We start from the raw sequence: 53,062 nt of genomic DNA on the forward strand, positions 1-53,062 counted from the left end.
CGCCCAGGCCGAGCCGGTCGAGGATCGCGCGGATGCGTTCCTCGACGTCCCAGTTGTCACCGATGGTGGCGAAGTGCTCTTCGGTGGCGGAACCGTCCTCGACGGCTCTGATCGCCGCCCGGATCGCGGTGACACCGAGCACGTCGTCGACGCGGCGTCCGGTGTCGAGGACGAGGTTCTGCGGCAGGTAGCCGAGTTCACCCGGTGTGGTGATGGAACCCGTAGTGGGCCGCAGCTCGCCGGCGAGCAGCCTGAGCAGCGTGGACTTACCGGATCCGTTGGTGCCGACCAGGCCGGTGCGGCCGGTGCCGAGGGTGAGCGAAAGGCGCTTGAACGCCGGTGCGCCGTCGGGCCAGGTGAAGGTGACGTCGGAAAGTGTCAAGGAAGAAGACATGAGACTCCCTGCGAAGGAGGTGGATGCGGGCGCAGGTTCGTCTCAGAAGATCACCGCGACAGGTTAGCCCGTGGGTGGTCGTGTGGCGATCGATTTTCGCCGGGGGCTGAGGGGGACTTGGGCGAAGTGGGAGGCGGGCCGCCGTTTCGCGGCGACGGAGCGGTCAGGAATGGTCTGCGGCATTCGCGGACCAGGTCGAACTCGGCAGGACCGGCCATCGGGCGATACCGGTCCCGGCCGAGATCCGCGACCTGACCTGACAGCGGGTCGGTGATGATCCGCCGCGGCACCCGTGAGGAGGTCGAGGGCGACGGCGGCGCGAAACTGGTCCAGTTCTGGATCATGCGACTGCCACCACCGTCGTCGATATTCGGCAATGGCTTGCATTGCCGGATTTCGGTAACAGCACAGGTGTCGGCCTCGATCACATGTCGCCGAATTCCGGCAACGGCACCGGCGCGTCGACCCCGACGCGACACCGGGACACCGCCGGATCCCCGCCCAGCCCTTGCCGATTTCCGGCAACGGAGGACCTGCCACAAGCCCCACCGCCCCGAGACACGGTCTGTCACCTCGGCGACCGGCGGGGGGCATACTGGCGGGCGTGATCGAACGCCCTCATGTCCTGCTGTCCGCCGCGGTCTCGCTCGACGGCTACCTCGACGACACGAGCGACACCCGGCTGGTGCTGTCGAACCAGGAGGACTGGGCCAGGGTGGACGGGCTGCGCGCCGCGTCGGACGCGATCCTGGTCGGCGCGAACACGGTGCGCGCGGACGATCCGCGGTTGCTGGTGCGCTCGCCGGAGCTGGTCGCGGAACGGGTCGCGGCGGGTCGTCCGGGGCAGCCGGTCAAGGTCACTCTCACGCGGAGCGGGTCACTCGATCCGGCGGCACAGTTCTTCACCGTCGGTGACGCCGAAAAGCTGGTCTACGCGCCGCCCGGCGTCGTCACGGGAGTGAAGGCGACCGTCGTCGAGCTGGTGGATCTGCGCGCGATGCTGGCCGACCTCCACGCGCGGGGCGTCCGGCGGCTGATGGTCGAAGGCGGCGGTGCGATCCACAGCCAGTTCCTCACCGAAGGCCTGGCCGACGAACTGCATCTGGCCATCGCGCCGTTCTTCGTCGGCGACACGCGCGCGCCGCGGTTCGTCGGCCCGGGGGCCTTCCCGCGCGGGCTGACGCTGACCGGAACGACGAGGCTGGGTGACATCGCCGTCCTGGAGTACCACGCGACCCCGGAACCGTCCGAAGTGGACATTCTGCGGCTGCGCGAGGCCATCGCCCTGGCCGAGAACTGCCCGCCGCGCACGTTCCGCGTCGGCGCGGTCATCGCCGCGGCCGACGGTGAAGTGATCTCCACCGGTTTTTCGGGCGACGGCGATCCCGCCAACCATGCCGAAGAAGCCGCCCTCGCCAAACTCGAACCGGGAGATCCGAGGCTGGCGGAGGCGACGATGTACACATCGCTGGAGCCGTGCAGCTCGCGGACGTCACATCCGCGAAGCTGCACCCAGCTCATCCTCGACGCCGGCATCCCGCGCGTCGTCTTCGCCTGGCGCGAGCCGTCGGTGTTCGTCGACTGCGTCGGCGCCGAAACGCTGGAGGAGGCCGGACGCCGGGTGATCGAGGTACCTGCCCTCGCCGCCGACGTCCGCCGCGCGAACACCCACATCCCGGGTGTCCGCCCCTGAACTCCTACTTGCAGGCGTCGCAGCAGCCGCAGCCCAGACCGGTGCACGCCGAGCAGCAACCGTGGCGAAGCACGACCTTCAACAGACGCTTGATCATCGCTGTCCTCCCGATCATTGACGTCCCACCGCCCTTGTCACGCTAAGTTCTGCGCATACGACAGTGGTACCGCCGGGAGTGCCACGGCGCTGCTCCAGCGGGTGATGTCAGGACTCGAGATCCCCCTCCAGCGATAGGTAGACCTCGCGCAGCTGAGCCAAAAGATCGGCGTCCGGCTCCGCCCACAGCCCCCGATCGGCCGCCTCGTTCAGCCGCTCGATGATGCCGCGCAGCGCCCACGGGTTGGCCTGGCGCAGGAACTCCTGGTTGACCTCGTCGAGCACGTAGGACTCGGTGAGCTTTTCGTACATCCAGTCGCCGACCACCCCGGCGGTGGCGTCGAAACCGAAGAGGTAGTCGACGGTCGCCGCCAGCTCGAAAGCTCCCTTGTAGCCGTGCTTGCGCATCGCCGCCAGCCAGCGCGGGTTGACCACGCGGGCCCGGAAGACACGGGCGGTCTCCTCGCCGAGGGTGCGCGTGCGGACCGCGTCCGGGGTGGTGCTGTCGCCGACGTAGGACGCGGGCGCGGTCCCGGTCAGCGCACGGACCGTCGCGATCATCCCGCCGTGATACTGGAAATAGTCGTCGGAATCGGCGATGTCATGCTCACGGGTGTCGGTGTTCTTGGCCGCGACCACGATCCGCTTGTACGAGTTCTCCATGTCCTCGCGCGCGGGCCTGCCGTCGAGGTCGCGGCCGTAGGCGAAGCCGCCCCAGACCGCGTAGACCTCGGCGAGATCCTTGTCGTCGCGCCAGTTCCCGGAATCCATCAGCGGCAGCAGGCCTGCGCCGTACGCGCCGGGCTTGGAGCCGAAGATCCTCGTGGTGGCCCGGCGTTCGTCCCCGTGCGCGGCCAGATCCGCGCGGGTGTGGGCGCGCACGAAGTTCTCGTCGTCCGGCTCGTCGAGATTCGCCACCAGGCGGACGGCGTCGTCCAGCAAGGTGATCACGTGCGGGAAGGCGTCGCGGAAGAACCCGCTGATCCGCACCGTGACGTCGATACGCGGGCGGCCGAGTTCGGCGAGCGGGATGGCCTCGATGCCGGTGACCCGTCGCGACGCCTCGTCCCAGATCGGCTGGACACCCAGCAGCGCAAGGACTTCCGCCGCGTCGTCACCCGACGTGCGCATGGCCGACGTGCCCCACACCGAGAGACCGACCGAACGCGGCCAGTCGCCCGTGTCCTCCCTGTAGCGGCGGAGAAGCGAGTCCGCGAGCGCCTGCCCGGTCTCCCAGGCGAGACGGCTCGGGATGGCCTTCGGGTCCACGGTGTAGAAGTTGCGGCCGGTCGGCAGGACGTTGATCAGGCCACGCAGGGGAGAACCGCTGGGCCCGGCCGGGATGTAGCCGCCGTCGAGCGCGTGGAGCACGGCGTCGATCTCGGCGCCGGTGCCCGCCAGCCGCGGCACGATCTCGGTGGCGGCGAAGGTCAGCACACGGGCGACCTCCTGGTGTTCCGGCACGTCGGCGACGACCTCGGCGACCGCGCCGGGGGACCAGTCCCTGGCCTCCATCGCCTCGACGAGCGACCGCGCCTTCTGCTCGATGGCGTCCACTTCGGACAGTGGTGCGTCGCTGTTCTCCTTGAGCCCCAAGGCGGAACGCAGACCGGGGACCGCGCCCTGTTTGCCGCCCCACATCTGCTGGGCCCGCAGCATCGCGAGTACGAGGTTGATCCGCGCTTCACCGACCGGCGCGGCGCCGAGGATGTGCAGGCCGTCGCGGATCTGCGCGTCCTTGACCTCGCACAGCCAGCCGTCGATGTGCAGCAGGAAGTCGTCGAACTCGGCGTCGTGCGGGCGTTCCTCGACACCGAGGTCGTGGTCGAGTTTCGCCGCCTGGATCAGCGTCCAGATCTGCGCGCGGACCGCGGGCAGCTTGGCCGGGTCCATCGCGGCGATGTTGGCGTGCTCGTCGAGGAGCTGTTCCAGGCGGGCCATGTCGCCGTAGCTCTCGGCGCGGGCCATCGGCGGGATCAGGTGGTCGACGATCGTGGCGTGCGCGCGCCGTTTGGCCTGCGCGCCCTCGCCGGGATCGTTAATCAAGAACGGGTAGATCAGCGGCAGATTACCCAGGACGGCGTCCGGCGCGCACGAGTCAGAGAGACCCGCGGTCTTGCCGGGAAGCCATTCCAGCGAACCGTGTTTGCCGAGGTGGACGACGGCGTGCGCGCCGAACTCCTCCTCCAGCCAGCGGTACGCGGCCAGGTAGTGGTGGCTCGGCGGGAGGTCCGGGTTGTGGTAGATCGCCACCGGGTTCTCGCCGAATCCGCGCGGCGGCTGGATCATCAGGATGACGTTGCCGGACTGCAGCGACGCCAGGACGATGTCGCCGTTGTCCACATAGAGCTCGCCGGGGGCAGGACCCCAGTGCTCCTCCATGCCCTCGCGCAGCTCCGCGGGCAGTTCGGCGAACCACTGGCGGTACTTGTCGGCGGGCACGCGGATCGGGTTGCCGGACAGCTGTTCCTCGGTGAGCCACTCCGGATCCTGGCCGCCCGCGGCGATGAGCGCGTGGATCAGCGCGTCGCCGTCGGGCTGGTCGGTGCCGGTGGGCTCGACGCCGGGGAACGGGTCCTCGCCGAGGTCGTAACCCTGGTCGCGCATGCGGCGCAGCAGTTCGATCGCGGACGCGGGCGTGTCGAGGCCGACGGCGTTGCCGACGCGGGAGTGCTTCGTCGGATACGCGGACAGCATCAGCGCGATACGGCGCTCCGGCGGGGGAGTGTGGCGCAGCCGGGCGTGCGCGAGCGCGATCTTGGCGACCCGTGAAGCGCGCTCGGCGTCCGGCACGTACTTGGGGAGGCCGTCGTCGTCGATCTCCTTGAACGAGAACGGGACGGTGATGAGACGGCCGTCGAACTCGGGGACGGCCATCTGGTTGCCCGCGTCGAGCGGGGAGAGGCCGTCGTCGTTCGCGGACCACGTCTCGCGGTCGCTGGTCAGGCACAGGGCTTGGAGGATCGGGATGTCGAGCGCGGCCATCTCGGCGACGTCCCACGCCTCGTCGTCGCCGCCCGCGCCGACCTCGGACGGCCGGGTGCCGCCGGCGGCCAGCACGGTGACCAGGAGCGCGTCGGCTTTGGCCAGCTCGGCCATCATCTCCGGCTCGCGGGTGCGCAGGGACGCGCAGTGGATCGGGAGCGCGCGGCCCCCGGCGTCCTCGACGGCGTCGGAGAGAGCGTGGACGAACTCGGTGTTGCCGGACAGGTGATGCGCCCGGTAGTAGAGGATCGCGACGACCGGGCCCTCGGGGCTCTTCGGCTCGCGCTCCAGGACACCCCACAGCGGCTGCACGGCGGGCGGTTCGAAGCCGTCACCCGTCAGAAGGAGCGTGTCGCTCAGGAAGCGGTGCAGCTGGTTGAGGTTCTCCGGCCCGCCCTGCGCGAGGTACGCGTGCGCCTCCGCCGCCGTGCCCGCCGGGACCGTCGACAGCTTCATGAGCTGCGCGTCCGGTGTCTGCTCACCACCGAGGACCACCACGTGCGCGCCGCTCGCGCGGACCGTGTCGAGCCCTTCCTGCCAGCTGCGTTCGGAGCCGAGGATCCGGACGACGACGATCGGGGCGCCGTCGAGCAGGGCGGGCAGCTCGGCCAGATCGAGCCGGGCGGGGTTCGCCAGCCGGTAGTCGGCCTCGCTGGACCGGGCGCTGAGCAGGTCGGTGTCCGAAGTGGACAGAAGCAGGATCACAGCATTCCTCACTCGGGGTGTCCGCGCCCCGGGTCGTGCGGTCGCGCCGGCCGGAGTTCCTGGCTTCCCCTCTTCACCGGGAGGGGTGACAGTGGCGGGACCGCCCCGGACTCTCACCGGGTTCCTCCACCTGCCGACGCGTGGGTTCTTCGGTTCACTCTCCGGTGCGGTCCGGCGGGAGTCAAGGTGATGTGCGGCCGGGGGCGGAGTCGTAACCCCACACGTGGGTGAGCACCTGGCCCTGGTGGCGGCTGACCAGCTCCACGCCGGTGCCTTCGACGTCCGCGTGCAGCACGGCCAGGACGGCGACCGCCCCCAGGCCGTTGGCGGGGCACTGGGTGGATTTTGGGACGTTGGATGACCCGAAATCCACCCAGTCGCGCGTGATCGGTCCGGTCGCGCGGGTTCGCCAGGCCCCGTGTCGTCCGGTGGGTTCCTCGGGCCTCGCCGAGCTGCTCACGCCGACCGCTCCGACGAAGAGTCACCTATCCGCGGGAACGGGGCGGTGGAGAAGATGATCTCCACCGCCACCTCGAAGAACTCCGCGATCCGCAGTGCGAGGTAGAGGCTCGGGCTGTACTCGCCGCGTTCGAGGTAGCCGATGGTCTGGTAGTGCACGCCCAGCGCATCGGCGAGTTCGCGGCGGGAAATGCCCCTTTCCGCCCGCAACATCGCGATCCGGTTGTAAACGACCTCGCTCATGAGCTAGCCAATTCGCTGCATCGCCTTTTCCCGTCGTGCCGCCACCGAGGACCCGGACTCGCGTCGCGCCATGCGCCGCAGGACGACCGGGGCCAGCGTCAATCCGATCACGGCCCACACCGACAGCACGCCGAGGGTCTCCCATGGCCGCCAGGACTGGCCGATCTCGATGATCACCGTCGAGTCCGGCAGCAGCGCCGACCGCATGCCGAGGCCGAGCCAGTACATCGGGAACACCTGCCCGAGGTACTGCAGCCATTCCGGCAGGGCGGTGATCGGGTAGAAGATCCCCGAGATCGCGCCGATCCCCAGTGTCGGCAGCATGATCAGCCCGATGCTGCGCGCGTTCGAGGTCAGCGAGCCGAAGATCGCGCCGATCGGCATGGTGGCGAGCAGACCGAGCACCAGCACCCACAGCAGGCCCAGCCACGAGGTCAGCCCGCCGGGCGCGATGCCGTCGAACAGGATCAGACTGGGGATCAGTACCAGCAGCATTCCGATGACGGTGTTCAACGACACCGTGACGACCTTGCCGACGAGGTAGCCGATCATGCCGTTCGGGGTGGCCTTGGCGCGCAGGAGCGTGCCGTCTTCACGTTCGACGGCGAGGACTCCCGCCATCCCGAGCATGCCGCTGAACACGATCGACGCGCCCAGCACGCTCGGCACGGTGGCGGCGCCGAGCGAGAACTCCGTGCCCGGCAGTTTCGCGCCGCGCATGAAGAACATGACGATCACGAAGATCGCCGGGAAGAGGAAGGTGTTGAAGAGGTCTTCCCGGTTGGTCATCATCTGGCGGGCTTCGAGCCAGCCGCGCCGGACGCCCAGCCGGACACTGTGCTGAATCGTGTTCATCGCGCGCCCACCGCCTCCAGGGACTCGGCCTTGCGGACCAAGGTCATGTACGTGTCCTCGAGCGACGCCCGCCGGACCTCCAGATCGCCGATGGCGTCCCCGTGCTGCTTGAACAGTTCGTGCACGTACTTCGTCGATTCGGTCGTGGAGTGCACGAACCGCTGGCCGTCCAGCGTCCAGCGCACCTCGGCCTCGCCGGCGATCTGTCTGCTCAGCGCGTCGGCCGAACCGTCGGCCACGATGCGGCCGTGGTTCAGGATCAGGATCCGGTCGGCCAGCTTCTCGGCCTCGTCGAGGTCGTGCGTGGTCAGCAGGATCGTCGTGTCGTCGTCATCGGTCAGCCGGTGCACGAGTTCGTGGAACTCGCGCCGCGCCTCCGGGTCCAGTCCGGCGGTCGGCTCGTCGAGGAACAGCAGTTCCGGACGGCCGACGATGCCGATCGCGACGTCGAGCCGTCGCCGCTGCCCGCCCGAGAGCATCCGGACCTTCTTGTCCGCGTGCTCGGTCAGGCCGACCGCGGCGACCAGCTCGTCCGGATCCCACGGCCGCTTGATGCGGTCCGTGGAGTACGGCGCGTAGTAGCCGCCCAGGTGCTCCAGCAGCTCGCGCACCCGCCATTTCGCGTGGTCGCGCCAGGCCTGGAGGACGACCCCCAGCCGCGCCCTCCAGTTCTCGTCCGCGTGCGCCGGGTCGGTGCCCAGCACGCTGACCTCGCCCTCCGACCGCATCCGGAAGCCTTCGAGGATCTCGATCGTCGTGGTCTTGCCCGCCCCGTTCGGGCCGAGCAGGCAGATCACCTCGCCGCGGTGCGCGGTGAAGTCGACGCCGTGGAGAACGTCGTTCGTGCCGTATCGCATCCGGAGATCTTTGACGGAGATCATCACGTCGTGTGGATCTCTCATTGGTCACCCCCATCTCAGTGCTGCGATCGAATGTAGCACACCTACTACATTCGGTCTGAGAGATACTCTCGCAGAAACGGGCCATCTACAGTGAGCGCATGTCCACGAGCGCCCGTGTCCGAGCCGACGCGTGCCCTGGTGTCTTCGCCACACACGACGCGGCCGACGGTCCGCTCGCCCGGATCCGGCTGCCCGGCGGCGCCATCACCTCGGCCCAGGTCGGCGCGCTCGCGGATGCCGCCGACGACCTCGGGGACGGCGCCCTCCACCTGACCTCCCGCGGCAACGTGCAGCTGCGCGGCGTCACCCGGCCAGGTCTCGCTGGCAGGCTCACCGCGGCCGGGCTGCTGCCTTCGCCGTCGCACGAACGCGTCCGCAACATCCTCGCGTCGCCGTTGAGCGATACCGCGCAAAAGCTGGCCTCGGCCCTCGACAAGGCGCTGTGCGCGGCTCCTGAGCTGGCCGAACTCCCGGGACGCTTCCTCTTCGCCCTCGACGGCGGCCAAGGCGACGTCGCCGGTGAGGGCGCCGACGTCTGCTGGCGCGACGGCGCCGTGCTGCTCGCCGGCGAAGACACCGGTCTGCGGGTCGCCGCGGAGCACGCCGTCGAGTCGCTGCTCTCCGTCGCGCGAGCGTTCCTTCGAACGCGGGGAACGGCTTGGCGGGTGAGCGAACTTGCCGACACCGAGCCGCTGCTCAAGGGCATACCGGGGGAAACGACGGAACCGCGAAAGTTCGAGGTAAACCCGGGCCTCCCGATCGGGCCGATCGGCGACGCGATCGGGGTCGCCCCGGTCTTCGGCAGGCTCACCTCGGCTCAGGCGCGCAAGATCGCGAAGGCCGGAAACGCCGTGGTCACCCCGTGGCGGTCGATCCTGGTCCTCGGCTCCCTGGAAGCGAACGCGGGGCTGATCACCGATCCGGACGCGCCGTCGCTCGGGATCAGTGCCTGCATCGGGCATCCGGGCTGTGCCAAGTCGCTCGCCGACGTGCGGGCCGACGCGGCGCGGGTCGGGTGGATCCCGCGAGCCCATTTCGCCGGTTGTGAACGGCGCTGCGGCAAACCCGCGCGCGAGCACGTCGACGTGCTCGCGACGGAGGACGGTTATCTGGTCGACGGGGCCTTCGTCCCGGTCGGCGAGCTGGCGAAGGCGTTGGCGGAGAAGGACAGTGCCGAATTGAAGGGGCAGCAGTGATCGACTACATCCGGGACGGGGCCGAGATCTACCGGCATTCGTTCGCCACCATCCGTGAGGAGGCGGATCTCGCGATCCTGCCCGACGACGTCGCGGTGCTGGCCGTGCGGATGATCCACGCCTGCGGGATGGTCGACCTGGTCGACGATCTCCGCTACAGCCTGGACGTGGTGGAATCCGGCCGCGCCGCGCTCGAAGCGGGAGCGCCGATCCTGTGTGACGCGAACATGATCGCCTCCGGGGTGACCCGCAAACGTTTGCCTGCCGCCAACGAGGTGCTGTGCACGCTGTCCGATCCGAAGGTGCCGGGGCTGGCCGAGCGGATGGGTACCACCCGGTCCGCGGCCGCGCTGGAGCTGTGGCGCGACAAGCTGCCCGGTTCGGTGGTGGCGATCGGCAACGCGCCCACCGCGTTGTTCCGCCTGCTGGAACTGCTCGAAGAGGGCGTCGGCGCCCCGGCGGCGATCATCGGGGTCCCGGTGGGCTTCATCGGCGCAGCCGAGTCCAAAGTGGAGCTCGCGAAGCGGGCACCCGCGCCGTACCTGGTGGTGCACGGACGCCGTGGCGGCAGCGCGATGGCCGTCGCCGCGATCAACGCGATGGCGAGTGAGGTCGAATGAGCGGGCTCGGAAAACTCTGGGGTGTCGGGCTCGGACCCGGTGACCCCGAGCTGATGACGGTCAAGGCCGCCCGGTTGATCGGCGAGGCCGACGTCATCGCCTATCACAGCGCGCGGCACGGCCGGAGCATCGCGCGTTCGGTCGCCGAGCCGTATCTGCGGGACGGCCAGATCGAGGAGAAGCTGGTCTACCCGGTCACCACCGAGACCACCGACCATCCCGGCGGCTACGAAGGCGCCATCGCCGATTTCTACGAGCTGAGCGCGAAACGGCTCGCCGAGCACCTCGACGCCGGACGTGACGTGGTCGTGCTCTGCGAAGGCGACCCGTTCTTCTACGGCTCCTACATGTACATGCACGAACGCCTCGCCGACCGCTATGAGGCGACCGTGGTGCCGGGCGTGACGTCGGTCAGCGCGGCGTCCTCGGTGCTGGGCCGCCCGCTGGTGCAGCGCGACGAGGTCCTCACCATCCTGCCCGGCACGCTGCCCGCGCCGGAGCTCGCGCGACGCCTGGCCGACACGCAGGCCGCGGCGGTGCTCAAACTCGGGCGCACGTTCGGCAACGTCCGCGAGGCGCTGGCCGAAGCCGGGAAGCTGGACGACGCCTTCTACGTCGAACGCGCGACCTGGCAGGCGCAGCGCGTCGAGCCGTTCGCGGACGTCGATCCGGATTCGGTGCCGTACTTCTCGCTGGCGCTGCTGCCCAGCCCGGCCTACGCCTCCCGGCTCGCCGACGAATCCGAAGCCGCCAGGAAGCAGGAAACGCACACCGGTGGGGAAGTCGTGGTCGTCGGCCTCGGGCCGGCCGGTCCCGGGTGGCTGACCCCCGAGGCGACCGAGGAACTGGCCGCGGCGGAGCACGTCGTCGGCTACGGCCCGTACGTCGCGCGAGTGCCGCAGCGCGCGGGCCAGCAGCGGCACGCGTCGGGCAACCGCGTCGAGGCCGAACGCGCCGTCGAAGCACTCGAACTGGCCGCGAACGGCGCCAAGGTCGCCGTCGTCTCTTCAGGTGATCCCGGCGTGTTCGCGATGGCGTCGGCGGTGCTGGAGCAGGTCGCCGCCGGTCACGGCGCGGGAGCCCGCGTGCGGATCGTGCCCGGTGTGACCGCCGCGCAGGCGGCCGCGTCCAGGGTCGGCGCGCCGCTGGGCCACGACTACTGCGTGCTTTCGCTGTCCGATCGGCTCAAACCGTGGGAGATCATCGAACGACGGCTGGACGCGGCGGGCGCGGCGGATCTCGTGCTCGCGCTGTACAACCCGGCGTCCCGCACGCGGACCACGCAACTCGCGCAGGCCCGCGACGTCCTGCTCCGGCACCGCGCGCCGGAGACACCGGTGGTCGTCGCCCGCGACGTCGGCGGCCCCGAGGAGGACGTCCGCGTGGTCACCCTCGGCACGCTGGAGCCGTCGGAAGTGGACATGCGCTGCCTGCTGATCATCGGCTCGTCGAAGACCAGGGCCGAGAACGGTGTGGTCTGGACGCCGCGCACCTACGAATGATCGCGCCTCAGGCGGTCTGGCCGTCCTGACCGGACCGGTCAGGCGGGCACTGTGTGGATTTCTGGTCATCCAACGCCCCAAGAACCACACAGTCGCGTCCTTGGGCGGACGCCGCCACCTACGAGTGATGCCCGAGGCCCGCGTCGCGGGCTTGGGCGAGCAGCACTTCCCGATCGTCCGTGCCGGCCTTGGCGTGGATCGACGAGACGACGTTGCGCACGGTCTTGGGCGCGGTCAGCCGCGGGAACGCCCGCATCGGCTGCGAAGCGGCCAGCAAGCCGTAAAGCCGGTCCGCGGCGCGCTCGCCGAACACGACGGCGCCCGCCGCCACCCCGCGGATGAACCGGACCAGGTCGTCGTGACCCGCGCTCCGGGACAGGACGCCGCGGGCGCTCGCGAGCATCGCGGCGACCACGAGTTCGCCGTCGCCCGGCGGGGTCAGGGCCAGAATGGCGGTTCCCGGTACGCGGGAAGCCACTTCGCGGGTCACGGCGAGCCCGTCGAGGCCGGGCGGGTGAACCGGCAGGACGAGGACGTCCGGACGAAGGAGATCTGCCGTCTGGCGCCGCCGAGGATCACGAGGGAAGAGTGGGAGAGGTATTTCCCGGGGCTCGACTACGCGCCACCGTGCGGATGAGGGCCATGTCCTGCCACGAGGGGTCGTGAGTGGCGTTTCGGCGGCGTAGCGAAGGCCTCCTTCCCTACCGTCAGAGTAGGGAAGGAGGCCTTCACTACGTCTTGGCCCGAACCGCCCCCTCGCCGGAGATGTCGGCCGCCAGCCGCCCCGAGAGTCCAAGGTGTCCCGAAGGTGGCCTTCGCGACAAAGGTCCCGCCTCACCCGGGCCCACGGCACCCGCACGGCCTAAAGTTCAGGACATGACTGAGATGGCCAGGGAAGCCGCGGCCGGTTTCGACAACGCCGGCGGGGTGGGCGGACAGCCCGTGCTCGACCGGCTGGTCGCGCTGCTGGACTTGGAGAAGATCGAGGAGAACATCTTCCGCGGCGTCTCGCCCGCCCATTCGCCGGTGCGGGTGTTCGGCGGGCAGGTCGCGGGGCAGGCGCTGGTCGCCGCCGGCCGCACGGTCCCCGAGGAGCGGAAGGTCCACTCGCTGCACGCGTACTTCATCCGCGGCGGCGACCCGAGTGTCCCGATCGTCTACGAGGTCGACCGCATCCGCGACGGCCGCTCGTTCACCACTCGCCGCGTCGTGGGCATCCAGCACGGCAAGGCGATCTTCTCCCTGTCCGCCTCGTTCCAGAAGGACGAAGGCGGTATCGAACACTCCGAGACCATGCCGGACGTCGCCGACCCCGAGTCGCTCCCGACGCTGCAGGAGCGGGCCGAGGGGTACTTCATGGGCCATCTCGACCGGCCGCGCCCGATCGACCTGCGTTACGTCAACGATCCGCCGTGGGTGACCAGGAAGTCGGGCGACCGGCCCGCCAGGAACCAGGTCTGGATGCGGGCCGACGGCAAGCTCCCGGACCAGCAGCTGCTGCACGTCTGCGTGCTGACCTACGCCTCCGACATGACGCTTCTGGACTCGGTCCTCGCGCGCCACGGCGTCTACTGGGATCTCGACAAGGTGCTGGGCGCGAGCCTCGACCACGCGCTCTGGTTCCACCGCCCGTTCCGGGCCGACGAGTGGTTCCTCTACGACAGCGCGTCGCCGACCGCGTCGGGTGCCCGGGGGCTGGCGACCGGCCGGTTCTTCGCCGCGGACGGAACGCATATCGCCACCGTGGTGCAGGAAGGTCTTCTGCGGGTCGTGTGAACGGTGACGTTCCGCATCGGAGATGTCGTCTTGTCCACCCTTTAGAGGGAATGGCGAAACGAATTAACATCTAGAGCCAGAGCATTACGGAATGGATGCGGGCATATAGGGAGGGCCGGAACCGATCGGGGGACGGCTCCGGCCCTGCACCGGGGGTGAATCCGGCTTCGACGGGTATCCTTCCGAAAGCCCATCGGTGCAGCTCGCGGCCCCGCGCCTGTGCCGCGAGCGGATCCGCTGCCGCCGGTGAGGGCGGGCGTACCGCGTTGCACAATGCTCAACCTACAACGGCAATCTGCAAATTGCAGGATGAAAATCGAGGCGTGGGTGAAAATGGTCGTGTGACCATCTCACCGAATGTGTCTCGGGCTGGTTAGATGTGCTTCGTGCGGGGCACTGAACACTGTTCTCCTCGCCGTGTCGCGATCGGTGTTGCTCGGACAGCTTGTGGAGGTGCCGTGATGACGAGGGGTCAGGGACCCACCGTGCGCCGCCGGCGGCTGGCGAGCGAGCTGAGGCGGCTGCGCGAGGCGGCGGACCTCACCATCGACGAGGTGAGCGAGAAGCTCGAATGCTCGGCGTCGAAGGTCAGCCGCATCGAGACGGGACATGTCGGTGTCACCCCGCGCGACGCGCGCGACATGCTCGAGCTGTACGGCATCGCGGGAGACGAGCAGGAAGCGCTCGTCCAGCTGGCCAGGGAAGCCCGCAAACGCGGCTGGTGGCACGCGTATAACGAGGTGTTCACCGGCACCTTCGTCGGGTTGGAGGCGGACGCGAGTTCGCTGCGGGCGTTCCAGGCGCTGCTGGTGCCGGGCCTGTTGCAGACCGAGCGGTACGCCAAGGCCGTGATCAGGGCGATGCGGCCCGACGCCGAGGACGCCGAGATCAGGCGGCGGGTGGCGGCGAGGATGGCGCGGCAGGAACTGCTGACCGACCCCTCGCCCCCGGAGTACTGGGCCGTCATCGACGAAGCGGTCCTGCACCGCGTGGTCGACGGCCCCGAGGTGATGGCGGAGCAGCTGTACCGGATGGTCACGATGGCGGCGCAGCCGAACGTGACCGTCCAGATCGTGCCGTTCGGCGCGGGTGCCCATCCCGGGATGGAGGGTCCGTTCCTCATCATGGGCTTCCCCGAACTGGCCGACACCGACGTGGTCTACGTCGACAGCACCTCCAGCGGGCTCTACCTGGAGGAACCCCCGGACGTCCGGCGATACGCGTTGATGTTCGACCATCTGCGTGCCGCCGCGTTGAAGCCGGACGACTCGGTCGAGGTGATCGCCGAGGCCGCCGGAAGGTTCGCCGAACAGGCGGCCCTTCCGGAGAAGTCCCTGGAAACAAGTAAGGAGTGGGGAGCATGACGCCCAACGATGATCTTTCCCAGGCCCGGTGGTTCAAGAGCAGCCACAGCGGTGGCGGCAACGACTGCGTCGAGGTCGCCTTCACCGGTTCCGGTGCCGCGCTGAGGGACTCCAAGGACCCTGAGGGAGGTGCCTTCCGCCTCTCGCCGCAGGCTTGGCGTGGGCTGCTCGGCGCGGTGCGCACGAGTGGCCCCGCTCACGACTGAAGATCCCCGAACTCGACCCCTTACGCCCCCCGAGCAGGGGATGGGCCGGCGTAAGGGGTCGAATCACGTCCGGGTGTAGGTGATCACCCGATGCCGCGAGGCACCCCTCAGGACGAATCTCGTCACTACCGAACAAGGCAGTGAGTTCCTAAGGGGAAAAGATGAACACGAACGACGCTCTGCTCACCGGCGTACTGGCCGAGGTCGAGTACCGCCGGGAAGAGCTGCAGCGAGCGGGCCGCAGCATCTGGGTCGAGCGGGCCCGCCGGGCGAGTAAGCGGATCCGCGCGCAGCGCGCCGAAGTCCAGGTGCCCGCCCAGGAGCGCCGAGAGGTCCGGCAGGCGCCCGCCCGCAGCGGCGACATCACCCGGTAGAGGTCGAGTGCGATGAAGCTCTCGGCGAAAACACAGGCGAAGTTGTCGGCCCGGTAGGCAAGAATGCACCTCGTGCCCCGTCTTGGCTCCGGAATCCCGATCGTCGCCCGCACACAGGAGATGCGGCAGCTCCGCGCCGCCTTCGCCCGTGCAGAACGGGGCGAGGCCGGCGCGGTGCTGCTCTCCGGTGACGCCGGCGTCGGCAAGACCCGCCTCCTGACCGCGCTCGGCGAGTACGCCGCGGGCGCGGGCGCCCTGGTGCTCACCGGGCGCTGTATCGACGTCCATGAGGGCGGTCTTCCCTATCTTCCGTTCGCCGAGGCGCTGGCGCCGCTGGCGACGACGTCCGATCCCGCGGTCACCGCCGCGGTCCGGGCGCGGCCGGCGCTGGGCAGGCTGCTCCCGCAGATGCAGCAGGCGGAGGACTACCCCGCCATCGAAGACGGTCAGCTCACCGCGAGCGAACGGGTGTCGACGCAACGCCTCGGGCCCGAACGGGACCTCGGCCAGCTCCAGCTGTTCGACGCGGTACTGGGGGTGCTGACCGTCATCGCGCAGCGCCGGCCCGTGGTGATCCTGCTGGAGGATCTGCACTGGGCCGACGGTTCCACCCGGAACCTGCTGTCCTTCCTGCTGACGAGGCTGCGCACCCAGCGGCTGCTGGTGGTGGCGAGCTATCGCGAGGAGGACGTCCACCGGCGGCATCCGCTCCGGGCGGTGCTGTCCGAGGTGGTGCGGCTGGGCGCGGTCGAACGTGTCGAGGTCAAGCCGTTCGGCGCCGAGGACGCGCGCGCGTTCGTCGAGGCGCTGGCCGACGAGCCGATCGGCCAGGACCTGATCGCCGACATCGTCACCCGGTCCGAGGGCAATCCGTTCTTCGTCGAGGAGCTGCTCGCGTCCGCGAAGGACTGCCGCGAGCTCCCCGCCGGGCTGGCCGAAGTGCTCCTCGCCAGGGTGGAGCAGCTTTCGCAGATCACGCGCCGGGTGCTGCGCGTGGTCTCGGTCGCGAAGGACGCGGTGGCGCATGCCGCGCTCGCCGAGATCTCCGGCCTGGACGAACTCGAACTCGACGAGGCGCTGCGCGAGGCCGTGCAGCATCACGTGTTGGTGATCGAGAATGGTTTCTACACCTTTCGCCACGCGCTACTGCAGGAAGCCGTGTACGGCGACCTGTTGCCGGGGGAGCGGGTGCGCATGCACGCGGCGTACGCGGCACGCATTCGTAACCGCACACAAGGCCGGGGCCAGGACGCGCGGCTCGCGCACCACAGCATGGAGAGCAAGGACTTCGTCACCGCGCTGGCCGCGTTGCTGCGCGCGATGGACGAAGCGGAGAAGCTGGGCGCGCCCGGCTCCGCGCTGAGGCACGTCGAGCAGGCACTGTCCATTTGGGACGCCGTGCCCGCGGCGGACCGACCGTCGGACGTCGACGAGCTCCGCCTCCTGCACGAGGCGTCGTATTTCGCGAGCACGTCGGGGGAGCCGGAGCGCGCGGTCGCCTATTCGCGGTCCGCGACCGAGGCCTTGGGCCCGGACACCGGCAACGAGCGGGCCGCCAAGGTCTGGCGACGGCACGCCGAGGCGCTGCTTTCGGTCGACGGCACGCTGGACGAGGTCGTCGAGGCGATCGACAAGGCCTGGGAGCTGGTCGAACACACCGAGGCGAGTGCCGCGCGGGCCTGGGTGCTCGCCACCCGCGCCGGGATCCTGCGGCTGATCGACAGGCACGACGAGGCGCTGCAGTGCGCCCTGGCCGCGGTCGCCGACGCCAGGGCCGTCGGCGCGGGCGGGGCGGAGGCGGCGGCGCTGGTCTCGCTCGGGACGCTGGCCGATTCGGCGGGCGACGTCGAGGAGGCGCGGGAGCGGCTGCGCGAGGCCGAGCGGAAGGCCAGGGATTCCGGCGCGCTCAACGGCGAGCTACGGGCCCTGCACTTCCTCGGGCTGAGCTACGACGACAGGGCAGAGATCCATTCCGCCTTGAAGTACTACGCCAAGGGCATCAAGCGGGCCAAGGAGACCGGGCTGACCTGGAGCTCGTTCGGCATCGAGCTGCGGACCAAACACCTCACGCTGCGGTACGTCAGCGGGGATTGGCCGGAAGACGACGACGCCGGCCGCGCGGGCCGCGGTGTTTCGAGTGTCGTCGCCGGGCGCTTCCTGGGGATCTGGGCACAGTTCGTCGTCGGCAGGGGCCGGTTCGCGGACGCGGACAAGATCCTGCCCAGCCTCCGTCAGCACTGGAGCGCGGACTACTCGATCGCGCTCGCGGCGGGCGACGCCGCGATCCAGCTCGCGTCGTGGCGAGGAGATCACGCGGGTGCGGTGCGCCATGCGCATGAGCTGATCGACTGGCTCGAAGAGGTCGAACCCGCCGTGCTGGGCGGCATCCGGATCAGCGTGCACGGTCTCACGGCGGCAGTTGCCCAGGCCGCCGAGGCACGGGTACGCGGTGATCAGGCGACAGTCGAGGCCGCGGTGGAATCGGGCGAGAAGTTCCTCGCCCACGGCCGCCATTGCGCCGAACACGGCATCCCGCGTTCGGTGTCGCTGGGCCCGGAGGCGCTTGCGTGGCTCGCCCGGCTGGAGGCGCTCGGCGGCAGCCTGCGCGGCACGGGGGATCCGGCGCTGTGGGCGAAGGCGGTCGAGGCGTTCGGGTACGGCGCGGTGTACGAGCAGGCCATGTGCCGTCTGCAGCACGCGAAATCCCTGCTGGCTTCGGACGGCGACACCGCGCTCGCCGCGTCGGAGCTGCTGGCCGTGCACGCGGTGGCCGATCGGCTGGGCGCCTGCCCGCTGCGCGAAGCCGTCCGGGAGCTCAGCCACCGGGCGCGCGTCGAGCTTCCCGGGGAGGCCGCGGCGCCGCGTCGTGACGTCGTCGATCCGCTCACCGATCGGGAACGTGACGTGCTGGAGCGCGTCGCGCTCGGCCGGACCAACCGGCAGGTCGGTGAAGAGCTGTACATCAGCGAGAAGACGGTGAGCGTCCACCTTTCGCGCGTGATGGCGAAACTCGGCGCGAGCCGCCGGGCCGAGGCGGTCGCGATCGCCTACGACCGGGGCCTGCTGGCCGCTCCGACCTCTTCCTCCTAGCCGCGTTTAGTCCTCTGAATGCGATCCTTGCGTGTGCAAGTACCGCGTTCAGAGGACTAAACGCGGGAAGGGGATCAGCGGCGCGGGAGGCGGCGCAGGGCTTTCAGGCTCGTGCTCAGTGCCCGCACCCAGAGCTTCGGCGGGATTCCGCGGCCGGGGCGCAGCGGCATCCCCCGCTGCAAAGCGATCGCCTGGGCCTCGGTGTACTTGAGCAGGCCTTCGGCACCGTTGCGCCGCCCGACGCCGGACTCCTTCATCCCGCCCATCGGCAGGCCCACGGTCCCGAAGGTCGCCGCGAAGCCTTCGTTGACGTTGACGGTCCCGGCCTTCAGCCGCGCCGCGACCTCCCAGCCCGCCCGGCCGTTGCGCGACCACACGCTCGCGTTCAGCCCGAACTTCGTGTCGTTGGCCCGCTCGATCGCGTCGGTGACGTCGGTGTAGCCGTAGATCGACACGACCGGCCCGAAGGTCTCCTCGGCGAACAGCTTGACGTCTTCGGTGACGTCGGTGAGCACGGTCGGCTCGTAGAACAGCGGGCCGAGGTCGGGCCGCGCCTTGCCACCGGTGAGCACCTTCGCACCCTTGGAGCGGGCGTCCTCGACGTGCGCCGACACCGTCTCCAGTTGGGCCTCGGAGGTCAGGGATCCCATCTGCGCCTGGTAGTCCAGGGTGCCGCCCAGCCGCAGCGCGGCGGTCTTGGCGACGAACGCGCGAGTGAACTCCTCGCGGATCGACTCGTGCACGTAGATGCGCTCGACCGAGACGCACAGCTGCCCCGCGGAGGAGAAGCACGCGGTCACCGCGCCCGTGGCGGTCTTGGCGATGTCCGCGTCGGGCAGCACGATCATCGGGTTCTTGCCGCCGAGTTCGAGTGAGTAGCTCGTCAGCCGCTCCGCCACCTTCGCGGCGAGGCCCTTGCCCGTGGGGGTGGATCCGGTGAAGCAGAGATAGTCCGACTCTTCGACCAGCGCGTCGCCGATCTGCGAACCCCGGCCGAGCACGATCTGCCAGACACCGGCGGGCAGCCCGGCCTCCTCGGCGACCTCTTGCAGCCACAGCGCCGAGAGCGCGGTCTGGTTGTCCGGCTTCTGCACGACGGCGTTGCCCGCCGCGAGCGCGGGCAGGACGTCCATCGCGGTCAGCGCGAGGGGGTAGTTCCACGGCGAGATGATCCCGACGACACCCTTGGGGTGCCGGATCTCGCCGACCTTCGTCAACACCGGGATCAGCCCGGCGGCGCGGCGAGGCGACAGGAACTTCGCGCTGTGCTTGCCGTAGTAGGCGGCCACGAGCGCGGTGGCGCTGACTTCGTCGAAGGCGTCCATCCGTGCTTTGCCCGCCTCGATCTGCACGAGGTCGAGCGCCTCTTCCTGCCGCTTCAATACCAGGTCGTGCAGGCGGATCAGGATGCGCTGGCGGTCTTCGACCGGTCGCCCGGCCCATGCGCGCTGAGCTTCCCGTGCCTGGTCGAACACGGCGCGGACGTCGGCGTCGGTGGCTTGGGGGAGGGTCGCGATCGGCTGTCCGGTGAAGGGCGCGCGCATCTGGACGGGCGCCGAGTCCGCACCGCCCACGACCCGGCGCACGAGCCGTTCCGCCCTCGTCATGGCGGGGGCGCCGGGAACGCCGCCGATGGTGGACGGTCCTTCAGTGTGCTGGCCCGCACTCGCCGGTGTCGTGCTCGTCATGCCGTCTCCGTTCGATGCCGCGCGGAGCCGGAAAGGCGCCACGCAGAGCCCAGGTGTTACCGACGAGTACAGCATACCGCCGGTATGGAGGCTGTCCAGCGCTGATATGAATCAGTTTCACGTACTGCCGGGCCGTGGCGGATTGTCCGGGGACGGGCGCAGGATGTCCTGCTGCTGCAACGCGGATCCCGCGGGCGGCGTCGGGGGCGACGGCGGCTCGTAGGCCTGCGGATACTGCTGCTGAGGGACACCGGGAGCGTAAGGGGTGTAGGTGACCGGGTAAGGGGCCTGTGGGGGCGGCGCCGGTTCACGACGGTTGGCCACGACCGCCAGCCCGACCGTGAGCAACGCCACGAGCCCGCCGGCGAGCAGAATCCAGAATCCGCTCCCGGTCCCATAACGCGAGACGAACCGGCCGGTGTCCTGGCCGAAGCTCAGGCTCGCCGAGATGTCCATGCCGAGCATCCAGACGCCGACCGCGGTCCCCGCCCCGCCCGCGATGAGGAGCGTCCTCGACGTCGTCGCGGCGGGCGAACCCGAAGTGCGCTGGTACGCGGCGAAACCCACCGCGGCCCCGGCGAACAGGGTCAGCGCGGCGGCGGACAGCGGGATGCCGTAGCGGGCGACATGCGTTTTGTCGTAGAACTCCTTCTCCTCCGCCGACGGTTCGATGTCGAAGATCCGCGTCCAGCCGGTCTCGGCGAATTTCGACACCGCCTTGCCGTCGGACACCTGCTCGTACGTCGACTGCGGGAGAAAAGTCGCGAGAAGGACCAGCAGGCCGGCGAAAACCCCCATCATCGCGGCGAAGAGGCGGGGGAGCCGCACGTCGGACGGCGGGCGCGGCGCGGTGGCGGGCGGTACTGCGCCGAACGGGCCAGTCGGTTGGTACGGCTGCTGCTGCGGCGCGTTCATGGTCGACTCCTCCGCCGGTTCGGTCGTCCAGCAAGGAATTCCACCACGGATCGGCCGACGGGATAAGTGTCAGCTGTGCTCTGGTCAAGGTGCTTTCGTGCGTGCTAAGCGGTGGTGTCCTCGTACAACATCACCGCGACGCGCTTCCATTCGTCGAGCAGTTGCCGCCGTCGCTTCGGATCGCCGCCGAGTTCGGCGTCCAGCGCCAGTCCCCGGGTGAGGTTCACGGTCAGCCAGAAGAGGATCTCCGCGCGTTCCTTCGGCAGATCCCCGGCGACCGCGGTGACGTGCTCCAGCGTCGAGCGGCCCAGTGCCCTGTCGACCGGGCGGATCGCCTCGCGGAGTTCGGGGTCGGTGCGCGCCGCGACCCACAGTTCCGTGGCGGCCGTGGACAGCGTGCCCGAGTAGCCCTCCCACAGCAGGTCGATCGCCGCCGCGACCCCCGAGGCGCCGCCGGGAAGCGCCGTGATCGACGCCGCGAGCCGCCCGCGCAGCTTTTCGGTCAGATGCTCGACGGCGGCCGCCATGAGTTCGGCCTTCGCGGAGAAGTGATGTTGCACGGCGCCCTTCGAGACGCCGGCGCGGGCGCAGATCTCCTGGACCGAGGTGCGCGCGTAGCCGAGGTCGACCAGGCAGTCGATGGTCGCGTCGAGCAGCGCGGTGCGGGTCTGCTCGCGCCGCTCGGCCTGGGTGCGGTGGGTCCTGCCGAGCACGCTCACCGGCTCCGGCCCCCTTTACGTGCAGCTCGGTACGGATGTACATTCCGGATGGAACTTACATCCTAAGCGTCATGTTTTCCAGGTCCGATCAGGAGGCGTTGGCCGTGCCCTTGCAGATCCAGAAGAGTTCGTGGAGCACGACGGAGCTCGAAGACCTCCGGGACCTCGCCCGGACCTTCTGCCAGAAGGAACTCGTGCCGAACCAGGAGCGCTGGGCGGCCGAGAAGAAGGTCGACCGCGAGCTGTGGACGAAGGCGGGCGAGGTCGGCCTGCTGGCCCTGTCCATCCCGGAGGAGTACGGCGGTGGCGGCGGCACGTTCGCCCACGAAGCCGTGCTCTACGAAGAGCAGGCCCGGTCCGGTGACAGCGCTTGGGGCGTCACCGTCCACAATGGAATCGTCGCGCACTACATCCTCGAGTATGCGAACGAAGAGCAGAAGAAGGCGTGGCTGCCGAAGTTCGCCTCCGGCGAGATGGTCGGCGCGGTCGCGATGACCGAGCCCGGCACCGGTTCGGACCTGCAGAACATCAAGACCCGCGCGGTACGCGACGGCGACCACTACGTGATCAACGGCGCGAAGACGTTCATCACCAACGGTTTCCACGCAGACCTCGTCGTGGTCGCGGTGAAGACCGACCCGGAGGCGGGCGCGCAGGGTGTCTCGCTGATCGCCGTCGAGACCGACACGCCCGGCTTCAGCCGCGGCCGCGTCCTCGACAAGATCGGCCTCAAGGGGCAGGACACGGCGGAGCTGAACTTCGACGACGTCCGCGTGCCCGCCGCCAACCTCCTCGGCGCGCAGGAAGGTCTCGGCTTCATCCAGCTCATGCAGCAGCTGCCGCAGGAACGGCTGATCATCGCCGTCACCGCGGTCGCCGGGATGGAGGCCGCGATCGACCAGACCATCGCCTACACCAAGGACCGCCAGGCGTTCGGCCGCCCGGTCTACAACTTCCAGAACACGAAGTTCAAGCTCGCCGAGGCCGCGACCGAGGCCGCGGTGTCCCGCGCGTTCCTCGACCAGTGCATCGAACGGCACCTGCGCAAGGAACTCGACGTGCAGGGCGCGGCGATGGCGAAGCTGTGGACCACCGAACGGGTCAACAAGGTCGTCGACGACTGCCTGCAGCTCTTCGGCGGCTACGGCTACATGACCGAGTACCCGATCGCGCGCGCGTGGGCCGACATCCGGATCTCCCGCATCTTCGGTGGCACCAGCGAGATCATGAAGGAAATCATCTCTCGCACGCTGTAGAGAAACCGTTGGCGTAGGAAGGAAGAACGTGGCGAAAAAGGCCGGCCCGCTCAGCGGGCTCAAGGTCGTCGAACTGGCCGGGCTCGCCCCGGCGCCGTTCGCCTGCACGATCCTCGCCGATCTCGGCGCGGAGGTCGTCCGGATCGACCGGGCGACACCGGGCAACGACGTCATCGGGTTCCCGAACGATCCGCTCGCGCGCGGCAGGCGGTCGATCGGGATCAACACCAAGACCCCCGAGGGCGTCGAACTGGTGCTGAAACTCGCCGACGACGCCGACGTGCTCATCGAGGGTTTCCGCCCCGGCGTCGCCGAGCGGATGGGCATCGGGCCGGAACAGGTCCACGCCCGCAATCCGCGGCTGGTCTACGGCCGGATGACCGGCTACGGCCAGGACGGCCCGCTGGCGACCGTCGCCGGGCACGACATCAACTACATCGGCATCTCCGGCGCGCTCGAACCCATCGGGCACGCCGGGCAGCGGCCGGTGGTGCCGCTCAACCTCGTCGGTGACTTCGGCGGCGGTGGCCTCCTGCTCGCCATGGGTGTGCTGGCGGCGCTGTTCGAACGCCAGACGTCCGGCAAGGGACAGGTGGTCGACGCGTCCATGGTGGACGGTGCCGCGCTGCTGACCACCAGCCTGCACGGGCTGCTGGATTCCGGGCTGTGGTCCGGTGGGCGCGGTGAGAACATGCTCGACGGCGGCGCGCCGTTCTACGACACCTACGAGACCGCCGACGGCAAATACGTCGCCATCGGCGCGATCGAGATGCGGTTCTGGGGCGACCTGGTGAAGGTGCTCGGCCTCGACCCCGAGGAGACCCCGGTCCACGTCGACAAGAACGAGTGGCCGAAGCTGCGCAAGATCGTCGCCGAAGCTGTCGCGAAGCACACCCGCGACGAGCTGGTCGCGAAGGCCGAGGGCACCGACGCGTGCCTGACGGCGGTGCTCTCCCCGAAGGAGGCGCCGTCGCATCCGCACAACGTCGCGCGCAAGACGTTCGTCGACGTCGGCGGCATGCTGCAGCCCGCGCCGGCGCCGAGGTTCGACCGCACGCCGGCCGGGACGCCGGAACCGCCTCGGCCCAAGGGTGGCGACACCACCGAGGTCCTCGCCGAACTCGGCGTGGACGCCGAGGGGATCGAACGGCTCAGGGCCGCGGGCACCATCGCGTGAGCTGAAGGGGACTTTCCCCGCATGAGACGCGGCGAAAGCGTCCTTCACCGCGTGGCATGCGGTGAAGGACGCTTTCAGCCCACGTCGAGATCGGACCGCAGCACTGAATAGAGCACGTGGTCGCGCCACGCCCCGTCCCGGAACCCGTAGCCGCGCAGCACACCCTCCCGGGTGAAGCCCGCCTTCGTCAGAGAGCGCTGCTCGGCGAGGTTGCCCGCCTCCGTCGACGCCTCGACACGGTTCATCTGCGTATGCGCGAAGAGGTAGCGGACCAGCAACCGCTGTGCCTCGGTTCCGTAGCCGTGGCCACGTGCCTCGGGGATGAGCACGAGCCCGGCGTTCCAGCAGTACGACGTCGAGCCCGTCCTCGTCTTGTGCCAGGAGACGAAACCGAGCCGCTGCCCGTCGAGCTCGATCATCAGCATCCCGTTGTCCGCCGCGAGCATGCCGGTCTCGGCCCAGCGGCGGCGCAGGAAGTGCGGGTCGTGCCAGCCGTGCCATTCGAACGTGCCCGCGGCCCGCGGATCGTTCGTCAGCGCTTCCAGCATCGGCAGGTCGTCTTCGTACACCGGTCTGAGCGCGACTCCGGTTTCTGTCATCCGACAGACCCTAGAGCCGTGGGCCCTCGAAACTGCCGTGACGCCCCGCGCCGTCACTGAACCGGCTCGCGCCCGCGACGGCCTCCTCGGCGAGCCCTCCGCCGATCAGCGCGTTCGAGAACTCGGCGCGCATCGCCTCGTCCTCGGTCAGCCCGAACTGGCCGTACGCGGATTTGCGATCCGCGCGCAGACACGCCTGGGGGAACGCGGCCAGTTCGCGTGCCAGCGCTTGCGCGGCCGCCAGGGCCTCGCCGTCCGGCACGACCCGGTTCGCAAGCCCGATCGCGAGCGCCTCGTCGGCGTCCACCGGCCTGCCGGTGAGGATCAGGTCCATCGCCCGCGAATGCCCGATCAGCCGGGGGAGGCGCACCGTGCCGCCGTCGATCAGCGGCACCCCCCAGCGGCGGCAGAACACACCGAACACGGCCGTGCTGTCGGCGACCCGGAGATCGCACCACAGCGCCAGTTCCAGGCCGCCCGCGACGGCGTGCCCGCGGACCGCGGCGATCACCGGTTTCGACAGCGCCATGCGCGTCGGGCCCATCGGCCCGTCACCCGCCGGGCTGAGCGAGTTGGTGCGGCCGGTGCCGACGGCCTTCAGATCGGCTCCGGCGCAGAAGGCGTCACCCGAACCGGTGAGGACGGCGACCGCGGCCTGTTCGTCGGAGTCGAACGCGCGGAACGCGTCCGCCAGAGCGTTCGCCGTCGGACCGTCCACGGCGTTGCGCGACTCGGGGCGGTTCAGCGTGATCGTCGTCACCGGCCCTTCCCGGTGGACAAGAACGTTTTCGCTCATCGATCGCTCCCTCGGGGAAACCGGGTGGGCAACAGGGCCCGATTCTCCTTAAAGTGGTGACAAAGTCCGCAGTGCGCGCGGAGTCATCGTCTGGACACTACGGTGTGATGGGATGGAGCCATGTCGCCCGGCTTGAAGAAATTCGTTGTGATCGCCGTCGTCGCGCTCGTGCTCTTCTTTCTGATCAGCAGGCCGACGCAATCCGCCGACGCCGTCCACACCGCGCTCGGCTGGCTCCGGTCCGGTGCCGAAGCCATCGTGACGTTCGTCCGGAGCCTCTTCTCCTGACCCATCGCTGCGATCACCGGCGTCCCTGGTGACGCCGGTGATCGCTGTGCGCAGTCACCAGCGGTTATCACTCAGCGTCACCCGTCTCGGATTTCGGTCGGATGACTCGACCATCCGGGTGGATTGCCCCCGAAAACCCGCTGGTCGACGAATTCGTGCCCTGGAAGCCCTGGCGGAAAAGACCTCCGCGCCCCTACGGTGCTCACATTGCGTGATCGGTTGGTCCTCCAGGCGCCGGAGCCGGCCTCCTGGGCGAGGAGTTTCCGCAGGTGCAAGCCTCACGGCAGCGGAACTTTCAGCCGGGCAAGTAAGTCAGGGCTTGTCAGTCGGGGAATCATGAGGAGGCAGGGATGACCGGAGATCCCGGAGTCGATGCGTTGATCCGGCAGTGGGCGGCCGAGCGTGAGCAGACCCCCGAGGAGCGGGAAGCCGATCGCATCGCGTCGGCGTGGCTGGCCGATGTGCCGAGGCAGGCTCCCGGCATCCCCGGCCAGCGTCAGCAGTCCGGCCAGGGGCGCTGGGCGCCGGTCGAGGCCGCCGATCCCGGCTACCTCGACGCCATGCGCCGTCGTCTCCCGGAGGTCCCGCAGGAGCTGCTCGTCGCGGCCGCCGGCTGGTGGCAGATGGTCGGCGGCGTCGCCGAGGCCGAAGCCTGGTGGGACGCCGGCATCAGCCCGCTCGACCAGCGTGCGCTCGACTACCGCGCGGCCGGGCTCGCCCCGTCCGACCTGAGCCGCCGTCTCGGCCCGATGACCGTTTTGCAGCACCTCCGCCGCGGCAGCGCCCCGGCCTGGTGCGTGGCGCGGCTGGCGAGGCAGCAGAAGTCCGCCTGATGAGAACTTCTCGCACGCGCGGGTGAACCGGCGTGGCAAGGGCGATTCCGGCGACCGCGTAACGCTAACCTGCGCGGGCTCGTTGTTCGAGCATCGGTCGTGATCGCCGCCCACGCTGGAGGACCCGCTTCGTGCGCACCACCCCGGAAAACGACGAGCTCGTCGCCGACCCGGCCACGCCCGCTCCGCCACGCCGCGGGGTGGGCGCCGCCGTATTCGGCAGGCTGGTGATCGTGCTGGCCGTGCTCGGCCTCGCCGGCGGCGGGATCTGGCTGGTGACCAAGGCGTCCGCCCCGGTCGCGAGCCCCACGACGATGGAGATCCCCGCGCTGCAGGTCAAGGCGGCGGACGTCAAACCCGGTTCGGTCGCCCCGGTCAACGCCACCCTCGCGGGCGGCGCCGCCCAGCAGACCGCGCCGCAGCAGGCGCAACCGAAGCCGGGCAAGGACCCGCTGGCCGCCTGGACCGAGCGGGCGGCGCAGGCCACCGGCATCCCGGCGAGGGCGCTGCTCGCCTACGGCAACGCCGAGCTGGCGATGCGCCAGATGCAGCCGAACTGCAAGATCTCGTGGGCGACCCTGGCGGGTATCGGCCGGATCGAGTCGAACCACGGCCGGTACGGCGGCGCCGTCCTCGGCCAGGACGGACGGCCGTCGAAGCCGATCATCGGCGTCCCGCTCGACGGATCGCCCGGCGTGAAGGCGATCGGCGACACCGACGGCGGCCAATTCGACGGCGACGCGGCCGTCGACCGCGCGGTCGGCCCGATGCAGTTCATCCCCAGCACCTGGCGCCGGTACGCCGCCGACGGCAACCGCGACGGCCTCGGCGACCCGCAGCAGATCGACGACGCGACGCTGGCGGCGGCGCGGTACCTGTGCGTGAACAACCGGGACATGTCGGCCGCATCGGGGTGGTGGCAGGGAATCCTGTCGTACAACAACTCGACCGAGTACGCGCAGAAGGTCTTCGGGCTGGCGGACGACTACGCGAAGGCCGTCGCCTCGCGTTCGTGAGCGATTCGGCCCGGTCGGATCGTTCCGCGAAGGCTTCCTGGCGTCACGGCTGTCCCAGCGTCACCAGGCGTCACATCGGTGGGTAGTGAGGGCCTCCTTCACTACCTTCAGGGTAGGTAAGGAGGCCTTCACGGACCGGGTGTGCGCGTCCTCAGGACCACTCAACCGATACCGGCGTTTCGCGTGACACGGCCGGGTTCGCCGCGCGTCGTCCGTTCAATCACGCGTGTCGTCCATCCGGTCACGCGAAACCGCCATCTGTGCACCGGCGGCACGTCCCAACTCACTCACGACACCTTCGCCTCACGCGCGAGGTCGCGGCTCGGGACCAAGGTCCCGAGCGCCCAGGTCGGCGATGTTTCGCCGCGCGCCCAGTGCTAGCGTCGATATGTGCCCGCTTCGTCCGTCACCCTGCGCCGTCTCGGCATCGCCGGCGTCTGCCTGGTGAGCCTGGCGCTGTGCTGCGGGCTCGCGTGGTGGCAGTGGGAGCGGTTCTCCTCGGCCAGCGGGACGTTCCAGAACCTCGGCTACGTCCTGCAGTGGCCGCTGTTCGGGCTGTTCCCCGCCTTCATGTTCTGGCGGATCCGCAAGCTCCGCCGTCGCGCCGCCGAGGCCGACGCCCAGGAGACGGTGGCCGAGACCGCCGTCCCCGAAGTGCCCGCTCCCCGGCAGCGACGGGCCCCGGCGCCGCCGCCCCCCGAGGACGACGAGCTCGCCGCGTACAACAGGTACCTGCGCGAACTCAACGCCCGCGACAAGTAGTCCCCAGAGAGGTTCGAGACCCTATGACCACCCGAACTGACGACGCCGCCCCGGCCCGCCCGGTCTCGTTGGGCGGACCGCTGATCCGGTTCCGCGTCGCGGCGTACGCCACCGGTGTGGCCCTGCTCGGGCTGGTCGTCGAAATGCTGCTGCAGTACGTCTTCCGCGTGGCACTTCCCCAGTTCGTGAAGATGATCCCCATGGTCCACGGTGGGCTCTACCTGATCTACCTGCTGCTCGCGGTCGACCTCGCGATCAAGGCCCGCTGGTCGATGAAGGGCACGCTCCTCGTGCTGATCGCCGGCTGCGTCCCGTTCTTCTCGTTCGTGATGGAGCGCAAGGTCACGCACAAGGTCCAGGCGGGCGTCAAGCTCTAAGCCCGGCGCCGGAAGGTCAGCGCCACCAGGAACGACACCGCCGTCACGACGGCCGCGGCGGTGAAGGCCGCGGTCATCCCGGCGACCGTGGTCTCCGCCGGGCTTCCCGAAGGGGTCCGCGTCGCCGCGCCGAACACGGTGATCAGGATCGCCAGCCCCAGTGTCGCCCCGACCTGCTGCAACGTCTGCAGCGCGCCGCCGGCGGCACCCGCGTCGTCGGTGGGCACCGTCGCCATGATGATCACGCTGAGCGGGGAGAACGCCAGCCCGGCGCCCACGCCCATCAGCAGCATCGGCCCGAGCAGATGCGAGAAGTAGCCGCTGTCCGTGGTCAGGGTGGTCAGCCAGACGACCCCGCCGGTCATCAGCGCGGTCCCGGCGAGCGCGAGCGGCTTCGGCCCGAACCGGGGGAGCAGCTTCGGGATCAGCCTGCTCAGCAGGAACATGCAGACCGCCATCGGCAGGAACGCGAAGCCGGTCTCCAGTGCGGCGAAACCCGCGATGTCCTGTAGGAACTGGGTCAGGAAGAAGAAAATCGACATCATCGCCATCGGCCCGAGGAAGAAGTTGACGTAGGCCGCGGCGCGGTCGCGTTCGGCGAACAGGCGCAGGGGGATCAGCGGTTCGCGCACCCTCGTCTCGATGGTGAGGAACGCGGCCAGCAGCGTCACCCCGGCGGCGAGGCTGCCGAGGGTGATCATGTCGCCCCAGCCGTGCGAAGCGGCGTGGGTGAAGGCGAACACGAGCGAGCCGACGCCGAGGGTGCCGGTGAACGCGCCGGGAAGATCCAGCCGGGCGCGCCGTCGTGGAGGATCGGCGACGTACCGGGAGGTGAGCAGCACGATCGCGAGCCCGAACGGGACGTTGATGTACAGTGCCGCACGCCACGAGATCCATTCGGTCAGCAGCCCGCCGAGCAGCAGGCCGATCGCGAAACCGCTGCTGGACATCGCCGAGAACAACGCCAGCGCGCGCACTCGTGCCTTGGCTTCGGTGAACGTGCTGGTGATCAGCGCCAGTGTGCTCGGCCCGGCGAGCGCGGCGCCGACGCCCTGCGCGACCCGGGCGGCGATCAGCAGTTCCGCCGAACCGGCGAGGCCGCCGAGCAGGGAGGCGGCGGTGAACACGGCCGCGCCGACGACGAACGTCCGGCGGCGGCCGAACAAGTCGCCCGCCCGGCCGCCGAGGAGCAGCAAGCCGCCGAAGACCAGGCTGTACGCCGTCATCACCCAGGACAGGCCAGTATCGGTGAAGCCGAGTTCGGACTGGACGCGCGGGAGCGCGACGTTCATCACCGTCGCGTCGAGGATGAGCATGAGCTGGCAGGTCAGGATGATCGGGAGGACCAGCCGGTGCGGAGGTGACGGGGTCTCGGCCGGTTCAGGCCTGGGCTCGGCACGCAGGGTTCGCTCGGTCAAGGAATACTCCGAAGACGTAACGAGATGAAGCGGAGAGACTCTCCGCTTGAGGTCGTGAGCGATGATATGGAGACCCTCTCCGCTTACGCAAGTGAATTCGGAGAACGTCTCCGTTTTCGTCGCCCGAGGAGGTGCAGATGGTCACGGCCGATCCGGCCCGTCCCATGCGCGCGGACGCGCGGCGCAACTACGAGCGCATCGTGGCCGTGGCGAAGGAGGCGTTCAGCGCCGACGGCGTGGACGTGCCCGCCGACGACATCGCCAAACGCGCCGGTGTCGGCGCGGGCACGCTGTACCGGCACTTCCCGACGCGCGACAAGCTGATCGAGGCCGTCTATCGCGACGAGATCGACGGGCTGGCACAGCAGGCGTACGACCTGCTCGACGAATTGCCGCCGGGCAAGGCACTCGAGACGTGGCTGGCCACGCACGTCATCTACGTGGTCGAGAAGCATGGGCTCGCGATGACGCTGAAGGCGTCCGTCGACGCGGGCTCCGAAGTCTTCGGCTGGTGCCAGTCACGCCTGCGGGCCGCTGCTGACACGGTCGTGAAGGCGGCTCAGGACGAGGGCGTGCTCCGGCCCGACGTCGCGGGCGTCGACATCCTGCGGCTCGGCCACGGGCTGGGCTCGGCCGCGAGCAAGGCTTCGGAGGAGGACACGAAGCGGCTTCTCGCGATCGTGCTGGACGGTCTCCGGATGCCATGAAAGGACCTTCATGGCGCGCGGGTCAGGAGCCGATCCCGGTGAGGGACCGCACCTCCATCTCCGCGTGCTTGACCGGATCGGCCTTCGACCGGCCGACGAACGTGCCCACGAACCCGCACAGGAACGAGAACGGGATCGACACCAGGCCCGGGTTCTTCAGCGGGAACCAGTGGAAGTCGACGCTCTTGATGATCGAGTCCGCGGCCCCGGACATCACCGGCGAGAAGAACACGAGCACCAGGCTCGCGATCAGCCCGCCGTAGATGCCCCACAGCGTGCCGGTGGTGTTGAAGCGTTTCCAGAACAGCGAGTACAGCAGCGTCGAGAGGTTCGCCGACGCCGCGACGGCGAACGCCAGCGCCACCAGGAACGCGATGTTCTGCCCGTTCGCCAGGATGCCGCCCACGATCGCGAGCGCCCCGACGGCGACCGCGGTCAGCCGGGCGACCCGGACCTCCGCGGCCGGTTCGGCCTTGCCGCGCTTGAAGATGTTCGCGTACACGTCGTGCGCGAAGGACGCCGAAGCGGTGATCGTCAGCCCGGCGACGACGGCGAGGATGGTGGCGAAGGCCACCGCCGAGACGATGCCGAGCAGAAGGGTGCCGCCGATGTTCAGCGCGAGCAGCGGCGCCGCCGAGTTCTCCCCGCCGGGCGCGTTCTTGATCGCCTCCGGGCCGACCAGCGCGGCCGCGCCGAAACCGATGACCAGGGTGCAGAGATAGAAGATCGTCATGCACGCGGTCGCCCACACCACCGAGCGTCGCGCCTCGCGCGAGTTCGGCACCGTGTAGAAGCGCATCAGCACGTGCGGGAGCGCGGCGGCGCCGAGGACCAGGGCCAGTGCCAGCGAGACGAAGTCGAGCTTCGTGACCTCGCTCTTGCCGTACGAGCCGCCCGGCTCCAGCAGTTCGTCACCGAGCGGGCTGTTGTCGGCGGCGGCCGCGAGCAGGTTCGAGAAGCTGAAGCCGAACTTGCCGAACAGGAACACGGTGATCAGCGCACCGGTCAGCAACAGGATCGTGGCCTTGATGATCTGCACCCACGTGGTGCCCTTCATCCCGCCGACCAGCACGTACAGCACCATGACGACACCGACGACACCGATCACCAGCGCCTGGCCGATACCACCGTGGATGTCCAGCAGCAGCGCCACCAGGCCGCCGGCGCCCGCCATCTGCGCGAGCATGTAGAAGAAGGAGATCACCAGGGTCGACGTCGCGGCCGCGGCGCGGACCGGGCGCTGCTTCATCCGGAAGCTCAGCACGTCGCCCATGGTGAAGCGGCCGGTGTTGCGCAGCAGCTCCGCGATCAGCAGCAGGTCGACCATCCACGCGACGAGGAACCCGATCGAGTACAGGAAGCCGTCGTAGCCGTGGATCGCGATCGCCCCGGCGATACCGAGGAACGACGCCGCCGAGAGGAAGTCACCCGAAAGTGCGATGCCGTTCTGTCGCCCGGTGAAGGCGCTGCCTGCCGCGTAGTAGTCCGAAGTGGACGAGTTACGCGTGCTGACGCGGTACACGACGTACAGGGTGATCGCGACGAAGAGCGCGAACACCGCGATGTTCAGCACCGGGTTGTTGTCGGGGATGCTCATCGCTCACCCGCCCCGACGGAGGCCCGCAGCGCCTCGACCTTGGGGTCGAGCCGCTTGTTCGTGAACTTCAGGTAGGCGATCGTGATCAGGATCGTGCTGGCGAACTGGCCGAGCCCGAGCAGCATGCCGACGTTGACCTCGCCCCATACCTTCCGGCTCATGAAGTCGTGCGCGTAGGCCGCCAGCAGCACGAACATCATGTACCAGGTGAAGAAGAGCAGGCTCATCGGGAACACGAACCGGCGGAAGGTCTTGCGCAGCGCGACGAACTCCTTGCCGTGCTGGATCCGGTCGTAGTCCGGGCCGGTGGCGCGCGGTGGCGGGGGAGTGGGCTGACGCTCGCGGACGAACAGCGCGGGCATCTGCCCGGTGTCCTCCAGGGCGTTGCTCGCCGTGTAAGGACGCGCGACGTCGGGCATGGGTTCCTCCGGGGCTTGCATCCGTGGCGCGGTACGGGGAGCGCACATACTATCTACGGCTTCACCCCCTCTGAATAGGCGACCCCGGTTCCGCGAAGGCGTGAGCCGGTATTCGGTTTTGCCTTCCATTAGTGTTTCGGGAAATCGTTTCGGCCGGAATGAACCGGGTTTATCACTCGTCATAGTGAGCGGGGTTGTCACGCGCGGTCGTCGCCCGAACGGCCCACTGCGGCAAACGACGGATGATGACCACGCTCTGTCCCTCGTTTTGGTGACAGATCGTAGTTTCGCTACCAGGGCAGAGCTGGTTCCGATACCGTGCCCGCCATCCTGGACCGGGGAGGATCCCCCGCTTCATCGGGGGTATCGAAAGAAATCACCATGTCGGGGCGACATCGAACCGGCTTGGGCGGCAAGGCCACAACATCGGGCACATATTTGGGCTTGACCCACCCGTTGGGGGCACGGAAAGTAGTTCGACCGGGCGATGTGGCTACCGTACGTAGGCTGATCGGGTGATTAGGGCACCCTGTGCATCCGCGCAACCCGTAACCGGAATTCCCTCGTTTGTGACGCGCGAGCGGTTTTCCGGCCCGGTAGATCGTTCGGACGCACGCTTTTCGCTGGTCAGCAGCCGTGTACTGAACAGAATTGACGGCACCCGGATTGGTGTACGATTCTTTGGCCCGGCTGACCCGCAGTGATCGATTGGCAAAGAAAAGTTGATCTCGACGACCATGCACTTCGCAGGTTGCGACCTGCACGTGCAGGTGCAAGAACTCTTGAGGTGGACCGGGGTTCCTGGGGACACCCGGAGCCCCGGAAGGGGTCCCTCAGGTCGCGATCGATCACGCGGTCAGACCGGGGCCGAGTTCCCCGCAGGCACGTACCTCGCGGGAACGGGCGCCTCAGACCGTGCCAGGACGCCGGACAGGGAGTCACCTACGTGACCGTTGCAGGAGAAGGCCAAGTGCCTGTCGGGGAGCTGCTGGGACGCACTCCCCGGCCATCTCGGTGGGCCACCGGCTGGCGCACGCTCGTGCGCTGGCGGGACTGGAGCCTGCCGGTGAAGCTGTCGGCCGTCACGCTGGTGCCGATCCTCATCGCGCTCGCACTGGGCATCGCCACCATCGCCGGCCAGGTCGGCCGGTCCGACGGCTACCAGCGGCTGGACCGGCTCGTCGCGCTGAGCGGGCACATCCGCACCCTCGCCGACGGCCTCGGCCGCGAACGCACCCAGTCCGCCGCGGGGCTGACCGCAGGCACCGTCGGCGGGACCCTCGAGCTCGCCTCGGCCCGCGCCGACGTCGACACCGCCATCCCTCTCTACGGCGCCGCCGCGACCCGGGCGGTGGAGAACGAGCCGTCGCTCCGTCAGGCGCGGGAAGCGGCCGCCGCTCAGCTCGACAGGCTGCCCGACATCCGGCAGCGGGCCTCGTCCGGACAGCTCGACCCCGTCCAGGCGATCGGTGAGTACACCGACGTCACCACCGCGCTGCTCGCTCTCGACACCGCGCTGGCGGCCGGTGCCGGCCAGGACGTCCTCGGTGGCACCCCCACCGCCTTGCACGACCTCGCCATGATGAAGGAACAGCTCTCGCTGAGCCAGGCTCTGGTCTCCTTCGGCATCGCCCGGTCGAGTCTCGCGCCGAGCGAGCTCGACCAGGTGCGCACCGCCGAACTCCGGCTGGCCGACCGCCTCACCGACTTCCGTGCCGCCGCTTCGGAACAGCAACGCCAGGAGTTCAGCGCCGCCGTCACCGACCAAGCGATGGAAAACCGTGACAGGCTCGCGAAAACCGCCCTCGGCGAACAGGGAACCCCGTCCGCGCAAGCCTTCCGCTCGCTGTCCGCGCAGGGCTGGACCGACGCCTCGGCCGCGGTGATCGGCAAGGTCGGCGAGGTCGCGAACAAATTCGGTGCCGAGACGAGCGCGGTGTCGGCCGAACTGGTCGACGACGCCAGCAGCGGCGCGGGCCTGCTCGCGGTGCTGCTGTTCGGCGCGATGGTGCTCGCCGTCGCCGTCGTCTTCCTCATCACGCGCCAGTTGCTGCGCTCGCTGAAGGTGTTGCGCGCCAGCGCGCTCGACGTCGCCGAAAAGCAGCTGCCCGACGCGGTCCGCAACATCCAGGAGGGGCGCTCGCAGGGCATCGACGTGCGGCCGGTCCCGGTCGGCGGCGACGACGAGATCGGCGAGGTGGCCAGGGCCTTCGACAAGGTGCACCATCAGGCTCTGCGCCTGGCCACCGAGCAGGCCTCGATGCGGACCGGCTACAGCAACGTGTTCGTCAACCTCTCCCGCCGCAGCCAGAGCCTCGTGCAGCGGCAGCTGCAGCTGATTGAGCGGCTGGAGCGCGACGAAGAGGACGCCGACCAGCTCGCCACGCTGTTCCAGCTGGACCACCTCGCCACCCGCATGCGCCGCAACAACGAGAACCTGATGGTCCTCTCCGGCGCCGAGCCGGGCAGGCGCTCCGGGCAGCCGGTCTCCGCCACCGACGTGGTGCGCGCGGCGGTGTCCGAGATCGAGCAGTACCAGCGGGTCACCGTGCAGAATCCGCCGCCGGTGCGGCTGGTCGGGTACGCGGCCAACGATCTGATGCGCCTGATCGCCGAACTGCTGGACAACGCCACGGCCTTCTCCGCCCCGGAAACCCAGGTGACGGTCGCGACCAGGCTCGTCGAAGACGGCTCGTTCGGCATCGACATCCTCGACAAGGGCATCGGCATGAACGAGGCCGAGGTCGCCGAGGCCAACGCCCGGCTCACCGAGGCGCCCAACGTCGACCTCACCACTTCGCGCCGGATGGGCCTGTTCGTGGTCGGGCGGCTGGCCAGCAGGCACCGCATCGGTGTCTCGCTGCACGGCGGCAAGGACATCGTCGGCGTGCGCGCCACCGTCTCGGTCCCGGCGGATCTGGTGATGGCCCCGCCCGGGGGCGACCCCGGCCCCGCCACCGGCCCGATCACCCAGCGCCTCACGCCGCTGCCGCCGCAGCAGCCGGGCGGCCTGCCCCGCCGCCAGCGGCCCACGAACGGTTCGCGCCCGGCGATGCCGAGCGTGCCCACGCAGGGTGGGGAGCGGTGGCCGTCGGCGAACGACCTGGCGGGCCACACCAAGCCCGGGGTCAACGGGCACGGCCCCCAGGATTCCCGGCCGCCTTCCGATCTGGAGATTTCGGGAACGGCGCTGTTCAGCCCGGTTCCCCGGGACGAGACGACGACACCGCCGCCCGCTCCGGAACCCCGCCGCCCCGAACCGGAACCCGCCGCCGAGCCCGAGCCGGTCGCCAAGGAAGCGGAGAAGCCCGCCCCGGCGGAAGGCGATCTGCCCAGCGGCAAGGAACTGTTCGAGGCCAAGAACAACACCACGCTGAGCGAATGGTGGAACCAGGCGACCACGCCGCCGGCCCCGGCGACCCCGCCGCCGCCCACCGCGTCGGAGACGACGCCGATCTTCGACGAGATGCTCTCGGCGTGGTTCCGTTCGCCCGCCCCCGCTCCGGAAAAGCCCGCGGGCAAGAAGGCGAAGCCGGGGACGAAGGCACCCGAAGAGAAGAAGACGGCCGAGCCCGCTCCGACCGCCGAGCAGGAGGCCCGCACCTGGGACTTCGCCAGCGACAAGGCCTTCCGCACGGTGCAGGAGGTCTCCCAGAACGCCCCGTCGACGTTCACCCAGGCCGGGTTGCCGCGTCGCCGCAAGGGAGAGCAGCTTCTGCCGGGTAGCGCGGCGTCGTCGATCCCGGCCGCCGAACCCGCGGCCAAGGCGGAGCTGCCGGTCCGCGACCCGGCGAACGTGCGCGGCAGGCTGAGCAGCTTCCAGCAGGGTGTCAAGCGGGGGCGCAAGGAAGCGGCGGACAAGGCCACGCCGGCCACCACCGAGCCCGTCGCCACGCAGCCTGCCCCCGCCCAGCCGGACGCGAAGGCCGAGCAGGCAGCGGCGCCCGAGCCGTCGAAGGCACCCGAGCCGTCGAAGGCGCCGGAGACGGCCGAGCGTCCGACGGTCCCGCCCGCCGCGCTGCCGAGCAGGAAACCGCAGGCAGCGAGCGCGGAACCGGAACCGGTCGCCGCCACCGAGCGGACGGACGCCTGGAACTTCGGCTCCGACGAAGGCTGGAAAGCGGCCCAAGCGGTGTCCCAGTCCGTGCCCTCGCGGATGACTTCGGCAGGATTACCCAGGCGCCGTCGCGGGGAGCAACTGCTCCCGGGCAGTGCGGGACCGCCCGCCGGGGCGGTCACCCCCCGACCACAGCGAGACGCGCACGACGTGCGCGGTCGCCTGAGCAGTTTCCAGCAGGGCATCCAGCGCGGACGGCACCGCACGGCCCAGGCGACCGAAGCCAACCACGAAACCCTGGAGGGTGAATGACCTCGCCGAACCCGGCCCAGCCCCAGCAGAACCAGTTCGGGTGGCTGGTCAACGACTTCGCCGAGCGGGTACCCGGAGTGGCGCACGCCGTGGTGGTGTCGGCGGACGGCCTCCTGCTCACCGCGTCCAGCAGGCTCCCGCTGGACCGGGCCGACCAGCTGGCCGCCGTCGCGTCCGGCTTGGTCAGCCTGACCCAGGGCGCCGCGCGATGCTTCGAGGCGGGCGCGGTCAACGAGACCGTCGTCGAGATGGAACTCGGCATCATGGTGCTGATGTCCATCAGTGACGGTTCCTGCCTGGCCATCCTCGCCGCCCCGAACTGCGACATCGGACAGGTCGCCTACGAGATGACGATGCTCGTCGATCGCGTCGGCCAGATCCTCACCCCGGAACTTCGCGCACAATTGCAGGGCGCCGGTGGGTCGCTGATCGGCGAACCGGTGGGATGATGTCCCGATGAGCACCGGGTCCGGATCCTTCGGCGAACCGCCGGGGACGGGTGAACACCAGCCTCCGCACGCGGGGGCTGCCCATGCTGCCGGTTCACGGGACGACGGCACCTTCGCCGACGTCCTGAACGGCTTCACCCTGGATTCGGGACGTGGTCGTCGGAAGCGCAAGAAGAACAAGCACCCTCAGGATTCCCGGGCGGGCGGAACACCCGCCACCGGGGAATCGGCAGTCCCGCAGCCGACCGATCAAGGAGACCGCGTGACCTCACTTGCTTCTCCACCCGACAGCGGCGCAGGCGCCGTCGGGCCGAGACCAGGTGGTCTTTTCGACCCGGGCCCGCCCAGCGGCGAGTTCATCATGCCCGCCGTCTTCGAGCAGGCGCCGTCGCCGCTCGAAGAGACGGCGATCGTCCGTCCCTATGCCCTCACCGGGGGCCGGACCAAGGCGAACTACGCTCTCGAGCTGGAGACCCTCATCTCCACCAAGGACCACGTCGTCTCGGGTAGCCTCCCCGCGGCCGCCGCGGACCAGATCGAGTGCGTTTCGATCATCGAGGAGTGCCGCACCCCGCGTTCGGTCGCCGAGATCGCGGCGACCCTGCGCGTGCCGCTGGGTGTGGCGCGCGTGCTGATCAGCGACGCGGCGGACGCGGGACTGGTCAGCGTGCACAAGACGATTTCGGGCAATGACGGCGCCGAGGCACATCTGGTGTTGATGGAAAGGGTTTTGAGTGGACTCCGTCGGCTTTAAAGCACCGCGGGAAACCGCGCCCCCGACCATGACATCCGCGAAGATCGTCGTGGCGGGTGGCTTCGGTGCGGGTAAGACGACCTTCGTCGGTTCGGTGTCGGAGATCGTCCCGCTCACCACCGAGGCGATGATGACGGACGCCAGTCGGGGGATCGACAACCTCGACCAGACGCCCAACAAATCGACCACCACGGTCGCGATGGACTTCGGCCGGGTCTCCCTGGACGCGGACCTGATCCTCTACCTGTTCGGCACGCCCGGGCAGCAGCGGTTCTGGTTCATGTGGGACGACCTCGTCCGCGGCGCGATCGGCGCCGTGGTGCTGGCCGACACGCGACGGCTGGCCGACTCGTTCGCGCCGATCGACTTCTTCGAGGACCGGGGCCTGCCCTATATCGTCGGGGTGAACACCTTCGACGGCATCCTCGAGCACGACATCAACGACGTGCGTGAAGCGTTGTCGATCGACCCCAACATCCCGATCGTCCGCTGCGACGCCCGGGAACGGGAGTCGACGAAGCAGACGCTGATCACGCTGGTCGAGTACGCGATGCGGCAGTGGATCGCCTTGCGCGCGAGCAACGCGAGGTGAACCTGACGGCGGCAGCGTAGGGGCTGCCGCCCAGGGGGTTCACCTCACTTCGCTTCGTAGGTCAGCAGGACCGCGCGCCCGTCCATCGTCCGGGTGCCGGTCAGCCGCAGGTCCGTGCGCACTCCGCCCGCGAACACCTGCTTACCGCCGCCGAGTACCACCGGGTGCACGACGACGTGGAACTCGTCGATCAGGCCGTGGTCGGCGAGCGCGGTGGCCAGCTCGGCCCCGCCCATCAGCAGCAGGTCCTTGCCCGGCCTGCTTTTGAGTTCGGTGACCCGCTCGGTGAGGCCGCCGCCGACCACTTCGGTGTTCCAGCCGGCCTTGTCCAGCGTCCGGGAGAACACGATCTTCGGCGTCTCGCGCCAGATCGGGGCGTACTCCAGGTCGTGCGGGTGGTCCGAGATCGTCTCGGCCTCCGGCCAGTACGACGACATCATCTCCCAGACGCGCCGCCCGTAGACGAGGGTGTCGGCGCGGTCGGCGAGTTCCTTGGAGTGGCCGGACAGTTCGGAGCCCATCGCGGCCCAGTCGAACTCGCCGTCCGGGCCTTCGATGCGGCCGTCGAGCGAGGTGTGGACGAAGTAGACGAGCTTGCGCATGGCTTGATCCCTCCGGTGTGGCGCCCGCCTTCCGGGCGCCGGACACCGAGGGGTCGGAGCGGGCGCGGGGTTCTCGACATGTCTCCCGCGTTTAGTCCTCTGGATGCGCTCGGGGCGCATTCAGAGGACTGAACGCGCCAGGGCTCAGTACTCGTCGTGCCGCTTCCACCAGTGCCCGGGGCCGTCTGTCCCGCGGCCGGACTCCTCCCAGGCCTCCTGCCGCCCGAACGGGGTCAGGTCCAGGTATCGCAGCGTCCCCACCAGCTGGTCCCCGCCGCGACCGGTGGTGAAGTACGTCCGGTACACCTCGTCGCCGTCGCGCAGGAAGACACTGATGCCGAACCCGCCGTCGATGCCGCAGTCCGGGTTGAAGCCGTCGGCGGTCGAGACCCACGGGACGGTCCAGCCCATCCGCTCCTTGTATCGCTCGATCTCGGGCAGTGTCGCCGGCGCGACGACGTACAGCGTGGTGTCGCGGGCGTGCAGGTGGGCAAGGTGGCCGATGTTGTCCACGAGCATCGAGCAGCCGGGGCAGCCCGCCTTCTGGCCGGGGGCGAGCATGAAGTGGTAGACGATCAGCTGCCGCCGCCCCTCGAACAGGTCGAGGAGAGTGACCCGGCCCTGGGGCCCGTCGAATTCGTAGGTGCTGTCGAAGCGGACCATCGGCAGCCGTCGCCGTTCGGCGGCGATCGCGTCCGCAGCGCGAGTGAGTTCTTTTTCCTTGGCCAGCAACGTGTCTCGGGCGATCTGCCATTCGCCCGCCGAGACGACTGCCGGCAGGGTGACGGTCTCAGTCATTGCGTTCGCCTTTCTTCAGTTCCGCGAGGTGCTCTTCCATGCGGTCGAAACCGCTTTCCCAGAAACGCCGGTACCGCTCGACCCACTCGGAGACGTCGCCGAGCGGGGCGGCCTCCAGGCGGCAGGGCCGCCATTGCGCGGTCCGGCTCCGGCTGATCAAGCCCGCGCGCTCGAGGACCTTGAGATGTTTGGAGATGGCTTGGAGGCTGACCGGAAAGGGTCCGGCCAGCTCGTTGACGCTGGCCTCGCCGGTGGCCAGCCGGGCGAGGATCGCCCGCCGGGTGGGGTCCGCCAGTGCGGCGAACGTGGCGCTGAGCTGATCAGTGGTCATCGCTACTCAATCAATCGGTTGTTTAACCTTTAGGTTGAATATACTGGTGCGAGTCGATCTGTCAAGGACGAGTGAGAGTGCCATCACACGAGTGGATGGGTTTAAAACAGTAGGAAGTCCAAGTATTTTGGAGGGATGAGCAGCGACCTGCACCGGCCCGTGAACCCCGTTCGTTTCGTGACGGCGTCGAGCCTCTTCGACGGGCACGACGCGTCCATCAACATCATGCGGCGCATCCTGCAGTCGCAGGGCGCGGAGGTCGTGCACCTCGGGCACAACCGGTCGGTCGACGAGGTCGCCACCGCGGCCATCGCCGAGGACGTCCAGGGCGTGGCCATCAGCGCCTACCAGGGCGGGCACGTCGAGTACTTCAGCTACCTGGTCGAGCTGCTCAACGAGCGCGGCGCCGGGCATATCAAGGTGTTCGGCGGCGGCGGTGGGGTCATCGTCCGCGAGGAGATCGACCTGCTGCACTCCCGGGGCGTGGCGCGGATCTTCTCGCCGGAGGACGGCTACGAGATGGGCCTCCCCGGCATGATCAACCTGATGATCAAGGCCTGCGACACGGACCTGTCCGCGCAGTCGCCCGGCTCGCTGGACAAGCTGCTTTCGGGGGACATCCCGGCGCTGTCCCGGGTCATCACGCAGCTTCAGCGCGAGGCACTGCCGCAGGACGCGCTCGACAAGATCACCGAGGCCGCCAAGTCGCGGACGGTGCCGGTCCTCGGCATCACCGGGACGGGTGGTTCCGGCAAGTCCTCGCTCACCGACGAACTGATCCGCCGGTTCCGGCTGGACCAGGAGGACAAGCTCCGCATCGCCGTGCTCGCCGTCGACCCGTCGCGCCGCAAGGGCGGGGGAGCGCTGCTCGGCGACCGCATCCGGATGAACTGCCTCGACGGCAGCCCGGTCTACTTCCGTTCGCTCGCCACGCGGACCACCAGCGGCGAGATCCCCACCGGACTCTCCGAGTCCATCCTCGCGTGCAAGGCCGCCGGATTCGACCTGGTGATCGTCGAGACGCCCGGTATCGGCCAGGGCGACGCCGGCATCGTCGACTACGTGGACCAGTCGCTGTATGTCATGACGCCGGAGTTCGGCGCGGCGTCGCAGCTGGAGAAGATCGACATGCTCGACTTCGCCGACGCGGTGGCGATCAACAAGTTCGAGCGCCGCGGCGCCGAAGACGCCCGCCGCGACGTCGCGCGCCAGCTCGTGCGCAACCGCGAGGCGTTCAGCTCCTCGCCGGAGGACATGCCGGTCTACGGCACCAGCGCCGCGAAGTTCAACGATGACGGCGTCACCGCCCTCTACCAGCACCTGCGCGACACCCTCGCCGAGCGTGGCTTGACCGTCTCGGCAGGCGTGCTCCCTAAGGTCGAGGGCAAGGTGTCCACCGACGCCAGCACGATCATCCCGGCCAACCGGACGCGCTATCTCGCGGAGATCTCCGAGACCGTCCGGGGTTACCACGCCAAGACCGAGCAGCAGGTCGCCGCGCTGCGCAAACGCGAGCACCTCGCCGCCGCCAAGGAGGCGCTGGCCGCCGTCGACGCGAGCACCGACGCGCTCGACGGCCTGCTCGCCGCCGAGTCCGATGTGGACGGTGAAACGACGAATCTGCTGGCGCGGTTCCGGGAACTCGCCGAGTCCTACCGCGCCGACGAGCTGGTCGTGAAGATCCGCGACAAGGAACTGCACACCCAGCTATGGCGCGACACACTGTCCGGCAACCGGGTCCCGCGCGTGGCGCTGCCGCGCTACACCGAGTCCGGCGAGCTGCTGTCCTTCCTGCGCCGCGAGCACCTTCCCGGTTACTTCCCTTACACCGCGGGCGTTTTCCCGTTCAAGCGCGAGGGTGAAGACCCGGCGCGGATGTTCGCGGGCGAGGGCGACCCCTTCCGCACCAACAAGCGGTTCAAGCTCCTTTCGGCCGACTCCGAGGCCAAGCGCCTTTCGACCGCCTTCGACTCGGTGACGCTGTACGGGCACGACCCGCACACCCGGCCCGACATCTACGGCAAGGTCGGCACCTCCGGCGTCTCCATCGCGACGCTCGAAGACATGAAGGTGCTCTACGACGGTTTCGACCTGACCTCGCCGAGCACCTCCGTGTCGATGACGATCAACGGCCCGGCGCCGACGATCCTCGCGTTCTTCCTCAACACCGCGATCGACCAGCGGATGGCGGCGTTCAAGGCCGAGCACGGCCGCGAGCCGTCCGAAACCGAGTTCGCCGAACTGCGCGAATGGGCGCTGCGCAACGTTCGCGGCACCGTGCAGGCGGACATCCTCAAGGAGGACCAGGGGCAGAACACCTGCATCTTCTCCACCGAGTTCAGCCTGCGCATGATGGCCGACATCCAGGAATGGTTCATCGAGCACGGCGTCCGGAACTTCTACTCGGTGTCGATCTCCGGCTATCACATCGCCGAGGCCGGGGCGAACCCGATCTCGCAGCTGGCGTTCACCCTGTCGAACGGTTTCACCTACGTCGAGAGCTACCTCGCGCGCGGGATGGACATCGACGACTTCGCGCCGAACCTGTCGTTCTTCTTCTCCAACGGCATGGACGCCGAGTACTCGGTGCTGGGCCGGGTCGCGCGCCGGATCTGGGCGGTCGCGATGCGGGAGCGCTACGGCGCCAACGAGCGCTCGCAGAAGCTCAAGTACCACGTGCAGACCTCCGGCCGGTCGCTGCACGCGCAGGAGATGAGCTTCAACGACATCCGGACCACGCTGCAGGCGCTGTGCGCCCTTTACGACAACGCGAACTCCTTGCACACCAACGCTTTCGACGAGGCGATCACCACGCCGTCGGAGAGCTCGGTGCGGCGCGCGATGGCCATCCAGATGATCATCAACAAGGAATGGGGCCTGTCGAAGAACGAGAACCCGTTGCAGGGCTCGTTCATCATCGACGAGCTGACCGATCTGGTGGAAGAGGCCGTGCTGCTGGAGTTCGACCGGATCTCCGAACGCGGCGGCGTGCTGGGCGCGATGGAGACCGGCTACCAGCGCGGCAAGATCCAGGACGAGTCGATTCTGTACGAACGCCAGAAGCACGACGGCACACTGCCGATCATCGGCGTCAACACCTTCCGCAACCCGAACGGCGGCGAAAACGACGTCGAGGTCGAACTCGCGCGGGCGACCGAGGACGAGAAGCGTTCGCAGCTGGAGCGGCTCGAGGACTTCCAGCACCGGCACCAGGCCGAGGCGCAGGTCGCGCTCAAGACACTGCGCGAGGCCGCGACCCGGGGCGGCAATCTGTTCGGTGTCCTGATGGACGCGGCACGGGTGTGCTCGCTCGGCCAGATCACCGAGGCCTTCTTCGAGGTGGGCGGGCAGTACCGGCGCAACGTCTAGCGGCCTGGGATATCGCGGCGCGTGTCCGGGTAATGGCAGGCATCAGACCGGACGTCCTCGCCGCGGCCGCCGAAGAGCGCGGGTTCAGCTCGCTCCACATCGCGGAGCATTCGCATATCCCGGTCAGCCGGGCGGCGGCGAACTGCCGCACGTGTACTACCGGACCTTGGACCCGTTCGTCGCGTTGCTGCAGCAACGCGACGTCATCCACACGGCGAAAGAGGTCGCTTCGCTGGACCTGGTCTCGCGAGGCCGGTTCGTCTTCGGCGTCGGATGGAACCGGGAGGAAATGCGCAATCACGGCACCGATCCACGCACCCCGCGGCGCGCTCGTCGACGAGCAACTCGCGGCGCTGAAGGAGATCTGGACGAAGGACGAGGCCGAATTCCACGGCGAGCACATCGACTTCGATCCGATCTTCGCGTGGCCGAAGCCGGTGCAGAAGCCACATCCGCCGATCTTCATCGGTGGCGCGGGGCAGAAGGCGATGGAGCGGATCGCCAAGTACGGCGACGGCTGGCTGCCGCACGCCCACACCCCGCCGGAGGAGCTTCGCCGGGCTCGTCAGTGGCTGGCGGACAAGGGCCGTAGTGACCTCAAGTTCTCGGCCTTCGGTACCACCCCGGAAGAGGACGCGCTGGGCAGGCTGGCCGAGGGTGGCGTCGACGAGGCGACGCTCTTCCTGCCGACCGAGCCCGAAGCGGCGACACTGGAACGACTCGACCAGTTCGCGAAGGTCGTCGAGAGCTTTCGAAAGGGGCAGCAGGCGTGACTGAGGTTCAAATCGGCTTGGCCGCGGCACTGGAGCAGTTCTCGCCGCGCGAGTCGATCCGGCTGGCGACGCTGGCCGAACAGCACGGATTCTCCGGCCAGATGGCCGCCGACCACTTCCAGCCGTGGGTCCCTCAGCAGGGTGAAGCGTCGTTCGTGTGGAGCGTGCTCGCGTCGCTGGCGGAGAACACCACCGGCGACCTCGGGCCGGGCGTGACCTGCCCGTCGTTCCGGCTCCACCCGTCGATGGTCGCGCAGGCCGCGGCGACGCTGGAGGCGACGTACCCCGGCCGGACCTGGCTCGGCATCGGCTCCGGCGAAGCGCTCAACGAGCACATCATCGGCGGTTACTGGCCCGAAGCGCCCGAGCGCGTACGGCGGATGTTCGAGGCGCTCGAGGTCATCCGGAAGCTGTTCACCGGCAAGGACGTCAAGCACAGCGGCGAGTTCTTCAAGCTGCACACCACCCGGCTCTGGACACTGCCGGACGAGCCGCCACCGATCTACATCGCGTCGGCGGGCCCGTACACCTCGCGCAAGACCGGTGAGCTCGCGGACGGGCTGATCACGCCGGGCGCGTCGATCGAGAAGCTGGCGGGGATCCTCGACAACTTCGGCACCGGTGCGCGGAAGGCCGGCAAGGACCCGGACTCGATGCCGAAGCTGCTGCAGGTGCACCTGTCGTGGGCCGAGGACGACGAGACGGCGTGGGCCAACGCGCTCGACCAGTGGCCCAACGGCGGCATGAAGTTCCCGAAGGCCGACATCCGCTCGCCTTTCGACTTCGCGCAGATGGCGAAACTGGTGCGGCGTGAGGACTTCGAGGGCCGCATGGTCGTCTCGTCCGATCCGGACGTGCACCGCGCGGCGCTGCAGAAGTACGTCGACGCCGGGTTCAACCGGATCTACATCCACAACGTGGGCCGGAACCAGGACGCGTTCATCGAGACCTTCGGACGGGACGTGCTGCCGAAGCTGACCGCCTGACGCGCCTCGGCACGGGAAGCGTCGGGTCAGACGTTCTTGTCCAGCAGCAGGTGCACCGACAGTTCGAGCCGGTTCGCGACGTCGGCCGCCGACGCGCGCCGCGTCACCCAGGCGACCAGGTTCGCCATCCAGACGTCGGCGATGACGTGGAAGATGTCGCGATCGGCCTCGGTCGGGTCCTCGATGCCCATGGCCTTGGCGAACATGTTCTCCATCAGCCGCCCGACCTGCTCGACCTCGGCGGCGGCGGTCGTGTCGGCGAACATGAACGCGCGGACCATGGCTTCGGTCAGGTGCGGGTCCCGCTGCATCAGCCGGGTGTTGCGGCCGAGGACGAACATCAGCCGTTCGCTCGGGGTATCGCCGGGGATCGCCGCGCGGTCGAGTTTCTCCTGCGCGCGTTCGAATTCCCTGGCGAGCCCGGAAACCAGCAGGTGGATCTTCGAGGGGAAGTAGCGGTACAGCGTGCCGAGCGCGACGTCCGCCTTCTCGGCGACCGCGCGCATCTGGACCGCGTCGTACCCGCCCTTCGCGGCGAGGGTGAGGGTCGCGTCGATGATGCGGCGCCGCCGGTCGCGTTGTGCCGCGGAGCCGAGTTCCTCGCCGCCCAGCGCGGAGAGACCGTTGCCGCTTCGCGCCTTCGCGCTCGTGGGCGCCTTGGCCTTCCCTGGCATCGCCACGTCCCCCTTCGTCGGAACTTGTTCCACTTTCCTCACGTAGGGTACCTAAGCGGACGAACTGTTCAAGATGTGACCCACTGGGCAAGAAACTGTAACACGTTCTACACTCGCGGGTAGGTCCGGCGAGGAGGTCTCACCCGTGTCGATCGCGCTCACCGAGGAACAGGCGGCACTGGCCGCGTCGATCCGCGCCTGGGCGGCTTCCGCCCGTCCCGTCGACGCCGTCCGAAGTGGCCGGATCACCGAGCCGCCACCAGGGCTGGCGGAACTCGGCCTGTTCGGCGTGGCGATTCCCGAAGACGTCGGCGGCGCCGGCGGTACGCTCGCCGATCTGGCCGCCGGACTCGCCGAAGCAGCCGAAGCACTCGTACCCGGTCCTGTCCTTGGGACGGCACTGGGCGGAGCGTTGCTCGCGACGGTTCCCCAGGCCGTCAAGGAGATCCTGCCCGGTCTCGCGGACGGGACCGAAAGGATGGCGGTGGTGCTGGGCGGCGGTTTTCGTATCGCGGATTCGGTGGTCGACGGCCAGTCGGGCCCGGCTCTCGACGTTCACCTGTCGGCGTGGACGCTGGTCTCCGACGGCGACGTCTCCGCGCTCATCCCACCCGGAGCGTCCGGAGTGGACATCGAGCGGTGCGAGCCGTTCGACGTCTCCCGGCCGGTCGGCCGGGTCCGGTGCGCGAAGGTGCGGCCCGAAGCGGTTTTCGAGGCGCTGCCGGTGGATGTCTACGCCGCCACGCTCGGTGCCGCCGAAGCCGCGGGGATCGCCCGATGGTGTCTTCGGACCGCTGTCGAGTACGCGAAGGTCCGGGAGCAGTTCGGCCGTCCCATCGGGTCGTTCCAGGCGATCAAGCATCTGTGTGCGGAAATGCTGTGCCGGGCCGAAGCCACCGACGCGCTCGCGTGGGACGCGGCGAGGGCGGCCGAAGACCCCGCGCAGCACGCATTCGCGGCCGCGACGGCGGCGGCCTACGCGCTCGACGCGGCCGTGGCCAACGCGAAGGACTGCATTCAGATCCTCGGCGGCATCGGATTCACCTGGGAGCATGACGCGCACTTCTACCTGCGCCGTGCCGTCGCTCTGCGGCAGTGGCTCGGCGGTTCCGCCCGCTGGCGCCGTCGTGCGGCCGAACTCGCCCTGCGCGGTGACCGCCGGACGTTGAGCGTCGACGTCGGTGAAGACGCCGGACTCCGTGACCTGGTAGGCGAAATCGCCGCCTTACCCGAGCCGGAACGCCGGGTCGCACTGGCCGATTCGGGACTGCTCGCCCCGCATTGGCCCGCGCCGTACGGCAGAGGCGCCGCCGCGGCCGAGCAACTGCGGATCGACGCCGCCCTCGCCGCCGCGGACATCCGCCGTCCCGACCTGGTGATCGGCGCCTGGGCGATCCCGACCCTGCTGGAACACGGCTCGGTGGAACAGCGCGAACGGTTCGCCGCGCCCACGTTGCGCGGCGAGATCACCTGGTGCCAGTTGTTCAGCGAGCCCGAGGCGGGCTCCGACCTCGCGTCGCTCCGCACGACGGCCCGCCGCGTCGACGGCGGATGGCTGCTGAACGGCCAGAAGGTGTGGACCTCGCTCGCGCGCGAAGCCGATTGGGCGATCTGCCTGGCGCGCACCGATCCGGACGCGCCGAAACACAAGGGGATCACCTATTTCCTCGTCGACATGACCGCGGACGGGATCAGCACGCGCCCGCTGCGCGAGATCACCGGCGACGCCGTCTTCAACGAGGTCTTCCTCGACGACGTCTTCGTCCCGGACGAGATGGTGGTCGGGGAGGTCGACGGCGGCTGGCGGCTGGCGCGGACGACGCTGGCGAACGAGCGCGTCGCCCTCGGGAGCGGATCGGCGGTGGGAGAGGGGGTCGAGAATCTGCTCGCCAACCTGGGCGACGACGCCGATCGGGAGGGGCTCGGCGCGCTGATCGCCGACGGCAGCGCGTGTTCGGTCCTGGACCTGCGGGCGACGCTGCGGCGGCTCGACGGCCAGGATCCGGGTGCCGAGTCGAGTGTGCGCAAGCTGCTGGGTGTGCGGCATCGGCAGGCTGTGGCGGAGTTCGCGCTGGAGGCTTTGGGGGAGAACGCGCTCGTCGCCGGCGACCCCGCGCAGCACGAGTTCCTGCTGACCCGGTGCCTCAGTATCGCGGGCGGGACGACGCAGGTGCTGCTGTCGCTCACGGCCGAGCGGTTGCTGGGGCTGCCTCGGTCCTGAAAGTCCCTGTCACGCCACTTTCGCGTGTTATGAAAGGTCCTTTCCTGGCAAAATTTGCCAGGAAAGGACCTTTCATAACACCGCCGCCCGAGGGATGTCGGTCCGGTGCTCTAACGTGCGGGTCGTGGAGTTCGGCACAGGAACCCAGGCCACCTTCGTCCCCTCGGATCCCCCGCGGGACGGTGTGCTGGCGCTCTGGGGAGGCGGCGTAGCGGGTGACACCGCGATCGAACTCGTGCTGCCGGTGGGGAAGGTCTTCCGGCGCACGAAGGTCGACGCGGCACTCGTCCCGTTGTCGCGCGCGATTCCGCGGCTGCTCACCGCGGACGGCGACCTGAGCCCGGCCATCGCCGCGTGGTCGGCCGTCGCCGAAGCCGGGGTGAACCTCATCGCCCGCGGCAGGCTGCTGCCCGCGGCCTCACCCGGCGGGGTGGATTCGTGGCGGGTCGGGCCGCTCGACGTCGCCGACGAGGAGATGCTGCGCGGGCTCGCCGCCGCGCTGCCTCCCGAGGCGCACGCGCTGCCGTTGTCCGGGCTGAAGCGGATCCGCCTGCATTCGCCGGAGTCGTTGATCCGCGCGCTCTGGGACGCGACGGCGGACGTGCTGGTCCGCACGCCCGCCGCGAGCGTCGCGGCGGGCGGTCCGGCGTTCGCCGCGACCGAGCCGACGCTGGTCGGGCCGGACGGTGCCGCGTGGCTGGCGGAACTGAGCGCCCGGCAGGCGCAGGGCGCGCATCTCGTCCTGCGCATGGAGGTGCACGAGCCCGAGAATCCCGAAGAAGAGCCCACGTTCGCCGCGGTCCTCGCCGTGCGGAGTGCCGCGGATCCGAGCCTGATCGTCGAGGCGGCGACGCTGTGGGACGCGCCCGAAGCGGTGCTGGAACGGATGGGTGAGCAGGTCGAGACGCAGTTGCTGCTCGGCCTCCGCCGGGGTGCCAGGGCATGGGCGCCGCTCGGTCGCATGCTCCGGTCCGCCGCGCCGACCGGGCTCGCGCTGGAGTACGACGAGGTCGTCGATCTGCTGACCCACGGGGACGCGGCGCTGGGCGGCGCCGGCATCGAAGTGCAGTGGCCGAAGGACCTCTTCGCGGGCGAGCTCAAGGCGAAGGCGAGCGCGACGCAGGCCCCCGGCAGTGTCACCGGGCCCGAGTTCACGCTCAAGAGCCTGCTTCAGTTCCGCTGGCGGCTGAGCCTCGGCGACGAGGACCTCACCGACGCCGAGGTCACGGCGCTCGCGGAGGCGAAGCGGCCGCTGGTGCGGCTGCGGGGCAAGTGGGTCAAGGTCGACGCGCGCCTGCTCGCCAAGGTGCGTGCTCATCGCGCGAAGAAGCTGTCCGGGGCCGAGGCGCTGGCCGCGGCGCTCACCGGCGAATTGGAGCTGGACGGCGAAAAGGTCGAGTTCACCGCGCCATCGGCGCTGACGGGGCTGCTCCAGCGAATCCGGGAAAGCGCCGCGGAACCGATCGAGCAACCCGCGGATCTGAAGGCCACCCTGCGGCCTTATCAGAAGGCGGGGCTGGCTTGGCTGGCGACGATGACCGGCCTCGGTCTCGGCGCCTGCCTCGCCGACGACATGGGGCTCGGCAAGACGATCCAGCTCATCTCCCTGCACCTGCACCGCCGTCCCCTCGGCGAAGGCCCCACCCTCGTCCTGTGCCCGACGTCGTTGCTGGGCAACTGGGAACGTGAGTTCGCCCGGTTCGCGCCGGACATCCCGGTACGCCGGTTCCACGGTGGCGGGCGGCATCTCGACGAGGTCGCGCCGGACGAAGTCGTGCTCGCCACGTACGGCGTCCTCCGCCGGGATCGTGAAACACTGTCCGAAGTGGACTGGGGGATGATCGCCGCCGACGAGGCGCAGCACGTCAAGAATCCGCTTTCGGTCACCGCCAAGGAGCTGCGGAAGATCCCGGCCGCCGCGAAGGTCGCGCTGACCGGGACACCGATGGAGAACCGGCTCACCGAACTGTGGTCCATTGTGGACTGGACGACCCCGGGGCTGCTCGGCTCGCTCGACGGGTTCCGCCGCAAGGTCGCCCGCCCGATCGAACGCGATCGTGACGCCGCCGCCACCGAGCGTCTCGCCACGACCGTGCGCCCGTTCCTGTTGCGCCGCAAGAAGACCGACCCGGACATCGCCCCCGAGCTCCCGCGCAAGACCGAGACCGACCGGTTCGTCCCGCTCACCGCCGAGCAGACGACGCTGTACGAGGCCGTGGTCCGGGAGAACCTCGCGATGATCCGCGAGCTGGACGGGGTGGCGCGGCGCGGCCAGGTGCTCAAACTGCTCACCGAACTCAAGCAGATCTGCAATCACCCGGCGCAGTACCTCAAGGAACCCGGGGTGCTGCACGGCCGGTCCGGCAAGCTGGCCGCGTTCGAGGAACTGCTCGACGTCATCCTCGACGAGGGCGACAGCGTGCTCGTGTTCAGCCAGTACGTCCAGTTGTGCCGCCTGCTGGAAAAGCGCCTGGCCGAACGCGGGCTGCCGACGATGCTGCTGTCCGGGTCGAGCACGCCCAAGGTCCGGGAGGACATGGTCGCCCGGTTCCAGGCGGGCGAGGTGCCGGTGTTCCTGCTCTCGCTCAAGGCGGGCGGTGTGGGGCTCAACCTGACCAAGGCCACCCACGTGATCCACTACGACCGCTGGTGGAACCCGGCGGTCGAGGACCAGGCCACCGACCGCGCGTACCGGATCGGGCAGGACCGGCCGGTCCAGGTGCACCGGCTGATCGCCGAGGGCACGCTCGAGGAGCGCATCGCCAAGGTGCTGGAGACGAAACGCGGGCTGGCGGACGCGGTCATCGGCGCGGGCGAGGACTGGATCACCGAACTGTCCGACGACGAACTCGCCGACCTCGTCCGGCTCGGGGAGCCCTGATGCCCGGCGCGACAGGGCGGAAACGGCGCACCTTCGGCAACACGTGGTGGGGCAAGGCGTGGGTCGAGGCCCTGGAGGAACGCGCCAAACTCGATCCGAACCGCTTGCCGCGCGGGCGGACGTACGCGCGCAAGGGCACGGTCAGCAAGCTCGCGGTCGGCGAGGGCGAGGTGACGGCCTGGGTGCAGGGCAGCCGGGCGGTGCCGTACCGGGTGACCATCCACATGCGGGCGTTCACCGGACAGCAGTGGGAGAGCCTGCTCGGGATGGTCGGCTCCCGGCTCGGGCACGTCGCCGCCCTCCTCGACGGCGAGCTGCCCGGTGAGCTGGCCGAGGACGCTCGAGCCGCCGGCGCGGATCTGCTGCCGGGTCCCGGAGATCTGCGCCCGAAGTGCTCCTGTCCCGACAGCGCGAACCCGTGCAAGCACGTCGCCGCGGTGTACTACCTGGTCGCGGACGAGGTCGACGCCGATCCGTTCGTGCTGTTCCTGCTGCGCGGCAGGCCGAGGGAGGCCGTGCTCGCGGAACTGCGGTCCCGCCGTGCCCCCGCGAGCACGCCGGGCAAACGGGTGCGTGCCCCCGCCGCGCCCGGAGTGGACCCGAAACGCGCGTACACCCGGCGGATCGCCGCGCTCCCGCCGCGGCCGGCCGTCCCGGGCACGGTCGGACCGCCCGCGGTCCTCGACGTCGACCCGCCGCACCGCACCGGCTGGAGCGGCGAAATGTTCGTCGAACTGGCGGCCGACGCCGCCGCGAGGGCCTGGGAGCTGCTGGTCATGGGGCCAGAGCGAGAAGTGGAGCTGTCGTTCGAGGAAGACCTCGCGCGCCGCGCGGCGGCGAGTGACCCGCATGTGATCGCCGAACTCGCCGAGGCAGCCGGGGTCGGGGTGCGGGATCTGGCCCTCTGGGCCCAGGCCTGGCGTGAGGCCGGCCGGGGCGGGATGGCGGTGGTCCGCGAGGCCTGGCGCCCCGGGCAGGCGCCGCTCGCCCAGGCCAGGGCGGACTTCGCCGAATCGGGGCTGCCGGGGACGCCGAAGACCTGGCGGAACCGGATCACCCAGGGTGAACTGCAACTGCGCTACGGCCGGGACGAACGGTGGTACCGCTTCGTACGCGACGGCGAGGGCTGGCGGGTCGACGGCCCGTCCTCCGCCCGGCCGACGGACGTGATCTACCCGCCCTGACCCCTCGTGAGTGGTGAGGACGGTTAGAACCGTCCTCAGGAGTACGGCGCGT

General features: G+C 69.5%; 45 protein-coding genes, 2 pseudogenes and 1 riboswitch (1 of these 48 running past the window's edge). Of the genes and pseudogenes, 27 read left to right on the plus strand and 20 right to left on the minus strand.

Annotated features, from left to right (window positions below):
• Together LCL61_RS00930 and LCL61_RS00935 are read right to left on the minus strand one after the other, a co-directional pair.
• A protein-coding gene (locus LCL61_RS00930; protein WP_340685081.1) for an ABC-F family ATP-binding cassette domain-containing protein crosses the window boundary here: on the minus strand, positions 1 to 394 show its start. It extends 1,178 nt beyond the left edge of the window; 394 of the gene's 1,572 nt are visible here — the first part of the coding sequence; it begins with the start codon at positions 392 to 394; its stop codon lies off the left edge, out of view.
• 170 nt (positions 395 to 564) lie between these two features.
• Positions 565 to 684 (minus strand): annotated as a pseudogene (locus tag LCL61_RS00935) (HNH endonuclease); the annotation flags it as partial.
• Positions 685 to 998: 314 nt separating this feature from the next.
• On the opposite strand from LCL61_RS00935, the gene LCL61_RS00940 reads away from it, so the two are divergent.
• Complete coding sequence (locus tag LCL61_RS00940) at positions 999 to 2,087, plus strand: dihydrofolate reductase family protein (RefSeq protein ID WP_340685082.1); 1,089 nt, start codon at positions 999 to 1,001, stop codon at positions 2,085 to 2,087.
• A 204-nt stretch (positions 2,088 to 2,291) separates the two neighbouring features.
• Here the strand turns inward: LCL61_RS00940 and cobN are convergent, their stop codons facing one another.
• From cobN to LCL61_RS00965, 5 genes are all read right to left on the minus strand, one after another.
• Positions 2,292 to 5,873, minus strand: coding sequence for a cobaltochelatase subunit CobN (gene cobN, locus LCL61_RS00945; protein WP_340685083.1), 3,582 nt, complete (start codon positions 5,871 to 5,873; stop codon positions 2,292 to 2,294).
• Positions 5,874 to 5,908: 35 nt separating this feature from the next.
• Positions 5,909 to 6,022: riboswitch (cobalamin riboswitch) on the minus strand.
• A gap of 32 nt (positions 6,023 to 6,054) precedes the next feature.
• Complete coding sequence (locus LCL61_RS00950; RefSeq protein WP_340685084.1) at positions 6,055 to 6,333, minus strand: hypothetical protein; 279 nt, start codon at positions 6,331 to 6,333, stop codon at positions 6,055 to 6,057.
• Positions 6,330 to 6,575: a helix-turn-helix transcriptional regulator gene (locus LCL61_RS00955; protein WP_005162705.1), complete on the minus strand. Its 246-nt coding sequence runs from the start codon at positions 6,573 to 6,575 to the stop codon at positions 6,330 to 6,332. Before LCL61_RS00955 ends, LCL61_RS00950 begins: the two co-directional genes overlap by 4 nt.
• Before the next feature lie 3 nt (positions 6,576 to 6,578).
• The gene (locus LCL61_RS00960) at positions 6,579 to 7,430 is read right to left on the minus strand and encodes an ABC transporter permease (protein WP_340685085.1); all 852 of its coding nucleotides are present in this window, start codon (positions 7,428 to 7,430) and stop codon (positions 6,579 to 6,581) included.
• Entirely contained in the window at positions 7,427 to 8,332 is a 906-nt protein-coding gene (locus LCL61_RS00965) for an ABC transporter ATP-binding protein (RefSeq protein WP_340685086.1), read from the minus strand. The genes LCL61_RS00960 and LCL61_RS00965 overlap by 4 nt, the downstream gene beginning before the upstream one ends.
• 98 nt (positions 8,333 to 8,430) lie before the next feature.
• Between LCL61_RS00965 and LCL61_RS00970 the strand changes: the two genes are divergently transcribed.
• From LCL61_RS00970 to LCL61_RS00980, 3 genes are read left to right on the plus strand one after another with little or no spacing between them, the layout of a single operon-like run.
• Entirely contained in the window at positions 8,431 to 9,528 is a 1,098-nt protein-coding gene (locus LCL61_RS00970) for a precorrin-3B synthase (protein WP_340685087.1), read from the plus strand.
• On the plus strand, positions 9,525 to 10,148 hold the full coding sequence (locus tag LCL61_RS00975) for a precorrin-8X methylmutase (protein ID WP_016332061.1): 624 nt from the start codon (positions 9,525 to 9,527) through the stop codon (positions 10,146 to 10,148). The genes LCL61_RS00970 and LCL61_RS00975 overlap by 4 nt, the downstream gene beginning before the upstream one ends.
• On the plus strand, positions 10,145 to 11,650 hold the full coding sequence (locus tag LCL61_RS00980) for a precorrin-2 C(20)-methyltransferase (protein WP_340685088.1): 1,506 nt from the start codon (positions 10,145 to 10,147) through the stop codon (positions 11,648 to 11,650). The genes LCL61_RS00975 and LCL61_RS00980 overlap by 4 nt, the downstream gene beginning before the upstream one ends.
• A gap of 118 nt (positions 11,651 to 11,768) precedes the next feature.
• Here the strand turns inward: LCL61_RS00980 and LCL61_RS00985 are convergent, their stop codons facing one another.
• Positions 11,769 to 12,140: a hypothetical protein gene (locus LCL61_RS00985; RefSeq protein WP_340685089.1), complete on the minus strand. Its 372-nt coding sequence runs from the start codon at positions 12,138 to 12,140 to the stop codon at positions 11,769 to 11,771.
• A gap of 386 nt (positions 12,141 to 12,526) precedes the next feature.
• On the opposite strand from LCL61_RS00985, the gene LCL61_RS00990 reads away from it, so the two are divergent.
• From LCL61_RS00990 to LCL61_RS01010, 5 genes are all read left to right on the plus strand, one after another.
• Positions 12,527 to 13,426 carry an acyl-CoA thioesterase II gene (locus tag LCL61_RS00990; protein WP_340685090.1) on the plus strand — a complete coding sequence of 300 codons (900 nt, stop codon included), beginning with the start codon at positions 12,527 to 12,529 and terminating at the stop codon, positions 13,424 to 13,426.
• A gap of 461 nt (positions 13,427 to 13,887) precedes the next feature.
• Positions 13,888 to 14,790: a helix-turn-helix domain-containing protein gene (locus LCL61_RS00995; protein WP_063275090.1), complete on the plus strand. Its 903-nt coding sequence runs from the start codon at positions 13,888 to 13,890 to the stop codon at positions 14,788 to 14,790.
• Positions 14,787 to 14,996 carry a DUF397 domain-containing protein gene (locus LCL61_RS01000; protein ID WP_125675531.1) on the plus strand — a complete coding sequence of 70 codons (210 nt, stop codon included), beginning with the start codon at positions 14,787 to 14,789 and terminating at the stop codon, positions 14,994 to 14,996. Before LCL61_RS00995 ends, LCL61_RS01000 begins: the two co-directional genes overlap by 4 nt.
• 161 nt (positions 14,997 to 15,157) lie before the next feature.
• Complete coding sequence (locus tag LCL61_RS01005; RefSeq protein ID WP_340685091.1) at positions 15,158 to 15,370, plus strand: hypothetical protein; 213 nt, start codon at positions 15,158 to 15,160, stop codon at positions 15,368 to 15,370.
• A 63-nt stretch (positions 15,371 to 15,433) separates the two neighbouring features.
• On the plus strand, positions 15,434 to 18,460 hold the full coding sequence (locus tag LCL61_RS01010; RefSeq protein WP_340685092.1) for a helix-turn-helix transcriptional regulator: 3,027 nt from the start codon (positions 15,434 to 15,436) through the stop codon (positions 18,458 to 18,460).
• Between the two features lie 74 nt (positions 18,461 to 18,534).
• On the opposite strand, the gene LCL61_RS01015 is transcribed toward LCL61_RS01010, so the two are convergent.
• From LCL61_RS01015 to LCL61_RS01025, 3 genes are all read right to left on the minus strand, one after another.
• A complete protein-coding gene (locus tag LCL61_RS01015) occupies positions 18,535 to 20,148 on the minus strand; it encodes a succinic semialdehyde dehydrogenase (protein WP_340685093.1) in 1,614 nt (537 codons plus the stop codon).
• 117 nt (positions 20,149 to 20,265) lie between these two features.
• Positions 20,266 to 21,063, minus strand: coding sequence for a hypothetical protein (locus LCL61_RS01020; protein ID WP_340685094.1), 798 nt, complete (start codon positions 21,061 to 21,063; stop codon positions 20,266 to 20,268).
• Between the two features lie 104 nt (positions 21,064 to 21,167).
• Positions 21,168 to 21,782 (minus strand): TetR/AcrR family transcriptional regulator, encoded by a 615-nt coding sequence (locus tag LCL61_RS01025; RefSeq protein WP_340685095.1) that lies wholly within the window; start codon positions 21,780 to 21,782, stop codon positions 21,168 to 21,170.
• A gap of 104 nt (positions 21,783 to 21,886) precedes the next feature.
• Here LCL61_RS01025 and LCL61_RS01030 point away from each other — a divergent pair, with 104 nt between their 5' ends.
• Both LCL61_RS01030 and LCL61_RS01035 read left to right on the plus strand, forming a co-directional pair.
• The gene (locus tag LCL61_RS01030; protein WP_340688457.1) at positions 21,887 to 23,038 is read left to right on the plus strand and encodes an acyl-CoA dehydrogenase family protein; all 1,152 of its coding nucleotides are present in this window, start codon (positions 21,887 to 21,889) and stop codon (positions 23,036 to 23,038) included.
• A 28-nt stretch (positions 23,039 to 23,066) separates the two neighbouring features.
• Entirely contained in the window at positions 23,067 to 24,215 is a 1,149-nt protein-coding gene (locus LCL61_RS01035) for a CaiB/BaiF CoA-transferase family protein (protein ID WP_340685096.1), read from the plus strand.
• 74 nt (positions 24,216 to 24,289) lie between these two features.
• Here LCL61_RS01035 and LCL61_RS01040 read toward each other — a convergent pair whose 3' ends face one another.
• A complete protein-coding gene (locus tag LCL61_RS01040; protein WP_340685097.1) occupies positions 24,290 to 24,814 on the minus strand; it encodes a GNAT family protein in 525 nt (174 codons plus the stop codon).
• 10 nt (positions 24,815 to 24,824) lie between these two features.
• Complete coding sequence (locus tag LCL61_RS01045; RefSeq protein WP_340685098.1) at positions 24,825 to 25,610, minus strand: crotonase/enoyl-CoA hydratase family protein; 786 nt, start codon at positions 25,608 to 25,610, stop codon at positions 24,825 to 24,827.
• Between the two features lie 132 nt (positions 25,611 to 25,742).
• Between LCL61_RS01045 and LCL61_RS01050 the strand changes: the two genes are divergently transcribed.
• From LCL61_RS01050 to LCL61_RS01070, 5 genes are all read left to right on the plus strand, one after another.
• Positions 25,743 to 25,898 (plus strand): hypothetical protein, encoded by a 156-nt coding sequence (locus tag LCL61_RS01050; RefSeq protein WP_162182762.1) that lies wholly within the window; start codon positions 25,743 to 25,745, stop codon positions 25,896 to 25,898.
• 350 nt (positions 25,899 to 26,248) lie between these two features.
• Positions 26,249 to 26,731, plus strand: a complete 483-nt coding sequence (locus LCL61_RS01055) for a helix-turn-helix transcriptional regulator (RefSeq protein ID WP_340685099.1) — start codon at positions 26,249 to 26,251, stop codon at positions 26,729 to 26,731.
• A gap of 131 nt (positions 26,732 to 26,862) precedes the next feature.
• Positions 26,863 to 27,747 carry a lytic transglycosylase domain-containing protein gene (locus tag LCL61_RS01060; protein WP_340685100.1) on the plus strand — a complete coding sequence of 295 codons (885 nt, stop codon included), beginning with the start codon at positions 26,863 to 26,865 and terminating at the stop codon, positions 27,745 to 27,747.
• Between the two features lie 390 nt (positions 27,748 to 28,137).
• The gene (locus LCL61_RS01065) at positions 28,138 to 28,509 is read left to right on the plus strand and encodes a hypothetical protein (RefSeq protein ID WP_340685101.1); all 372 of its coding nucleotides are present in this window, start codon (positions 28,138 to 28,140) and stop codon (positions 28,507 to 28,509) included.
• A 23-nt stretch (positions 28,510 to 28,532) separates the two neighbouring features.
• Positions 28,533 to 28,886: a DUF3817 domain-containing protein gene (locus tag LCL61_RS01070; protein ID WP_340685102.1), complete on the plus strand. Its 354-nt coding sequence runs from the start codon at positions 28,533 to 28,535 to the stop codon at positions 28,884 to 28,886.
• Here the strand turns inward: LCL61_RS01070 and LCL61_RS01075 are convergent.
• Positions 28,883 to 30,304 (minus strand): MFS transporter, encoded by a 1,422-nt coding sequence (locus LCL61_RS01075; RefSeq protein WP_340685103.1) that lies wholly within the window; start codon positions 30,302 to 30,304, stop codon positions 28,883 to 28,885. The two genes, LCL61_RS01070 and LCL61_RS01075, sit on opposite strands and share 4 nt — an antisense overlap.
• Before the next feature lie 137 nt (positions 30,305 to 30,441).
• Between LCL61_RS01075 and LCL61_RS01080 the strand changes: the two genes are divergently transcribed.
• The gene (locus LCL61_RS01080) at positions 30,442 to 31,011 is read left to right on the plus strand and encodes a TetR/AcrR family transcriptional regulator (RefSeq protein WP_340685104.1); all 570 of its coding nucleotides are present in this window, start codon (positions 30,442 to 30,444) and stop codon (positions 31,009 to 31,011) included.
• A 22-nt stretch (positions 31,012 to 31,033) separates the two neighbouring features.
• On the opposite strand, the gene LCL61_RS01085 is transcribed toward LCL61_RS01080, so the two are convergent.
• Both LCL61_RS01085 and LCL61_RS01090 read right to left on the minus strand, forming a co-directional pair.
• Positions 31,034 to 32,608: a cation acetate symporter gene (locus LCL61_RS01085; protein ID WP_340685105.1), complete on the minus strand. Its 1,575-nt coding sequence runs from the start codon at positions 32,606 to 32,608 to the stop codon at positions 31,034 to 31,036.
• The gene (locus LCL61_RS01090; protein WP_340685106.1) at positions 32,605 to 33,027 is read right to left on the minus strand and encodes a DUF485 domain-containing protein; all 423 of its coding nucleotides are present in this window, start codon (positions 33,025 to 33,027) and stop codon (positions 32,605 to 32,607) included. Before LCL61_RS01090 ends, LCL61_RS01085 begins: the two co-directional genes overlap by 4 nt.
• Before the next feature lie 970 nt (positions 33,028 to 33,997).
• On the opposite strand from LCL61_RS01090, the gene LCL61_RS01095 reads away from it, so the two are divergent.
• The 4 genes from LCL61_RS01095 to LCL61_RS01110 are packed head-to-tail and all read left to right on the plus strand — an operon-like array spanning position 33,998 to position 39,191.
• A complete protein-coding gene (locus LCL61_RS01095) occupies positions 33,998 to 37,396 on the plus strand; it encodes a sensor histidine kinase (protein ID WP_340685107.1) in 3,399 nt (1,132 codons plus the stop codon).
• Complete coding sequence (locus tag LCL61_RS01100) at positions 37,393 to 37,845, plus strand: roadblock/LC7 domain-containing protein (RefSeq protein WP_005166055.1); 453 nt, start codon at positions 37,393 to 37,395, stop codon at positions 37,843 to 37,845. The genes LCL61_RS01095 and LCL61_RS01100 overlap by 4 nt, the downstream gene beginning before the upstream one ends.
• 7 nt (positions 37,846 to 37,852) lie before the next feature.
• Positions 37,853 to 38,599: a DUF742 domain-containing protein gene (locus tag LCL61_RS01105; RefSeq protein ID WP_340685108.1), complete on the plus strand. Its 747-nt coding sequence runs from the start codon at positions 37,853 to 37,855 to the stop codon at positions 38,597 to 38,599.
• Between the two features lie 28 nt (positions 38,600 to 38,627).
• On the plus strand, positions 38,628 to 39,191 hold the full coding sequence (locus tag LCL61_RS01110; RefSeq protein ID WP_007033694.1) for a GTP-binding protein: 564 nt from the start codon (positions 38,628 to 38,630) through the stop codon (positions 39,189 to 39,191).
• Positions 39,192 to 39,235: 44 nt separating this feature from the next.
• On the opposite strand, the gene LCL61_RS01115 is transcribed toward LCL61_RS01110, so the two are convergent.
• The 3 genes from LCL61_RS01115 to LCL61_RS01125 form a co-directional block, all read right to left on the minus strand.
• Positions 39,236 to 39,793: a dihydrofolate reductase family protein gene (locus tag LCL61_RS01115; protein WP_340685109.1), complete on the minus strand. Its 558-nt coding sequence runs from the start codon at positions 39,791 to 39,793 to the stop codon at positions 39,236 to 39,238.
• Between the two features lie 144 nt (positions 39,794 to 39,937).
• The gene (locus LCL61_RS01120; protein WP_340685110.1) at positions 39,938 to 40,591 is read right to left on the minus strand and encodes a DUF899 domain-containing protein; all 654 of its coding nucleotides are present in this window, start codon (positions 40,589 to 40,591) and stop codon (positions 39,938 to 39,940) included.
• Positions 40,584 to 40,922 (minus strand): metalloregulator ArsR/SmtB family transcription factor, encoded by a 339-nt coding sequence (locus tag LCL61_RS01125; RefSeq protein ID WP_340685111.1) that lies wholly within the window; start codon positions 40,920 to 40,922, stop codon positions 40,584 to 40,586. Before LCL61_RS01125 ends, LCL61_RS01120 begins: the two co-directional genes overlap by 8 nt.
• Before the next feature lie 135 nt (positions 40,923 to 41,057).
• On the opposite strand from LCL61_RS01125, the gene icmF reads away from it, so the two are divergent.
• From icmF to LCL61_RS01140, 3 genes and pseudogenes are all read left to right on the plus strand, one after another.
• A complete protein-coding gene (gene icmF, locus LCL61_RS01130) occupies positions 41,058 to 44,291 on the plus strand; it encodes a fused isobutyryl-CoA mutase/GTPase IcmF (protein WP_340685112.1) in 3,234 nt (1,077 codons plus the stop codon).
• A gap of 32 nt (positions 44,292 to 44,323) precedes the next feature.
• A pseudogene (locus LCL61_RS01135) lies at positions 44,324 to 45,064 on the plus strand (TIGR03619 family F420-dependent LLM class oxidoreductase).
• Positions 45,061 to 46,050, plus strand: a complete 990-nt coding sequence (locus LCL61_RS01140; protein ID WP_340685113.1) for a TIGR03557 family F420-dependent LLM class oxidoreductase — start codon at positions 45,061 to 45,063, stop codon at positions 46,048 to 46,050. Before LCL61_RS01135 ends, LCL61_RS01140 begins: the two are co-directional and overlap by 4 nt.
• A 26-nt stretch (positions 46,051 to 46,076) precedes the next feature.
• On the opposite strand, the gene kstR is transcribed toward LCL61_RS01140, so the two are convergent.
• Positions 46,077 to 46,724: a cholesterol catabolism transcriptional regulator KstR gene (gene kstR / locus LCL61_RS01145; RefSeq protein ID WP_038523880.1), complete on the minus strand. Its 648-nt coding sequence runs from the start codon at positions 46,722 to 46,724 to the stop codon at positions 46,077 to 46,079.
• A 145-nt stretch (positions 46,725 to 46,869) separates the two neighbouring features.
• Here kstR and LCL61_RS01150 point away from each other — a divergent pair, with 145 nt between their 5' ends.
• The 3 genes from LCL61_RS01150 (at position 46,870) to LCL61_RS01160 (ending at position 53,010) form a co-directional block, all read left to right on the plus strand.
• A complete protein-coding gene (locus LCL61_RS01150; protein ID WP_340685114.1) occupies positions 46,870 to 48,945 on the plus strand; it encodes an acyl-CoA dehydrogenase in 2,076 nt (691 codons plus the stop codon).
• A 115-nt stretch (positions 48,946 to 49,060) separates the two neighbouring features.
• A complete protein-coding gene (locus LCL61_RS01155; RefSeq protein WP_340685115.1) occupies positions 49,061 to 51,826 on the plus strand; it encodes a DEAD/DEAH box helicase in 2,766 nt (921 codons plus the stop codon).
• Positions 51,826 to 53,010: an SWIM zinc finger family protein gene (locus LCL61_RS01160; protein ID WP_340685116.1), complete on the plus strand. Its 1,185-nt coding sequence runs from the start codon at positions 51,826 to 51,828 to the stop codon at positions 53,008 to 53,010. Before LCL61_RS01155 ends, LCL61_RS01160 begins: the two co-directional genes overlap by 1 nt.
• Positions 53,011 to 53,062: the final 52 nt, after the last annotated feature.

The sequence above is a fragment of the Amycolatopsis coloradensis genome (assembly GCF_037997115.1).
Classification (GTDB): Bacteria; Actinomycetota; Actinomycetes; order Mycobacteriales; family Pseudonocardiaceae; genus Amycolatopsis; species Amycolatopsis coloradensis_A.

Bases quoted from the DNA above. Each gene is read 5' to 3' on its own strand.
- LCL61_RS00955 (WP_005162705.1), bottom strand. From the start codon at position 6,575: ATGAGCGAGGTCGTTTACAACCGGATCGCGATGTTGCGGGCGGAAAGG.
- LCL61_RS01110 (WP_007033694.1), top strand. From the start codon at position 38,628: ATGACATCCGCGAAGATCGTCGTGGCGGGTGGCTTCGGTGCGGGTAAG.
- kstR (WP_038523880.1), bottom strand. From the start codon at position 46,724: ATGCCAGGGAAGGCCAAGGCGCCCACGAGCGCGAAGGCGCGAAGCGGC.
- LCL61_RS00965 (WP_340685086.1), bottom strand. From the start codon at position 8,332: ATGAGAGATCCACACGACGTGATGATCTCCGTCAAAGATCTCCGGATG.
- LCL61_RS01010 (WP_340685092.1), top strand. From the start codon at position 15,434: ATGCACCTCGTGCCCCGTCTTGGCTCCGGAATCCCGATCGTCGCCCGC.
- LCL61_RS01005 (WP_340685091.1), top strand. From the start codon at position 15,158: ATGAACACGAACGACGCTCTGCTCACCGGCGTACTGGCCGAGGTCGAG.
- LCL61_RS00960 (WP_340685085.1), bottom strand. From the start codon at position 7,430: ATGAACACGATTCAGCACAGTGTCCGGCTGGGCGTCCGGCGCGGCTGG.
- LCL61_RS00990 (WP_340685090.1), top strand. From the start codon at position 12,527: ATGACTGAGATGGCCAGGGAAGCCGCGGCCGGTTTCGACAACGCCGGC.
- LCL61_RS01055 (WP_340685099.1), top strand. From the start codon at position 26,249: ATGACCGGAGATCCCGGAGTCGATGCGTTGATCCGGCAGTGGGCGGCC.
- LCL61_RS01015 (WP_340685093.1), bottom strand. From the start codon at position 20,148: ATGACGAGCACGACACCGGCGAGTGCGGGCCAGCACACTGAAGGACCG.
- LCL61_RS01080 (WP_340685104.1), top strand. From the start codon at position 30,442: ATGGTCACGGCCGATCCGGCCCGTCCCATGCGCGCGGACGCGCGGCGC.
- LCL61_RS01040 (WP_340685097.1), bottom strand. From the start codon at position 24,814: ATGACAGAAACCGGAGTCGCGCTCAGACCGGTGTACGAAGACGACCTG.
- LCL61_RS01115 (WP_340685109.1), bottom strand. From the start codon at position 39,793: ATGCGCAAGCTCGTCTACTTCGTCCACACCTCGCTCGACGGCCGCATC.
- LCL61_RS01120 (WP_340685110.1), bottom strand. From the start codon at position 40,591: ATGACTGAGACCGTCACCCTGCCGGCAGTCGTCTCGGCGGGCGAATGG.
- LCL61_RS01070 (WP_340685102.1), top strand. From the start codon at position 28,533: ATGACCACCCGAACTGACGACGCCGCCCCGGCCCGCCCGGTCTCGTTG.
- LCL61_RS01105 (WP_340685108.1), top strand. From the start codon at position 37,853: ATGAGCACCGGGTCCGGATCCTTCGGCGAACCGCCGGGGACGGGTGAA.
- icmF (WP_340685112.1), top strand. From the start codon at position 41,058: ATGAGCAGCGACCTGCACCGGCCCGTGAACCCCGTTCGTTTCGTGACG.
- LCL61_RS00980 (WP_340685088.1), top strand. From the start codon at position 10,145: ATGAGCGGGCTCGGAAAACTCTGGGGTGTCGGGCTCGGACCCGGTGAC.
- LCL61_RS01125 (WP_340685111.1), bottom strand. From the start codon at position 40,922: ATGACCACTGATCAGCTCAGCGCCACGTTCGCCGCACTGGCGGACCCC.
- LCL61_RS01090 (WP_340685106.1), bottom strand. From the start codon at position 33,027: ATGCCCGACGTCGCGCGTCCTTACACGGCGAGCAACGCCCTGGAGGAC.
- LCL61_RS00970 (WP_340685087.1), top strand. From the start codon at position 8,431: ATGTCCACGAGCGCCCGTGTCCGAGCCGACGCGTGCCCTGGTGTCTTC.
- LCL61_RS01020 (WP_340685094.1), bottom strand. From the start codon at position 21,063: ATGAACGCGCCGCAGCAGCAGCCGTACCAACCGACTGGCCCGTTCGGC.
- LCL61_RS01045 (WP_340685098.1), bottom strand. From the start codon at position 25,610: ATGAGCGAAAACGTTCTTGTCCACCGGGAAGGGCCGGTGACGACGATC.
- LCL61_RS01160 (WP_340685116.1), top strand. From the start codon at position 51,826: ATGCCCGGCGCGACAGGGCGGAAACGGCGCACCTTCGGCAACACGTGG.
- LCL61_RS01100 (WP_005166055.1), top strand. From the start codon at position 37,393: ATGACCTCGCCGAACCCGGCCCAGCCCCAGCAGAACCAGTTCGGGTGG.
- LCL61_RS01000 (WP_125675531.1), top strand. From the start codon at position 14,787: ATGACGCCCAACGATGATCTTTCCCAGGCCCGGTGGTTCAAGAGCAGC.
- LCL61_RS01085 (WP_340685105.1), bottom strand. From the start codon at position 32,608: ATGAGCATCCCCGACAACAACCCGGTGCTGAACATCGCGGTGTTCGCG.
- LCL61_RS00995 (WP_063275090.1), top strand. From the start codon at position 13,888: ATGACGAGGGGTCAGGGACCCACCGTGCGCCGCCGGCGGCTGGCGAGC.